Source organism: Mycobacterium intermedium, from assembly GCF_002086275.1.
GTDB classification, from domain to species: domain Bacteria; phylum Actinomycetota; class Actinomycetes; order Mycobacteriales; family Mycobacteriaceae; genus Mycobacterium; species Mycobacterium intermedium.
Genome location: NZ_MVHT01000052.1, coordinates 1 through 45,266, shown reverse-complemented (window position 1 = coordinate 45,266; position 45,266 = coordinate 1). Strand labels below are relative to the sequence as shown.

Sequence of the window (45,266 nt, the reverse complement as noted above, 5' to 3'; positions counted from 1 at the left end):
GAGTGGGGACTTCTACCTGGCCACCAGTGGGGACTTTCTACTGGCCACAGATGGGGACTTTCTCATGGCCATTCACAGCGGGCAGACGCGGCGGCGTCTCGCACGCGGTGCAGCAGCCATGGCGTTCGCGCAGCGCCGGAGTCGCCTTCTGCAGGTGACCGTTGAATTTGGCGATGTTTCATCTGATTTCTCCACTCCATGGCGATGGCGCTGGGCGAATACGCGCCCAGCCAGTCCACCGTCATCGCGACCCGTAGTTCGCTATAGCGTCGGCTCGCAAACCGTTAAGCCAGCATTCATTGACATGGGTTGAGTGGTCATCACCCAGTTGACTGATTCACCCGGGTGATCTGCCGAGAAGAATTTCGGGCATGACCAGCCTGACAAACGGCCGTTCACGATGATTATTGGGTGACAACGCTTTTGGACGCAGCGTGTGGTCCGGATCCGGCGATGCCATCGACTGTCTGCAACTGCTTGCTTCGATCTGCTGGTATCTGGCGGTATCCTAAGGTCTTCCACAGTCCGCTGCTGGCAGAACATCTAGCAACACTGCGGCGAAGAGGCGACCATCTGCATGCCATGGACCTGATCAACCGCCGCACTGAGTGCAACCTGCTGGACGCAGTGTTGCAGGCGGTGCGGTCGGGTGAGAGCCGAGTGCTGGTGCTCCACGGCGATCCGGGCATAGGCAAGTCGGCGTTGATGGACTATATGTCGAGCCAACTGTCCGGCTGCCGCTTGGTGCGTGCGGCGGGTACCGAGTCCGAGATGGAGCTCCCCTACGCAGCGCTGCACCAGTTGTGCGCACCGCTGATGGATCACCTCGACAATCTGCCCGCGCCTCAACGCGATGCGCTGAGTACCGCGTTCGCCCTGAGCGCCGGGCCCACCCCGGACCGACTGCTGCTCGGGCTGGCCGTGTTGGGCCTGGTTTCCGCCGCCGCCGAACATCAGCCCCTCGTCTGCTTGATCGACGATCTGCAGTGGGTCGATCGTGCTTCGACCGCCGCACTGGCATTTGTGGCGCGTCGCCTGGGTGCCGAATCGGTTGCCATGATCATGGCGACTCGTGCTGCCGACCCCGACTTCACCAATTTGCCGAAGATGGAAGTCAGCGGTTTGCACGATGGCGATGCCCGGGCGCTGCTAGACCGAGCGTGGGCCGCACCGCTGGATCAGCGGGTCCGCGATCAACTCGTCGCAGAGACCGGCGGCAACCCGCTTGCGCTTCTTGAACTTCCTCGCGATCTGACCGCCCACGAGCTGGCTGGCGGATTTGGAATCCCCAGTGCGCGAAGACTTTCCGGGCGTATCGAGGAGAGCTTCCAGCGCCGCCTTACCAGTTTGCCCGAGCAGACCCGCCGACTGCTGCTCATCGCGGCCGCCGATCCGACCGGTGATCCGGCACTGCTGTGGGGCGCGGCCGCACGGCTTGACATCGGCGTCGACGCCGCCGCACCCGCAATCTCCGACGGTCTGGCGGAGTTCGGCATCTGGGTGCGCTTCCGGCATCCCCTCGTCCGATCGGCAACATACCGGTCTGCGTCGGTTTCCGAACGACGGTTGGTGCACCAGGCGTTGGCGGACGCGACAAATCCGGACACCGATCCTGACCGCCGTGCGTGGCACCGGGCCCAGGCGGCTGTGGGACCAGATGAGGACGTCGCCGCGGAGCTGGAACGTTCAGCGGGTCGGGCCCGAGCGCGTGGCGGTGTGGCCGCGGCGGCCGCGTTTCTCGAGCGGGCGACCATCCTCACGCGCGAACCCGCGCAACGGGTGGAGCGGGCGCTGGCCGCTGCGTCAGCCGCGGTCGATGCGGGCGCATTCGATGTTGCGCAGGATCTGCTGACGGTTGCCGAGGCGGGGCCGTCGACCGATTTTCAGCATGCCCGCGCTGATCTGGTTCGCGCTCAACTTGCATTCGTAACTGGCCGAGGTAGCGACGCCCCACCGCTGTTGTTGAAGGCGGCGGCGCGGTTCGAGCCGATCCAGGCCGCTGCTGCTCGCACGACTTATCTGCAGGCCCTCCAGGCGGCGGTATTCGCCGGCCGATTAGCAGTAGGCGCAGGGGTCGTCGAGGTCGCACGCGCAGCGAAGACGTCACCTCGACCGCCGACTCCAACCCTGTCGGACCTTCTTCTCGACGGGTTCGTCGCGAACTTCACCGATGGTTATGCGGCGAGCCTGCCGACCTTGCGTCGCGCCGTGAGCGCCGCCCGCCACGACGTGTCACAGGAAGAGCAACAGTTCCTGTGGCTGGCCGGTATCGCCGCCTTGCACATGTGGGATGACGAAGGCTGGGAAGCAGTTTCGAGGCGTCACGTCGAGCTTGCCCGTTCAGCAGGCGCGCTGGCGGAGCTGCCGCTAGCACTGAGTTCCCGTGCCGTGATGCTCACCTTTGCCGGTGAACTCGCCGCCGCGGGGGCCCTCCATCAGGAATTGAAGACGGTAACCGAAGCGACCGGCGCCAGCCTCGCGACCGACCCGGCCATGAGCCTCGCCGCATTCTGCGGCAACCAGGTCGAGACGTCGGTGTTGATCGAGGCCACCACACGAGACGTGGTACGCCGGGGTGAAGGTATGTGGGTGAGCGTCGCCGAATGGACGGAGGCGGTGCTCAACAACGGCATCGGTAACTACCAGGCGGCGCTCACCCCGGCCCTGCGCACCGCCGACCAACCTGATCTTGCGCTGTCTGCTTGGTCCACCATCGAACTCATCGAGGCCGCCGCGCGCAGCGGTGCGTCCGATATCGCGGCACGCGCCGTCGCGCGGCTTTATGAGATGACCAGTGCCAGTGGCACCGATTGGGCGCTGGGTGTGCAGGCACGTTCTCGCGCGCTGCTCAGTGAGGCTCCCGACGCTGAACAGTTGTACCGCGAGGCGATCGAGCGGCTTGGCCGTACCCGCATGCGCGTGGAACTGGCCCGCACGCACCTGCTCTATGGAGAGTGGCTGCGACGACAGCGCCGCCGCACCGACGCCCGGGCGCAACTGCGCACCGCGCACAACATGTTCGACGCGATGGGCATGCAAGCCTTCGCCGAACGCGCCCGCCGCGAGCTGCTGGCCACCGGTGAGACGGCCCGCAAACGCACCCACGCGGCAGCCGGTGCCGGTGCAAACCTGACCCCGCAGGAAGAACAAGTCGCGCGCCTAGCCGCAGAGGGGCTGACCAATCCCGAGATCGGCGCGCGCCTTTTCATCAGCGCCAAAACCGTCCAGTACCACCTGAGCAAAGTCTTCACCAAGCTCGGCGTCAATTCACGCAGTCAGCTTCCCTAGGCCCGTGCACACTCCACTGGTCAATGGGGTGCTCATTGACCAGCCCCATTGACCAGCCATTTCGGTATCCGGCCGCCACTGACTAGTCAGCATGCCAGGGGCGCCGACTAGGCATCGGCCGATGCGAACGCAATACACCCTGCCGCACGATAAAGAGCGAAAGGCATGGGGAAATGACTATCGATCAGCTGACCGATCGGCTATACGGCCGTACCGTACGCGTCCAAGCGGACAACATCGCGCCAACGGTGGCCTCGCAAGCTTCCATCATGGTCAAGCCAGTGGCACCCGCCAGGTATGTTCCGTTGGATCCTCCCCGCGCCCCAGGGCCCATTCGCGGTCGGGCGGACGAGTTGAAGGTGATCGGCGCCCTGCTCACGGCGGTGACGCAAGGACGCGGGGGCGTACTGGTCATCGAGGGTCCACCGGGCATCGGGAAAAGCCGGTTGTTAACCGAGGTCTTGGCGCTCGCCGAAGAGGCCGGTGTTCGGGCGCTGTTCGGCGAGGCGTTCGAGCACCAGCAGACGGTGCCGTTTTTCTCGCTTTTCATGGCGACCCTGCGTGCGAATCCCCCTGTCGGTGATGCGGAGGCTTTGCGCCGGTTGGGCACGTCTTCCGACGTTCGCTATTGGGTGGTGCGCGATCTGCAAGCCGCGATCGATGCGGCCGCATCCCGGACACCGTTGGTGATCATCCTCGAGGACATCCACTGGGCCGACGACGCCACCTTGCTGGCGCTGCGGTCGATGACCGCGAAGCGGCCCAACGCCCCGGTGCTGTGGGTGCTTACGGCACGAACCGACGCCCGCGAACAGGCCGTTCGCGAGACGCTGACCGCGCTGGAACGCCAGGATGCCACGGTTGTGCGGTTGACGACCATGACACCGAGCGCAATCGCCGACATGGTGCAAGACGTTGTGCGAGCCAACGCGGACTTGTCGCTCCTAAGCCTTGCCGACATGGCGCACGGCAACCCGTTTCTGCTGACTGAACTGCTGCTTGGTCTCAACGAGGAGGGCCGGCTCGACGTCCGCGGCGGCCGCGCGGTCGCCACCGGAGACACCTTGCCGCGACGGCTCAGCGACACCATGCAGCAACGGCTTGAGCAGCTCTCGAGCGCCGCGAGCCAAGTCGTGCGGGTAGCCGCGGTGCTGCCCGACCGGTTCTCGGCCCGGCTGCTCGCCGCGATGCTGGAACGCCAACCGGCCGCCCTGGCGTCGGCGGTGCAAGAGGCGGTCCGCGCCGACCTCCTCATCGAAGACGGTGATCAGATTCGGTTTGGCCAAGATCTACTGCGCGAAGCGACGCGGCAATCCCTGCCCAATTCGCTGCGTCGAGCGATGGAGCGGCAATCGGCCAGCCTCATGCTCGAGATGGGAGCGGCGCCCGAGGAGGTCGCAACGCAGCTCGCCCGAAGCGCCGAAGTGGGCGATCAGGCGGCAATCGCCGCACTGCGCGAAGCGGCGCAGTCGGTCGCCAACACCGATTCCGGCGTGGCGTCCGATTTGAGTATGCGCGCGTTGCAGCTGCTGCCGCCGGACGACCCAGGACATGGACCAATCGCCACTGAGACGATCGTGCTGCTCAACCGGGCCGGCCGCTACCGGGAGGCGCAACGATTGGCCGGCGTTACCCTGTCTGCCACGCTCGCGCCCGAAGAAGAGGCCCGCATTCGGCTCCGGCTCCCGACGGTAGCCACCGATACGACCATGCGACGCATCGAAGAGAACCGCCGTGCACTTCAGTTGCCCGACCTCAGCGGCGTCACCCGGGCGCGACACCGGGCATGGCTGGCATACAACCTGGCGATGCACGGCCAACGAGGACAGGACAGCACGGCAGCTGACGAGGCGGCCGCCGCCGCATGCACCGGTGACGTCGAGTCGAGCGTCTTGGCCGGAATTGCGCTCGCCTGCCTCGAGTGCGCGAACGGCCACGTCGGCCGGGCACTACACCGAATGGAGGAGTTGCAACGCCTGGCCCCTGCGGACAACATGACCGCTCATCACCTTGCTGCAATGCACCTGACCAACCTGCTCGCCGCGGTCGGACGGATAGAAGATGCCGCAGCGCTGATCGCGGCCCACACGGAACAGGCCCAGATGCAACGCGACAGCGTGGCGTTTCACATCTGGACCCTGACGGCGGGAGTAGTGCACCTCGCCGCAGGCCGGTTGTCGGCAGCCCGCGCCACTATCGAGTCGCTGCCTGCGCCAGATCAGAGAGGGCCTACGTACCTGGATGCAAGGCGCATGTTCATGCTGGCGGAGGTGGCGGTGCGCACCGACGACCGACCGTTGTTGCTGGAGACGATGAGCGAGGCGCGCGGCGCGTACTCCGGCGGATCACCATCCGTATCCCGGGAGGCAGCTCTCCTGCTCGCGCTGGCGGCATGGCAGCGCGACGACATCCACGAAGCCGTCCGCTGGCTAAGCGGTGATGTCTCGCTGCTGGTCACCCCGTTCCCACCCAACGCCGTGGATCAGCTGACCCTGACCGCGCGGATAGCGGCGACCGCCGATGATGCTGGCTTGCGCGCACGCGTTCTGCAAGCCACCGAGGCGCTGGAGCGTGAGCAGCCACCGGTGCCGCTGTTCGCCGCGGTCGTCGGATATGTCCGCGCGATCCTCGACGGCGACGCCGATGCGCTGGCGGGGGCGGCGAGCGCGCTTCGCTCCTCGTCGCGTCCGCTTCTGTACGCAAGCGCCGCTGAGGACGCCGGCGGCGAGCTGATGCGCGTACAGCGCGACGCTGAGGCCCTCGACCAGCTGAGCGCGGCATTCGACACCTATATCGAGTGCGAAGCCCTCGCCGATGCCCGCCGGGTCGGCCGCGCGCTGCGCCGGTTGGGCGTGGAACGGCGTATCGTCACGCACCCGCGGGCGAAGACGGGGTGGGACAGCCTCACCGACTCGGAACTCAAAATCATCAACCTGATTGCACAAGGCGCGACCAACCGCGCGGTCGCCGGCCGACTACACCTGTCCACCCATACGGTCAAGACCCATGTGCACAATGCTTTCGCCAAGCTGGGCATAACCTCACGCGCCCAGTTGGCGCAGCTCATGGGCGGCGCTGTTTGATCCACAGCAAACCGGGTGGGTCAGGTGGCGGGACTAGAATGACGCGCATCGCAGTGGCAGTCCGGTAAACGGTAGACAGGACACCCGGTGGGGGCTTCGACCGGCCTTTTTGATGTCGGCGGTCAGCGGCTGGTCACTCCGCCGATCAGGGGGCGGGCGGACGAGCTGAAAGTGATTGCCGCGCTGGTTGACGCGGTGGCCCAGGGGCGCGGGGGCGTGGTTGTCATCGAAGGCCCGCCCGGCATTGGCAAGAGTCGGTTGTTGACCGAGGTGGTGGCGCTTGCCGACAGGCGCGGGGTGCGGACCCTGTTTGGGGAGGCTTTCGAGTACCAGCAGACGGTGCCGTTCTTCTCGCTGTTCATGGCCACCTTGCACGCCGATCCCCCAGTCGGCGACGCCGAGGCACTGCGCCGGCTAGGCGACTCGGCCGACCTGCGCTACTGGGTTGTGCACGATCTGCACAATGCGATCCGAACGGCGGCCGCGGAAGCCCCGCTGGCGATTGTGCTGGAGGATATCCACTGGGCCGATAACGGCACGGCGTTGGCGCTGCGATCACTGGCCGCGGTGCGCCCCGATGTTGCTGTGTTGTGGGTCTTGACGGCCCGCACCGGGGCCGGCGGGCCGGCCGTGCAGGAAACCCTGTCTGTGCTGCAGCGTTCCAACGCAACGTTCGTACGATTGGCGGCCATGGCGCCGGACGCCGTCGCCGACCTGGTCTGCGATGCGTTGCGGACGAAAGCCGATGTGTCGCTGCTGAATTTGGCCGCCAAGGCACACGGAAATCCGTTTCTGGTAAGCGAACTAGTCAGGGGTTTGGGCGAGGAAGGCCGGCTCACTCTCTCCGGTGGCCGTGCGATCGTCAGCGGAGATGGGTTGCCGCGGCGCCTGGGCGCAACGATGCACCAGCGGCTCGACCTGCTCTCCCATGAGGCGGCAGAAGTGGTCCGCGTGGCCGCGGTGCTGCCCGACCGGTTTACCGCCAGCTTGCTGGCCGCGATGCTTGAGCGTTCGCCGGCATCGTTGTTGTCAGCGCTGGAGGAGGCGGTGCGCGCGGATCTGCTCGTGGAAGATGGTGAGCGGCTGAGGTTTCGGCATGACTTGCTCCGTGATGCCACCCGACAGTCGCTGCCGCAGTCGCTGAGGCGGGCGATGGAGCGCCAATCGGCGTCAACCATGTTGAACATGGGCGCTGCCCCGGCCGAAGTGGCCACCCAACTCGCACGAAGCGCAGAACCCGGAGACCGGGAGGCGGTCGATGCCCTGCGGCAGGCCGCTCAGTCGGTGGGTCGCGGCGATGCCAGTGCCGCCGCGGACTTGTGCAGGCGGGCGTTGGAGCTGCTGCCCGGTGATGACGCTGCGCACGGGTCACTGGTTGCCGAAACGGTGGAATTGCTCAATCGGGCCAGCCGCTATGGCGAAGCCGAAGAGTTGGCTCTCGCAGCGCTCTCGGCGGCGGCGTCGCCTGAAGACGAGGCCGAAATTCGCCTCAGGTTCCCGACGATCAATATGTACAGTGCGCAGCGGCGGGTAGCGGAGAATCGGCGAGCGCTGCAGTTGCGCGGCATCAGCGAGGTCACCCGAGCACGGCATCTGGCCCTGTTGGCCTACAACATGTTGTACGACCAACCTCGGCAAAACCGCGAGGCGGCCGACGCGGCCCCCGCGGCCGCGGCCGCGACCGGTGATCTGGAGTCGAAGCTCGTTGCAGATGTCACCCTCGCATGTCTCGATTGTGCGGACGGGTACGCGCGTCGCGCCCTATCCCGCCTCGAAGACGCTTGCACGCTTGCCCGGGCGACCGAACCGACCCCGGCCCATGACTTACTCGCGGCGCACCACGCGAATTTGCTGGCTGTGATTGGCCGGTTGGACGAAGCCGCAGCCGAGATCGCCGACGGAATGGAGCGAGCCCGCCGGGAAAGCAACGCGATGGCCCTTGATATTTGGTTCGACATCGAGGCGTGGGTCCATCTCGCCGCGGGCCGGTTGTCAGGAGCCCGCGCCGCGGTCGAATCCGGGCCGCCCTCCCAGCGCACCGGCGCGACCGACCTGGACATGATCCGCCTGGCCCTGCTAGCCGAAGTGGCGGTGCACACCGATGACCGAAACTTGTTGCAGCAGATGGCCAATGACGCTCGTAACGCCTACCCGGGCGGCTCAGCTGTGGTCCGGCGGGCAGCGGCACACGCACTCGCGCTGACGGCATGGCAGCGCGACGATGTCCACGAAGCCATGCGTTGGCTCGGCGGCGACATTTCACTACTCGGGACACCACTTACGCCTGAGGTCTTACATCTGGTGATCTTGGCTGCGCGGGTGGCCTCGGCCGCCGGTGATGCGGGCCTGCGCGCACGCGTCCTGCAAGCCATCGACGCGCTCGAGCGTGAGCGGCCACCGGTTCCGCTGTTCTCGGGGGTGGCGGGACACGCCCGCGGGATGCTCGAACATGACGCCGACGCATTGATGACCGCTGCGGAGTTGCTTCAGTCGTCGGCCCGGCCGCTCCTGTACGCCAGCGCTGCGGAAGACGCCGGTGCCGAACTGGCCCGCATCGATCGCCATGATGCGGCGGTCACTCAGTTGAACGCGGCGTTCGACACCTTCACGGATTATGAGGCGCTCGCCGATGCCCGCCGTGTCGGCCGTACGCTGCGCCGGCTAGGCGTGGAACGGCGCATCGTCGCCCACCCGCGGGCAAAATCGGGGTGGGACAGCCTCACCGACTCTGAGCTCACCGTCATCAACCTCATCGCCCAGGGGGCGACCAACCGCGCCGTCGCCGCGCAGCTACACCTCTCCCCCAACACGGTAAAGACCCACGTCCACAATGCGTTTGCCAAACTGGGCATTACCTCCCGCGCCCAATTGACGCAACTGATCCGTGGTTCTGATTGACGGACATCTCAGAATCAGGGCCGCCTCGTACTGCACCTATCGGGGCTTAAATATCACCCTTCGGGCGATGGTATTGCGCTGCGCAGACGACGACCGTAGTACTCGAACGAAGCCATGCCTACCTCGCCGACGCGTCGGAAAAGCACCGATCTCCAAGATAATTGGGCCATAGCCCACATGCTCGGCGGGGAGGCACCCTCAGAGAGGGCAGCGATGACAATGCGAACGAACCAACACAATTGCAGGCGCATGCGATTACCCCCCACAGGGCGAACGTTGGCCAGTAACCGAAAAATTATGACGAGCGACGGAGTCTCGCTGTGCGTTCGCGATTGGGGATCACCCGTTGCGGGCCATACAATCGTTCTCCTCCATGGCTTCTGCTTGAACAAAGAGTCCTGGAACACTCAGATAACACAGTTGATCCGTCACTGGGGCAACAACATCCGGATCATCAGTTACGACCACCGCGGTCACGGCGACTCCGCCAGCGCATCAATGGACACCTACCGGATCGATCGACTCGCCGATGATCTCGCTAATTTGCTTGTTGCGCTGGATGTTACGGGGCCACTCACCTTGGTAGGACACTCGATGGGCGGAATGACGGCCTTGGCCTACCTTAGCCGGCCGGCCCACCAGCGCCCTCTGGAGCCGGATAGCCTTGTTCTCGTCGCGACCGCCGCGGGACGCCTTGGCTCGCACGGCCTCGGCCGACTGCTGGACACCCCCGTGACAAGCGTGCTTTACCACCTCGTACACCGGATGCCTCGCGCCGGTACCGATGAGGTAATTCAGTTCCTCGCCAGGCCGGTGTGCGCGGCACTTGCCAGATATGCCGGCTACGGCGAAGCCGCCCCGGAATCGTCGGTGGCCATGTCGGCCGCCACCATCGACGCCACGCCGGCGACAACCAAAGTCGGCTTCCTGCTCGGGTTAAAGGAATACGACTGCTCTGCAACCCTTGGCTCCATCACCGCCAAGACAACGATCATCAGTGGCGGAGCAGACAAGCTCACTCCGATATGGCACGCCTGCGAGCTCGCGAAAGGTATCCCCGGGGCGACGCTTATCCACCGGCCCGCCGCGGGGCACACGCTGCTCCATGAAGTCCCGCAGCTGGTCACTGAAGCCATCAGCACTGCCGTCGCCGCCTAGGAAGCTCGTCGAGCGCCCCCCACAACGCACGCGCGGGTCGGGTTGACCAGTCCGTCAAATCACGGCACTACGCATACACCCTCCCGGCGTTAAAGATCACCCGCTGGGCGATGGTGGCGACGGTCCCTGACTGCCAACGTGGTAATTGCACTCCAAAAACGCCGCGACTGTTGCCCATCAGCCAGGAACCGGTGCCGCGGAGCAGCACACACAGGAATCGAGAGAACGATGATGAACACGGTGTGGGGAATGTTGATGATGCTGCCGGTGGTGTTCGGCGTCGGTGGTTACGTGCTGGTCAGCCGGCGACCATGACCACGCGACGACCACCGGACCGCCGCCGGGATTTCGAGACGCTTCTTCGCCAGATGTTCGGATGTCAGCTCTTTACTGGCGGCAGTGTCGTGGGTCGCGCCAGCCAACACATTGGTGCAAAAAGAGGAGCGATACGGTGAACGGGTACAGCATGAGCGCGACTCACGCGAAAGTGCCTGGACCGCCGGGGAACAACGGGGCTATCGAGAACCCAACGCTCACTCAGAAAGCGTTGACGTCGAGCGTTCCTGCTGTACAGCAAATTTCAACGGATACGCGGAGTTCGGACATGACCGGGTCAGCTGGACGCAGCGAGCGCAGCGGCGGTGAAGCCGCAGCGCGTGCAGTTCTGCTCGCCACCAAGCTGCACGTTCCCGCCCTCGGGGTACAGTTGGTTCACCGAGCTGCATTGCTCGACGCACTGTCAGCGAAGCAACACTGCAAACTGACTCTGCTGAGTGCGCCGGCGGGCTGGGGCAAGACGACACTGTTGGCGCAGTGGGCCTTGAGCGCGGGCCGCGATGGGCGATTCGGATGGCTGTCGCTGGACGCCTCCGACAACGATCCGGTGTGGTTTTGGATGTACGTGGTCGCCGCGTTGCAGCAGATCAGTCCCGGTGTTGGGATTCGCGCGGTTGAACTCCTTGCGATGGGCGCCGACCCCGTACAGGTTGTGCTGCCCACCCTGCTAAATGATCTCGACACGGTTGATAGCCAGCTGGTGCTGATTCTTGATGACTACCACTTGGTGGTAAGTCGAGCGGTCCATGAGCAGCTTGCATTCTTCGTCAGCCGGATGCCGCCGAATTTGCACGTGGTACTGGCCACCCGATCGGATCCGATGTTGCCGTTGGCTCGGCTGAGAGCCAGCGGCGCACTCACCGAAATACGAACCGACGATTTGCGTTTCGGCGCGACCGAAGCAGACCAATTGCTGAACGGTGTTCTCGGGTTGCAATTGGACCGAGCAGACATCGAACTGTTGCACCAACGCACCGAAGGTTGGGCTGCCGGCCTCTACCTTGCCGCCCTGTCCCTTGCCGGGCGTGCCGACGCCGCCACGTTTATCAGGACTTTCGCGGGCGATAACCGGCATATCGTCGACTATTTGATGGCCGAGGTGCTAGACGGCCAGCCACTGCCACTACGCAATTTCCTGCTGCGCACTTCGGTTTTGGGACGCCTCAGCGGTCCGCTCTGCGACGCCGTGCTGCAAACGTCTGACTCGGCCGCGATATTGGAGAAGATCGAGCGCGAAAACCTTTTTGTGGCGCCACTGGACACCTCGCGTCACTGGTATCGATACCACCAGCTGTTCGCCGAGTTGCTGCGCACCGAACTGCGTCGTAGCGAGCCCGATCTGGTCGCCGATCTGCACCGACGAGCAGCGACCTGGTTCGAGGCAGAGGGCCTCATCGACGAGGCGGTGCGCCACTTGATCGCTGGCGGTGACATAGAGCGCAGTGCTGAGCTGATCGCCGCGGATTGGGTGGACGAGTTCAACGGTGGCGGTCTGTCGACCGTGTCCGGCATGCTAGATCTGCTCCCCACGGAAACCGTTCTCCGGGATCCGCGGCTGAGTGCGGCCCGTGCCTGGATCGCGCTGAGCGGTGGCCAATTCGATGACGCCGCCGAGTGGATCGACGCTGTAGAGACGGGATCCGCTGCCGATGATGGCGCCATCAACGCTCAAGCCGTCTTGTTGCGGGCGGCGCACTCGTTTAAGACGGCCGAGGTTGCCGCTGCGCTCGAGGCCGCTCGCCAGGCGATCACCCTCGACCTCGGTGAAGCACCGCTTGGCCGATCCAGTGCCTATTGCATTTATGGCTCCGCGCTGTACTTTTCGGGCTGCACCCGAGAGTCGCAAGCCAACTTGCGTCGAGCCGTGCAACAGGCTGAGCGGGTGGGCGATCGTCGCGCCCGCAGCTGCGCCTTGGGTTATCTAGCACTGATCTCGAGCGAACATAACCAGCTCGCAGAAGCCGAACGTCACATCCGCCGCGCTTCCGGCAGTCCGCGTGACCTGGCGGATGTGGAACACCTTGTGGACGCAATGGTGGCGCTGGCCACCGCTGAAGTCCTTCAAACACGCGGTGACGGCGCTGCGGCCGTGGTCGCCGCCGACATGGCCGTCATGTTGGCCCAACAAGGCGGCGGAATCCTCGAAGTCGCCAAGACGCTGTTGGTGAGGGCTGAGATCCTTGAACACCTCGGCGACCACCAGACCGCCAGCGCCGCAGTCGATGAGGTCAACGCGCTGTTGCGCGGTTGCGCTGACGCTGACAGCGCCTCGAGGCTGCTGGCTTCGGTCGAGCGTAGCGTCGCGGTGACACCACGGCACGACGGGTGCCCGGTCGATGAGGAGCTGACCCCCAAAGAGCTTGAGGTTCTTCGCCTACTCGCCACCCGGCTATCGCGGCGTGAGATCGGTGAACGGCTCTACGTGTCGCTCAACACCGTGAAGACCCACCAGCGCGCCGTGTATCGCAAGCTGCGCGTCGAGCACCGCCGTGCGGCGGTCAGCCGGGCGCGAGAACTCGGCCTGTTGTAACTCGTCTGCCAGCACACCGCCAGATGCCGTGCGGCACGAACGGTCATATCTGACGACGCTTCCGATTCGTCACCTGAGTATCTGCCCACAACTCTTCGGCTATCGGGCCTCTGCAACCTCTCGAAGGCCATCCCGACACAATCACCCGGGTGAATCGCCGCCGGGACGATGACATCTCACCCCGACCATGGCCAGGATGTGCCCATGGCCACAACAGTTGACCGCCTGGCGGAGATCTCCGCCAGATCCCAGCGACACACGTTAGTTTTCACGCGACGAATCCTGCTGCACGCATTTGCGCTTCTGGCATCGTGGGCGATCGGACTACTGATCGCGGCTTCAATCGTTCCCAGAGTTTCGCTGTCAGTACCGGGGTTCACCGTCGCCGTGGTGGTGTTCGCGGTAACGCAGGCGATCCTGTCTTTGTCAACCTTGAAGTTGCGCCATTGGTGTGCGCCTCTGCTCCTTGGGGGAACGGGCTGGGCGTTGACGATCGTCGCACTGGTCCTCGCCTCGATATTGACGCGCGGGCTCGTTATCGACGGCACTGCACCCTGGCTGGCCACGACGCTTGTGGTGTGGCTGGTGACAACGATTACAGCAATTACGTTGCCCGAATTGCCCATCCGCGACAGGGTCGGTTCGACCTGACCACATCCGCGTCTGCGCTTGTCGAATGGACGTCGGTGGTTCGCAACGGGATTCTGCAAGCCGCCGGGTCCGTGCTGTGAGCTAAAAGCTTTGACAACTCGTCCAATTACGGAGGTAACAGCGATGGGAGACACCCATGCCGATCCGACGGATCACTGTCGGACCACGCAACCGCACGCGGGTATAGCGATGAAGGACAACTTCTTCTGGCCAGGGTTGATCCTGCTGGTGGTAGCGACGGGCGGGCTGATCACCACGGCGGCAACCGCCGCCTACCGGCATTACGAATGGCTTGCCACCACGGTGCTCATCACCTTTCTCGGCACGGTCGCCGGAGCGCTGTGGCTAGTCGTCGAGAATCGCCGCGTGACCCGCATCGATGCGCAGTGGAACGGCGCGCACCCAACCAGTCGGTCGCTTCATCAAGAGAAATGGCCAGCCGCATGACTCGAGAGACTGACCATGCGCCGTCGGTAGTGATCGTGGGCAGCGGGTTCGCCGGATTTGAATGCGCGCGACGGCTCAGATCCTTGCTGCGCCGCCGCAGATCACCCGCGACCGTCACCCTCATCTCACCAGTGGACTATCTGCTGTACACGCCGCTGTTGCCTGATGTCGCCGGCGGAGTAATCGATCCCCGATTCGTCACGATTCCGTTGAGCGACAACCTGTCTGGTGTTCGACTGATCCGTGGCTACGTCGACGCGGTCGATTTCCCGGCACGAACCGTCCGCTTTCGCGATCAGGAAAACGCCACCCAGGAGTTGGCGTGGGATCGGCTTGTGCTTACCCTTGGCTCGATCACTCGTAGGTTCGACATTCCCGGTCTCGCCGAGCATGCCCACGGCCTGAAATCGATCGTCGAAGCCCTCTATCTGCGTGACCACATCCTCGAACAGTTCGAACTGGCCAGCATCGACTGCAACCCGCACCGCGCACGGGCGCGTAAAACCATTGTGGTGGTGGGAGCGTCGTATTCGGGCACTGAGCTGATCGCCCAGTTCTGCGCGATGGCCGAGGCGGCCGGCCGCAAATTCCAAATCCCCCGGGACGATATCCGGCTGCTCTTGGTCGAACGGTCAGGCCGGATGATGCCCGAAATTGGCCCTAAGCTCGCAGCGAGGGCCGAACGGGTGTTGCGGCGCCGCGGTGTGCAGATTCACATGGGTACGACCCTCACCGAGGTCGGCCCCGATTACGTGATCCTCACCGATGGCACCCGCATCGACACATACACCGTGGCCTGGTTGACAGGAGTGGTAGCCAGCCCATTGATCGCTACTCTGGGTCTGCCGACCGAGCGCGGTCGACTCAAGGTCGGTGCCGACCTCGCGGTACCGGGTATGCCGGGCGTATTCGCCGGCGGTGACGCCGCCGCGGTCGCCGATGTCACCAACCCCGGGCGCATCACCCCGCCGACCGCGCAACACGCTACCCGCCAGGGTAAGACGCTCGCCAAGAATGTCTCGGCCAGCCTCGGTTACGGAGCCTCACGTGAGTACCGGCATCGCGATCTGGGCACCGTCGTCGACCTTGGGCCGGGCTTTGCGGTGGCCAATCCACTCAACGTCCACATGTCGGGATTGCCGGCCAAGCTCGTCACGCGCGGGTACCACCTCTATGCGATACCGAGCGCAGCGAACCGCTGGGCTGTTTTCACGGCATATTTGACCGCGCTGTTGTTCCCGCGGCCCTTGGTGTCGCTCGGCGTAGCCCCGTCCTCCATCGCGCGTTTCTCAGTCAGTGAGGAGTTCGCCCCGCCTGAGGATGCGCCGCACCGGCGTTCGGGCCTATCACCCGGGTGAGTTGCCGAACGGGCGATGACACTTCACCCGTTCGCGCGCCATGCTCATCAGACGTCAGCGGAGCGACTCCGCTGCGCGAGTACGGCTTTGAGATACCGGAATGGAGACGGCGCTGATGGGGATTTCTGAATTCGATGACGTAGGTGCCCATCTGCTCGAACCAGAAGAAAGCCTGGACTCTGAACAGACCGGCATCGACCTGGACGAAGGCTACTCACCACCGGAAAGCCCGCGAGAATTGCGGGCGTGGGGGCTGACTGCGAGGGAAGCCCGAACTCACGAAAGTTTGGCGCGGCGACTGGCCCGTGAGCTGCCCGACGTGACCGATCGGTGGGACGGCGATGGAATCGGTGACAGCCCCGACAGCGATGGCGAGCCCATCGACAGCCAGGTCGGCGACATGCGTGCAGGTCGGCTCGTCGCCTTTGGCATCGACCCCACGGATCCAAGCAGCGACTACCGCGCTCACGACGTCGGCATCGACGGCGGCGCGGCGTCGGCTGAGGAAGCAGCTATCCACATCATCGAGGAGGACAGCTTTGCGAGCGAGGATGCCTTTGGTCTTGTCTTCCCACCAACCACTTTCACCTGATGAATATCGTCAACAAGGGCTTTCACGGACGCCGCACTGAGTCGACCCTCAAGCTGCCACCCGGTCAGCATGTGACCACGGATTTCCCTGTCCTGCAGGCAGGACCGACTCCTCGCATCGTCCTTGACGACTGGCGACTCACCGTCCGCGACAAGCGCGGCGCCGTAGACGCATGGACTTGGAACCAGCTTATGTCGTTGCCCAGCGAACGGATCAATGTCGACATCCACTGCGTCACCACGTGGTCCAAGCTGAATACCAAGTGGGAAGGCATTTCGCTGGACACCCTTCTCGAATCGACCGACACCGCCGCCGCATTCGCGCTGGTCGGTTCCTATGGCGGCTACACCACCAACTTCCCACTGCGAGATCTACTCGGCGGCAGGGCCTGGATCGTCTACGGCTACGGCGGTGCACCGCTCACCGCGGTGCACGGCGGCCCGGCGCGTTTGCTGGTGCCACACCTGTATTTCTGGAAGTCCGCGAAGTGGGTGAAATCCATAGAGTTGCGGGACAACGACATTCCGGGATTCTGGGAAGGGTTGGGCTACCACAACTACGGCGACCCATGGCGCGAACAACGCTATGCCGGGGACTGACGACTGCCGTGGACGTCCGCGTGACACCCAGGCTCCGGTGGCGGGTCGCTCGGGTGGTGAGCTCTCAACCCGAGACCGATTCTGCGCGCACGATCGTTCTGAATGTGCCGGGCTGGTGTGGCCACTTGGCCGGCCAGCATATCGATCTCAAGCTGACCGCCGAGGATGGTTACAGCGCCGAACGCAGCTATTCGCTAAGCAGACCACCCGACGGGGAACGCATCGAGTTGACCGTCCAACGGATTGACGACGGGGAGGTCTCGCCGTATCTCATGGGACTTGCTTCAGGCGACAAGATCGAACTCCGCGGACCCATTGGTGGCTGGTTTGTTTGGCGCCCGGCCGAGCAGGCGCACGTTCTGCTGGTCGCCGGCGGATCGGGAATTGTGCCTTTGATGGCCATGCTGCGACAGCGGGTTGTGGCCGGAGCAGCGCACTTTCGGCTGGTTTACTCGGTGCGTAGTCCGGCCGACGTCTACTACGCGCAGGAGTTGGACCGGCTGGAGCGTGAATGTGACTGGCTTGAGGTCACCCTAGTTTACACCCGCTCGGCCACCCCACAGACCAATCGGCCACCCGGCCGGGTCCGCTGCACCGACCTCGCGACGACGGGGTGGCCTCGGAACCACGATGTGCGCAGCTACGTCAGCGGTCCAACGGGATTCGTGGAATCGGTGACCACGAAACTGATCGAGCAGGGGCATCAGCCCGCAACCATCCGCACCGAGCGGTTCGGGCCGACTTAGCGGTTCGGGAACCGGTTGAGGAAGAAGGAAAGATGACGCTACCAATGCATGTCGACGGTAACGCCGCTGGCGGTGCGTTTGCAGAAGCGGTCGGCTTCGATGTCACCTCGACGACACTTACCTGCGCTGGATGTGGTTGCGCCGCAGCCTTCGCCGAGACCCGGGTCTATAACCGCTCGCCCGGAATCGTGGTGCGTTGCCCGGGGTGTGACGACGTTCTGGCCCGGTTGGTCCGCACGACCACCGACGTGTGGCTCGAACTGCGCGGCACTCAATCATGGCAAATCCCGATCCGGGTCGCACCCACACTGCACGCACGACAACGTTAGGGGACAAGATGGTTGAGCATCGCCACGTCGAATGGGACGCGGACACGCGGCACATCAGGACACACCGACTGGTGTTGCGGCCGTGGCAACCCGACGACGATGTCGCCGCGTATGCCATTTACGGTTCGCGCGAGGTCGCGCGCTGGCTGCGTCCCGCCCTGCCCCCAATCGCCGATCGGACCGCAATGCGGCGCGTCCTAAGGGCCTGGATCGGCGAAAACGACGCGACCGGGCTGCCGCTGGGGCGCTGGGCGATTACTGAAAAGAACTCCGCTGACGTGATCGGAGGGACGGCCCTGCTCCCGCTGCCGCCGGGCGGCACCGACCTGGAAATCGGGTGGCAACTGTCTCCTGCGGCATGGGGCTATGGGTATGGCGCCGAGGCCGGTCACGCGGTGGCGCATCAGGCTTTCGAAAACGTCGGTATCAGTGAGGTCTTTGCGGTTGTGCGGACGGGGAACCATCGTGGTGTTTCTACCGCCCGGCGCGTTGGGATGGAATGGGTCGGTGAAACCGACAAGTACTACGACCTCACGCTTCAGATCTACCGGCTGACCAAAGCCGACCTGGACCTGCCGGAGCCGGCTTGTGCGGATTACCGCGAGTTGAAAAGCGTTGACCTGCATGGGTGATCTCACCGGACCGCGAGACTCTGTACCGGCACCGAATTGCTCACCCGGGTGAATTGACCACCCGGATGAGGACAGATCACCCGCCGCGCCGAGATAGTGGTCGTAGATCTGAGCGACCACAACCGTACTGATCACCGTTTGGCCCAACTGCACCGGCAATGAAGGCGGTGCGAGTTGACAGCGGCATGCGGCGGCACGACACCCTGAACGGAGACCGCAATGTCACAGCATGACACCACCTTCGCCATGATGGCCCAGGGGCCGAGAGCGTCTCGAGCCAGCACCATCGCGCCACTCGTCGCGCGGTACGGTCTGGTCATAGTGCTGGTGTGGTTCGGCGCCATGAAGTTCACTCACTATGAATCCGACGGAATTTCGCACTGGGTGGCAAACAGCCCCCTCCTGAGTGGGTTCTACAACGTCATGTCCATCGACGCGTTTGGTCGGTTGAATGGATCGATAGAACTGATCACTGCCGCGCTGTTGGCAGTCAAACCGTGGTTCCCGAAGGCTTCCGTGGTGGGCGGGGTATTCGCGTCGATGTTCTTCCTCACCACGCTGAGTTTCATGATCACAACTCCTGGGGTCGGCGAGGCATCTGCCGGTGGCTTTCCCATCCTGTCGGCCGACGGGGAGTTCTTGATGAAAGACATCGCGATGCTCGGATTGGCACTGTGGCTGCTGGTGGACGCCATCGACGCAAGCCGCAGACAGACATTGGTCGCCAAAACCAACTGACAGGACCATGGGCGGGATCGAAGATGACAGCGCCATCCGACAACCACTACGACCTCGTTGTGCTGGGCGCGGGATCCGGGGGCTATGTAGCGGCCATCCGCGCCGCCCAGCTCGGCATGAGGGTCGGGCTAGTTGAGGAACGCTATTGGGGCGGGGTGTGCCTCAACACGGGCTGTGTTCCCTCAAAAGCCTTGCTGCGCAATGCCGAAATCGCGTCGATCATCACCCATCAGTCGGCTACCTTCGGCATCTCCGGAGATGTCAGCCTCGACTACTCCCGTGCCGTGTCGCGCAGCCGCGAAGTCGCCGGCGCCCGAGTCCGGGGTGTCCACTTTCTGATGCGCAAGAACAACATCACCGAGATCGACGGTCACGGATACTTCGCCAGCCCGCACCGCCTCGCGGTAGATCTGTCCGAGGGGGGAAAGAGGTTTCTCACCTTCGACCATGCCGTCATTGCGACCGGGGCTCGGGTGCGCATGCTGCCGGGAGTTAGATTGAGCGACAACGTCGTCGCCTACGAACAGCAGATTCTTCGCGCCGACCTACCGGAGTCCATCGTGATCATCGGCGGTGGCGGCATCGGGATGGAGTTCGCCTACATCCTGCACAGTTACGGTGTCCGCGTCGAGATTCTGGAATTCGCCGACCGGATCCTACCCAACGAGGATGCCGATGTTTCACGAGAGCTGGAGCGTCAATACCGCCGCCGCGGGATCGCGATTCACACATCCACCCGGGTGGACAAAGTCATCGACCACGGCGAGCACGTCGTCGTCAATTACACCAGCGCTGATGGGAAGTCCACGGCCGCGCAGGCCGCGCGAGCCTTCATCTGCATCGGCTTTCGTCCCAACGTCGAAGGTATCGGTCTCGACGCCGCGGGAGTACTCCTCAACGGTAGTGGCGCTATCGAGATCGACGAATACATGCGCACGTCCGCGCCGCACATCTATGCAGTCGGTGACGTCACCGCCAAAGTTCAACTCGCCCACGTCGCTTCCGCACAAGGCATCATCGCCGCGGAAACGATGACCGGCTCCCCGACCATGCCTCTGGACTACCGCATGATGCCGCGCGTGACGTTCTGCCAACCGCAGGTCGCCAGCTTCGGCTACACCGAAGCCCAAGCCCGCGCCGCCGGGCATACCGTCCGAGTCGCCAAGTTTCCCATGCAGGCCAGCGCCAAAGCGCACGGTCTGGGCGAACGTGCCGGCTTCATCAAGGTCATTGCCGACGCTTCCCACGGCGAACTGCTCGGAGCCCACCTCGTCGGAGCCGAGGTCAGTGAGTTGCTCCCTGAACTTACCGCCGCACAACTCTGGGACCTGACCGCCACCGAGCTGGCCCGCAACGTTCACACCCACCCCACCCTCGGCGAGGGACTGCAGGAATGTTTCCACGCTCTCGCCGGCCACGCCATCAACCTCTGACGTCGAGAACAGGCAGATAACTTGCGGATTCGTGATGTCATCGTCGTCGGGTCAGGTCCGGCCGGATATACTGCGGCGATCTTCGCGGCTCGGGCCGGCCTGGACACCCTTGTCATCGAAGGCCATGAGCCCGGTGGCGCGCTTCTGGTCGCCGGACAGGTGGACAACTATCCCGGCGTCGTGCCATTCGTCACGGGTCCCGTGTTGGTCGACCAGATGCGTTGGCAGGCAGACTATTTCGGTGCCGAATTGCACAGCGGCCACGCCGACGGATTCGTTCTCGGCCCCCAAGTGAAGACGGTCAACGTCGGCGCCAACCAGCACCACGGTCGTGCGCTGATTCTTGCCATGGGTTCAGTCAACCGGACCCTCAATGTGGAGGGCGAAAGCAAGCTGACCGGTCACGGAGTAAGCACCAGCGCCAAACGTGACGGAGCACGGTTCGCCGGATGCGACGTCGCCGTCATCGGCGGCGGTGAGGCCGCGGTCGAAGAGGCACTGTACCTGGCGGGAATAGCCCGCCACGTCACCCTCATCCATTACCGCCCACGGCTGCGGCCATCGACCATCGCCGTCACCCGCTTATGCGGCCAACCTAACGTCACGGTCCTGACCTCTACCGAGGTACTCGCCGTGCACGGCGACCGATACGTCACCGGGTTGCGCATTCGCGACACGCGCCGCGGCGTCGACTCCACCATCGCGGTCGCGGCTGCCTTCGTCGCCATCGGCCAGGCGCCGCGCTCAGATCCGTTGATCGGACTGGTCGACCTCGATGCCAGTGGACACGTCGTGACCGCAGGCACTACGACCCAAACCTCCGCGGAGGGCGTGTTTGCCGCTGGCGACCTGATCGACCGCCGCTACCGCCAAGCGGTCACCGCCGCAGCCAGCGGCTGCGCCGCTGCACGCGATGCCGAGCGCTGGTTGAACCAATCAGCCGGTCCCCTAACAGCTTCCACCATCCAGAAGGAGCGATCTGCCTCATGACCGAACCCTTGCCCCTCACAGTGACTGACGACTCATTCGCCGCTGACGTCCTCGAAAGTCGCACCCCTGTACTGGTTGATTTCTGGGCTCCATGGTGCGGCCCTTGTCGTGCGGTAGCACCGATTCTGGAGCAGATCTCACGAGAACACGGCGAGAAGCTCACCGTTGCCAAGCTGGACGTCGACGCAAATCCGCTGACTGCTCGACGGTTTCAGGTTGCCTCGGTCCCAACCATGATTGTCTTCAAGGACGGCTTGTCTACCGTCCGATTGGTGGGGGCGCGCCCAAAGTCGGCGCTGCTCGACGAGCTTCGTGACTACCTCTAGGCACTATCAGTGTCCGCGCAACAACAGCGCCACCCGGCTTGATCAGACGGTGGGTCTCCAGGGGCGGAAGGTTCGGTGCCGCATGGGGTTAGCGCTGGACTAACCGCTGCCAGGACGCCGCGAACTTGGCTACCCCGTCGCGTTCGAGCCCGTCGAACGCGTCGAACAGATCGATACCGACCGCAGTCAATCGGTCGAGCACTTCCCGCGCCCGCTTCGCCTTGCCGGTCACGGTGTCACCGACAGCCACGCCGCGCTCCGCCACCGCCGCAAGTGTCGCCTCGGGCATGGTGCTGACGGTGTTTGGCGCCACGAGTTCGGCCACGTACATCGTGTCGGGGTAGGCGGGGTTCTTCACGCCGGTCGAGGCCCACAACGGGCGTTGCACGCGAGCACCGCCGGCGCGCAGCGCGGCGAATCGCGACCCCGCTTCAAAGACCTGCTGGTAGGCCGCGTACGCCAAGTGCGCGTTGGCCACGCCGGCCCGTCCCCGCAGTGCGCGTGCAGCATCGGAGCCGATGGCCTCGAGTCGCTTGTCGACTTCGGTGTCCACCCGAGACACGAAAAGTGATGCGACCGAGTGGATTGTGGAGACATCAGCGCCCGCCTGCTGCGCGCCCTCGATGCCGGACAGATATGCGTCCATCACCGCTCGGTGCCGTTGCACGGAAAAGATCAGCGTCACATTCACCGAGACACCGTTGGCCAGCACCGCGGTAATCGCGGGTAGCCCCGCCGCAGTCGCCGGAATTTTGATGAAGACGTTGGGCCGATCAACGATTTTGGCCAACTCGATGGCCTGCGTGACGGTTGCGTCGGTGTTGTTCGCCAGTGCTGGATCCACTTCAATCGATACTCTCCCGTCGACGCCGTCGGAGGCCTCCCACTGAGGGCGAAGCACGTCACAGGCCGCCCGGACGTCGTCGGTGATCGCTGTTCGGACTGCGGTGTCGATGTCGCTACCACTGGCGGTCAGCTCGGCGAGCTGGCCGTCGTAGGCGCGGCCTTGTGTGAGTGCGCGCTCAAAGGTGGACGGGTTCGTGGTGATGCCGACAACACTTCTGGTGTCGATAAGCGTTTGCAGACCGCCGGACCGCAAGAGATCCCGGGAGAGGTCATCCAGCCAGACCGACACGCCCGCGGCTGACAAGGCGGCCAGATTCGGATTCTGCGTCATGCGGTCACCGTCGCTCCCTGGTTCCTGCCCGCGACGCCGCCCGCACTGCAACACATATGGCGACATAGACCGCCAATGGCGCGTATCCGCTCAACAGCAGCTGCCAATGAGACGGCACTGTCCGGGCCTGCGTTGCCGACCCCACATAGTTACTGCGAGGCATGATCGGCCGTTACTGACCCCAAGGTTGCGCCCTCACCGCTGGGCGACGTCCACTGAGGGCGGATGTAGTGGCATGTGTAGCCGGATGGGAAACGCTGCAGGTAATCCTGGTGTTCAGGTTCGGCTTCCCAAAACGTCTCAGCGGGAATCACCTCGGTGACAATCGAGCCGGGCCATCGCCCTGAGCGCTCGACATCTGCGATGGTGCTCAGTGCGATTCGCTTCTGCTCGTCGTCCAGGTAGAAGATTGCTGACCGGTAGCTGGTCCCGACATCGTTGCCCTGACGATTTTTGGTGGTCGGGTCGTGGATCTGAAAGAAGAATTCCAACAGGCCCCGGTAGTCGGTTTCGTCTGGGTCATAGGTGATTTCGAGCGCCTCAGCGTGGCCGGGGTGATTGCCGTAGGTGGGATGCGTGTTCCTGCCACCGGTGTAGCCGACGCGGGTGGACACCACACCGGGCTGCGCGCGGAACAACTCTTCCATGCCCCAGAAGCATCCCCCGGCGAGGACGGCGATTTTTTCGTGGTGAGTCATGATTGCTGCTCGCCGACGGTTTGGCGGTGCTGCGAAACGTCTTCGGTGAACAAGCCCAGATACTGCCCATAACCCTGGGCTTCCAGGTCATCCCGGTGGATGAATCGCAGGGATGCGGAGTTGATGCAGTAGCGCAACCCGCCGGCTTGCGCGGGTCCGTCGGGAAATACGTGGCCCAAGTGGCTGTCGGCGTGGGCCGATCGCACCTCGATCCGATCCATGAAGTGGCTGCGGTCGCGCTTCTCGACGACGCTGTCCGCGGTGAGCGGTTGGGTGAAACTCGGCCAGCCGCTCCCACTGTCGAATTTGTCGACTGAGGCGAAAAGCGGTTCGCCTGAGACAATGTCGACGTAGAGGCCCGGTTCGTGATTGTCGCAATACTCGCCGGTGAAGGGACGTTCCGTGCCGTTTTCCTGCGTGACGTGGTATTGCTCAGGGCTGAGTTCACGCACCGCGGCAGGGTCTTTGGTGTACTGGTGTGACACTTGTTCTCCTTTGTTCGCGCAGCCTTTATGTTGCTGCGCTTGATATTTCGGTGTAGTCGTCGGTTAGTTGCGGCCGGCCATTATGCCGCCGTCGACGTTGAGAATCGCGCCGGTGACCCAACTGGCCTCATCGGACAGCAGATACGTCACGGCGCTGGCTACGTCTGCGGGGGTGCCGATTCGGCCCAGCGGATGCAGCGGCGCGAATGTGGCCAGAGTGGAGTCGATCTCGTCTTTGGGAAGGAACCCCTCGTAGAGCGGAGTCTTGACGACGGCCGGCGCGACCGCGTTGACCCGGATCTGGTGCTCGGCGAGCTCGATGGCGAGGTTGTGGGTCAGCGCATGCAGGCCCGCCTTTTGCATCGAGTACACCGTCGATGGGGTCAGACCGATCGCCTGATGTGCCCACATGCTGCCGATGTTGACGATTGACCCGCCCCCACCGTTGGCGATCATGCCGGAAACAACGGTTTGCGTGAGGAAGAACAGTGCGTAGTTCAACTCCATGTAGGAGTCGTAAACGGCGGCATCGTATTCGAGAAACGGCTTCGGCACAAAGAATCCGGCAGCGTTGACCAGCAGGGTCGCATCATCGTGCTGCTCAGAAAGTGCGCGCTGCACATCGGCCACCGCGCCGCGATCGGTCAACTCTGCGGTGATCCCCCAGGCTTGCCCGCCTCCGCCGGTCAATTCCGTCACGGTGTCATCAACGCGCTCTTTCGACCTGCCGACGATCACCGCACTGCCGCCATGGCGCACGATATCGGCAGCGACCTGCCGGCCCATACCGGCGCTGCCTCCGACGACGACGATCTTCTTGGATTCGAAGTGCATGATGAAACCCTTCTGCTGCTTTCTTGGCGCTCTTGACGTGCTATTTGCACCGTTGTTCGGCTGGAGACCGGTAAGGGAAGCGTTGGCGACGGAACCCGGCGCTCGGTATGCCGATGTTGAACTGGCTTCAGTCTGCTGACGGCAGGGGTGAGCCCACATCACCCCAAGGCTGTTTCACCCGGGTGAGTTGCGGCTCCCGCGACTACCCTTTGCGCATGGTGAACCTAAATCTTTGGAGCCGAGAGACTCGGGTGCAGTTCATCGAGAAATACGACGAGATCGTGCGCAGTTGGCCCGTTCCCGTCGAAGAGCGAGACGTTACGACGTCGTTCGGTACGACACACGACCGAGTCAGCGGTCCCGAGTCCGCGCCGCCACTTGCCCTGCTCCATGGCGCGGCGGTGTCACCGACGACGAACTGCGCCGGATCAGCGCACCTGCCACCGTGCTGCTCGGCGAGCGAGATGTCATCTACGCCGACGGGCCGCCAGCCGCACTTGCGCGCGCGCAGAGGCTGATTCCCAACGTCGACGCCCGCGTCCTGACGAATGTCGGCCACGTGATGACCCTGGACGTTCCTGATGTCGTTGCCGACGAGTTGATGGCACCTTGATCAGCGAGAGAGCCGCAAGCCGTCCCGACCCCTCTACGGGACTCTCGCCATGAACGTCACCCAAGTACAGCCACACCGTCATGACCATCGGTCAGGGGCGGCGTCTTCTGCTACCGTTCGACTAGCTGTGGGCACCGATTAAGCCCGCCTTCACGCTTGCTAGTTACGCGGAAAATCCAGCCCCCCTTGATATTTCGACAACGTCAGGTGTCACGTCTACGAAAGCCCGCTTCGCACGTCTTCGCGTGGACATACGACTCCGCATCCGCACCACTAGCATGACCTTGCTACTGACGTGAACTGGCCCTTCGCACGCAAGGCATTCCTAGCCTATTGCACGATGACGCGGTGTCTCAGTTCTGTTGACCTCTTGTTTGTGACGCGCATGCCCCAACCCTTGTGTGCGCTACCACACTCATGTATATTGACTATTCGTCATCTGAATAACAACTATTTGTCAGCCGTAAAGCAATGATGCTTGGCCTGAGGCGACAAGTGGCCGAGCGGGACTCCGAGTTGCCGTTCGCGCAGGAGTGGACTCGTTGCCCTCATCAGGTTCGCAGTAGCCGATGATGCCAACTGAAAAGCGTTGAACCACATGACTAGCGAAAAGCCGACGTTGGACCATTGTCCGATGTCCCCCCTCTGACGGGACAAGAGGAAGCAATCATGACCCTTCAACAAAACGAACACCTCCACCGCCGAGACCGACTCCCGTCAACCGCCAGAACCCTGATTTGCGAGCCGGCACAACGCAGCAGCAGCAGCAAGCCGCTCACTTTGTCCTCCACCCCCACCCCGACCGTCGGCTACGCCCTACCGGCCGAGGAAGCCAGAGAATTCGTGCGTGTGGCAGTCAAACAGCGTTGGGACCTGCCGGCTTTGGTGCAGGCAGCAAAGATCTCCACCACATCGGGCCACCTCAACCACTATGTGCAGATCACTCCCGCCAACGCCGCCCTGGGCATGCAACACCTCTGGCAGATCACCGGCGACACCCTGTTGGGCCTAGCCAGGATCAAACTCGCCCCGGGGGCGCTACGACTACTCACCTTCGCCGTCTGCGGCGCACCCGACCTGAGCACCGCGGTCAAACGCTACCAAGAATTCCGCACCGCTTTCGCCGGCCTGCCCGCCGTCACTATCGAACAAACCGGACACACCGCCGTACTGGCAATCGACGTCGCCGACTTCGACGCCTCGGCGCTACCGGTGGCGTCGGTAGCACTCCTCGTCGTCGCCCACCGAATCATCAATTGGGCCACCCGCCGATCCCTGAGACTGCACCAAGTCGAACTCCCCCACGCTGAAACGACTCGAAAAGCCGGATACCACGCCATGTTCGGCGCACCCCCAATGTTCAATGCCCGACGAGCCGCACTGGTCTTCAACGCCGACGCACTTGCCCACCGGTTCGCGCGTAGTCACGACGACATCGAAGACCTCCTGCATGACGCCCCGACCAAGCTCCTAACCCAATGCGACCAGCAAACCACCGTCACCGACCAAGTACGCCACATCATCGAAGACAAACTCGGAGACCCCAACTGCACCAGCAATGAGATCGCCGCACGCGTCGGAATGAGCCGTCCAACGCTGTGGCGCCGCCTTCGCGAAGAGAATACTTCGATCTCGGAAATCCGCGACCAAGTACTACGTGACGCCGCCTTATGTGCCCTAGCGCGCGGCGACCAAACCATCGCCCAACTGTCCCAACGCCTCGGATTCTCCGAACCGAGCGCATTCACTCGCGCCTTCCGACGCTGGACCGGACACCCGCCCCGCAGCTACCAGCCGCGCTAACCCGAATCACTGCTACACCGTCCTAACCATCGGCTAGACGCTAGTCACACGGAAGCTCAGCGGCCCTTTACATTCCGATGCAAGACGTTCAGCTAAGCGCCGCACCATGCAACACGATAGACCGCCCATACGGCAGATCAAGGGTCGGCTAATTTCGCACAAGCACGCTGCTGGTGTCGCCGGCGAAAGCACCTTCGGTGGTCACGGCACCTATTGAATGGCCGTGGCCGTTCCCGTTGGAGCTCACATCATGTGCTTGCCTCGTTGAGGGTGCGCCTTTGCCTTCCCGCAAAGGCTTGGCGCGCACGGTATTCAATGGCCACCAGAACCAGCGTCCCAAAGCCGCCGCGATCGCGGGCAGCATGAAGGATCGGACGATCAGCGTGTCGACCAGGAGGCCCAATCCGATTGTGGTGCCGATTTGTCCGACTACCAGCAAATCGCTGACCAGCATCGCCATCATGGTGAAGGCGAATACCAGACCGGCAGCAGTCGCCACCCGGCCAGTCGCTCCCATGCCACGGATGATCGCGGTATTGAGGCCGGCGTGAATTCCTTCTTTCAGCCGGGACACCACCAAAAGGTTGTAGTCCGAGCCCACCGCCAGCAGGATTATCACCGCCAGCGGCAGCGCGAGCCACTGCACGCCACACCCCAGAAGGTCTTGCCAGACAAGGACCGACAAGCCGCAGGCCGTACCTAGCGATGCGGCCACTGTGCCGACTATGACGAGCGCGGCGACGACGCTCCGCGTGACGAGCAACATGATCGCGAAGATCAGAATCAGGGCTGAGATACCGGCCACCAACACGTCGATGATGGTGCCACGCTGAATGTCGGCATACATCGACGCGGCGCCGGTCAACGATATCCTCGCGTTCGCCAAAGGGGTGCCTTTGATGGCATCGGCCACCGCGTATTTGATTCCCGCGATGTGCCGGATCCCTTCGACCGATGCCGGATCGCCGTCGTGAGTGATGACGAAGCGTACGGCCTTCCCATCGGGAGAGACAAACAACTGCATCACGCGTTGGAAGTCAGGATTGTCGAAGACCTCCGGTGGTAGGTAGAAGGAGTCGTCGTTCTTGGCTTGGTCGAAGTCGCGACCCATCTGGGTTGCGCCCTCGGCTGCCTCTTCAATAAGGGCCTGAATACCTGCCATCCTGGTCTGCGTAGACAACGTCAGGGCACGCGAGCGCTTCAGCGAGGCGATCGTCGCTTCGAAGTCCGCCAACAGACTTGGCATGAGCCGATCCAGGTGGTCGATATCACCGCTCAGGCCCTCCAACTCTGCCGACATCTTGTCGACCGCGTCCAAGCCATCGAAAACTGAACGCATTGACCAACAGACGGGAATGTCGGCGCAGTGCTGCTCCCAGTAGAAATAGCTGCGAATGGGCCTGAAGAAGTCGTCGAAATCTGCGATATGGTCGCGCAACTCGTCGGCGGTACCGACCACCTCATGCGTTCTGTCGGCCATTGAGTGCGTCGTGTCGGCCATCTCCTTCATGATCGCGTAGGTGTGTTCCATGATGGCGATGGTCTTGCCCATCTCATCCGCCATTTGCAGCATCTCAGCGGCGTTGTCGTTCAAGAACTTCGCTGTTTGCAGTGTGCCGGCGTTCCGCAGTGAGATCTGGAACGGAATCGAGCTGTGCTCAAGTGGCGCACCCAGCGGCCTGGTGATGGTCTGTACTCGCGCGACCCCGCGCTCATGAAAGATTCTTTTCGCGATTCTATCGATGACCAGCATGCCCGCGGGGTTGCGTAAATCGTGGTCGGCTTCGACCATCAGAAATTCGGGATTCATGCGGGCCTGGGAGAAATGCCGCTCGACGGCCGCGTACCCGACGTTGGCGGGCATATCCGGTGGGGTGAACTTCTGATCGTTGTAGCTGGGCACGTATGTCAGCAGGCCGACGAAACCGATGACGGCGATCATTGCCGTCACGACAATGATGGGCTTTGGCCAGCGCACCACTGCAGTGCCGATTTTGCGCCAATTTCGTGTCGACAGCTCACGTTTGGGGTCGAAGGCACCAAAGCGCGAGGCAAGTGCGAGTACCGCTGGCGCGAGGGTGAGGGCCGCCGACACAACCACCAGCATCGCGACAGCGCAGGGCATGCCCATGGTCTGGAAATACGGCAGACGGGTCATCGCCAAACACATGCATGCACCCGCGACGGTCAGCCCGGAAGCCAAGATGACATGGGAGACCCCGTGATATGCGGTGCCAAAAGCGGTCTCGCGATCTTCGCCGGCTGCCCGGGCTTCGTGGTAGCGCCCCAATAAGAAAATCAGGTAATCCGTCCCCGCGGCGATGCTAAGCGCCGTAATCGTGCTGTTGGCGTTCGGGGTAAGCCCGATGAGCTCGAGGTGGCCCAAAAAGGCCGTGACCGATTGCGCGGCAAGCAATTCGATGACGACCACGACGAGAGAAAGGAAGGTCGTCAGCACCGAGCGGTACACCACCAGCAGCATTACGAAGATGACGCCGAGGGAAACCATGGCCACCATCGCAAAGCTCTTGTGGGCCACCTCAACAGTGTCGCCTACGAGGACGGTGTTGCCGGCCACGTAGGCCTTGATCCCCGCAGGAGCGGGAGTTTGATCCACGATCCGCCGCACTGCCGCCACCGACTCATTGCTTGCCGCGGTGCCCTGATTACCGACGAGAAAAACCTGCACGTATGCGGCCTTCCCGTCACCACTTTGAGTGCTGGCGGCGGTGAGCGGGTCACCCCAAAAATCCTGAACGTGTTCGACGTGTGCGACGTCGGCTCGCAACTGGCTGACGATGCGGTTGTAGAACTCGTGTGCGCTGTCGCCGAGTGGCTCCTGCCCTTCCAACACGACCATGGCCGACGAGTCCGAACTGAACTCATGGAACACCTTGCCGATCCGCATCATCGCTTGAAACGCGAGACTATCCTCGGGCATCGTCGACACCGCGTGCTGCGTCGCCACTTCTTCCAACTTCGGCGAGACGGCACCCAAAGCACCGACGGTAAGCACCCAAAACAGGATCACCGGTATCGAAAATGTGCGCACCAGACGAGCAATGTCTGGATGAGCTGACGTCGAATGTCTTTCACTCATGTGGATTTCACCAGGCAGTAAACGAAGGGTGCGTATGAGTCGCTGAGCCGGTCGTCGCGCACCTGACCATCGACGAGTACGCGGCATCGCAACGTACCGACGTCACTACTACCTTGCGCCACAACGTTGGCCGACATCGAGGGCAATGTCGTCACGATGGTGTGCGACCACGGTAGCGACGCTGCCTCGACATAGTGCGGTTGGCCGTCTTCGTCGAGATAGTCGATCTTCGCGGTGACGCCGGATGCTGCCGATATCTCGTAGGTGATGCGCTTGGGATTGAACGGCTTGGAATTGTCCGCGAGTTGCTCCCCGCTCGTCACTTCGGCGTTGGCGATGAACGCGCCTCGAATGCGGACGACCGCGCACCCGCCCACCACTAGAACAACGACAAGGGTCAGCGGGATCCAGAGCCTTTTGAACAATTCGAACACTATCGGACTCCTTTCCGCCGACCGCTTGTCATCGAAAGCGTTTGCGCCCTTACGAAGTGAGTTCGCCGACGGCACCCGCTGGTTGGACACTGCAGTGACGCAATACCGTTGACGGACCACGTCCGACGTCTACACCGCAGCGGCGAGTTGCTTTACCCCGAAGGCAGCAAGGATTCCATCACCCCACGGCGCCGACCGCTGCGTTGCCAGATTGACTTTGGTAGCTGTGCGGTACCCACGTGCGTGCTCGCCATCTTCGCTGCGTACCACGAATTCGTGAGTGGCAGTGCTGCGGCTGACGCGAGCCAACCAGAACTCCAACTCGACTTCCCCCACCCGGCGAATAGGGGAACCGAAAGTCAACTTCATTTCTCGAATGACGACGTTCATGTCCTCGTGGCCAATCGGAAAGCCCATCTTCGTAATACCCCTGATAATTCCGCGTTCGACCAGCGGGTAATAACGTCCGGCGTAGAGCATCCCAAACGCGTCCAGATCGTCGAAATGCACAGGGCATTTTTCGATGATTTTTAGTGGGCTTTTGCTGTGGTACCCGTTCTCCACAATGTGTCCTTTCTCGATCTTGCGGGACATGCAGCCTCGCTGATGAAGGCTGAATAACAACGCATTCCTATCCTTGGCGCGAATTATTCATGAGCCACGCTGCGTGATTCGATAGTTAGTGGTTCGCGTGAAGGTCGCGTCGCCACGACCTCGACGATCTGGCCATTGGGTGGCGGAAAGCCGCGGACGCACCCAACGTACGGCTGGGACAGGGCTGAGGTTGATCGATACGTTGAATCCAAGGAAGCCACGCTCCCCCTGCGCAGCCCTTCTTCGACACGACTGGCGAGGCGCGCGAGGTCCGCCGGCGCGCCCTCCGCGATAAAGACGGTCGGCCCTTTTCCGGCAATCCGTTCACGCATGATGAAACAGTGACGCACTAGATATTTGTTGTCAAGACTTTGTATGATCCAAATTACGGAATTGACCGAATGTGTTTGCCAGTGGCCGTCAGTGAAACACGAAGTTAAGACATCTGAGACGCAGGGTCATTGACCGGCAATCATGTTGTTCATACCGTATGGGGTTGATTGATGATGATCGGCAGAGTTCGGCTGTGCATGCCTGTGCGCAATTCCCCAACAGCGCCTTTCAGGATTGGATGCCTCAGATTGGCGACTATTTCCGACCGATTACATGAGAGAGCCAAGTCCGAGCCGCGTGAGCCCTACCTACTCGACTGATGGTTTGACGGGAAACAGCGATGAATCAACCGCGCACCGCCGCATTAGGACCTAGCGCTCAGGCGGGCGCCAGCCCGGCATCCGGGGGTTGGCGCCCAGGCGCAGCGCCGGCTGCGTTCGCACCAGATGACATCGCGCATCTCCTCCAATACGTGCGTCATCCGCTTCACGTCGTCCGCGAGGAAGCTACGGGGCAGCTCGGCCTCGCCATGGGCGGTGAGTCGGTGGCCGACGGCTCGTCCGGTGTATCCCTAGTGGGGACGCTCCCCCCAATTTATCCAGAGTGGTTGGGCGACCGTGATTTTTGCGATGCCCACGGGCTTCGCTTTCCCTATGTCACCGGGGCTATGGCGAATGGCATTGCGACACCAGCACTTGTTGTCGCAATGGCAGAGGCCGGCATGCTGGGCTTCTTCGGCGCGGGGGGTCTTTCGTATTCCGATGTGGAGCGGGGGCTGGACGCCATTCAGACCAGACTGGCCGGACGGACCGGACCTGCATGGGGCGCGAACCTGATCCACTCACCAAACGAGGTTGCACTCGAAGCGCGGGTTGCTGAGTTGTTCATTGCGCGCGGCGTCCCTGTCGTCGAGGCATCAGCATTCATGAGGCTCACGCCCGCGGTCGTTCACTACGCACTCTCGGGACTGTCGACGGATCCGGCCGGCAACATCATTCGTAAGAACCAAGTGATGGCGAAGATATCGCGCCCCGAAGTCGCCAGTCTGTTCATGAAGCCGGCTCCGGCGGAGATGGTTTCGGCGCTCGAGGCGGCCGGCAAGCTGACCGCGCGTGAAGCCGAGCTTTCCCGATACGTGCCCGTGGCAGAGGACATCACGGTTGAGGCCGACAGCGGCGGACACACCGACAACCGTCCGCTGCCCGCACTTTTCTCGGAAATCGCGTTGCTGCGAGACGTACTCGAACAGCAGCACCGCCTGAACCGCCGGGTGCGGGTAGGCGCGGCCGGCGGTCTCGGTACACCGCAGGCGGTGGCCAGCGCGTTCGCGATGGGAGCTGCGTACGTGTTGACCGGATCGGTGAATCAATCGTGCGTGGAGTCAGGGCTTTCGGTAGAGGCTCGCGAGATGCTCACCAAGGCCGGAGTGGCGGACGTGATGATGGCGCCGGCTTCCGACATGTTCGAGATGGGCGTTAACTTGCAGGTCCTCAAGCGTGGCACCATGTTCGGCCCGCGCGCGAGGAAGCTCTATGAATGGTATGCCGCCTATCCGAGCCTGACGGCACTGAGCGATAAACAACGCAAGGAGCTGGACAAAATCCTCGGCACCACCGTCGACGAGGTCTGGGCGGAAACACAGCGGTACTGGCAACAGCGCGATCCGTCGGTTCTCGAGCTCGCGGCCCGAGACCCGAAGTATCAGATGGCGTTGGTGTTCCGTTGGTACCTAGGGCGATCCAGTCGGTGGGCCATCAACGGCGAACCAGGTCGTGTCCTGGACTACCAAATCTGGTGCGGTCCATCCATGGGAGCCTTCAACAGCTGGGTCGCCGGTAGCTATCTGGAGCAGTGCGAGCACCGTGAGGCCGTCCAAGTAGCCCTAAATCTGCTTGAAGGTGCCGCCCGAATCAGCCGCGCCCAGCAGGCCCGCAATTGCGGCGTGCCCGTGCCAACGACTGCTTTCCGCTACATTCCGCGCCCACTCTCGCTTTAACACCTCACGTACTGCTACCGAACCGCCATGAGCCGAGCCCCTTTGTGGGCTCCGGTCATGCGGAAGCGAAGTGACCCTGGGTTGAGCAAACTCCCGGCCAGTTACCTGCGCTGAGGGTGGTGCGCCAATCCACCGGAAGGGCATCTAATGCGTCGTTGATATAAACCCAAATAGACTCAAGCGGGGACGCGCCGCCGGCAGCTAGCGCAATCCGGCTCTCTGCGAGGTAATTTGGCTGATTTGCCGTGTTACTGAATGGGGCAAGGTCGTTGATGGCGTCGAGGACACGGCGTCGACGGTGAGCGTATGGCATCCCGCGCAACTCGTCAGGCAGGATCGGCCGACCGAAAACGTAGTCCTGGGCGGCATGGCGATAAGGCACTTCAAGTTTGTAACCCACCGGTTGCTCCGGCAACCCCCCTGCGAAGTACACCGGAACGATTGGCATGGACACGTCTATCGCCGCGTCCAAGAGGGTGGAGGTTATTCTCTCGACACGCTGACCGGAGCGAACATGTCGGGTTCCGTCGGCATGCACCATCGTTGAAACCGCGTGGTTGACAGCGTCGCGTTTGATTTCTTCCACCACATCGAAGAACTGCCGTGGCTGTCGCTGGTCGAAGTACCGGACTGTCCTGAGCTCGGTCCCCGTTACAGCGTGCACGAGCCGCAACAGCGCTCCGATCCAACGGGTTTCATGCTTGGCATGTGCTACCGTCACCACCTTGGTACCGGTCACCCATGAGGCTATTGCTGTGCCCAAGACCGACTCGATCTGCACCTGGTGGTTGCCCAACAGCAAAACGGGGCGACCACGGAGCGCCGTCATCCCAGCTGGATCCGTGACGATGACGTGTCGGACGTAGCGCAACAGCAGGGCCCAATGGAGCAGATCCGCGAAATCGCCCTGCTGCGTGCCCAGCGTGTCGTTCGACCAGCTGAGCACAGGTTCCCAGTCAGTCTGCAACGACGCGCTCGCACGGCACCCGCCCAGCTGTGTTTTCTCGACCTCGACACGGACTTGTTCTAATGGCAGGGAGGGACAGCTCACCTGCCCGTCGACGATCTGAACCTGTGACGGATGAATGGCGTTATGGGCAGCATCCGCAACTGCTTCCTTGATCGCGATGTCAGCGATCAACGAATCCCTCTGACTGTCAGTGTGATACACCGCGTTTAGCGTGTCTTTGAACCAACCCAGCGTCGCTAAACCGGCAGCATCGAGCGTGACCACTCCGTGCGCCAACCGTTCGCTCAATGACATCCTGGGCACCGCTCGCCGCTCGCCAAGAAATGCACGTAGCTCGGGACCACTGCGCCCGGCCAGAGAGCCCAAAGGCAGCAAGATTTCGGCGAGGCGAATTTGCGCCCAAGCAGTGCCTGCGACGCTGAGCCACAGGTCTATAACCGGCATGCGGCAGTCGGCGTCGTCAAATCCGACGAATCGGGCTTCCACATCTACCGTCCCCGCGACGGGAACATCACTGTAGAAGCGCGCCCAGACCACACGACGCGGAAACCCTGCATCAGGGTCCTTGACCTCTCGATAGGACTCGACATCCGCCTGGTCGGTGGCCCAAACACTCATTGCGGTATGGGGAACGATGTGCAGCGCTCCGTCGAGAAGCCCCGGCTGCACCTGCCCCACAGGAACTGCGCACCGATCGACCGCGAGTGTCCCGGATGAGCCGTTGCGGCCAATCCGAGCCCCGTCCATCAGCGATGCGAACGCGGGCCCGTGAAAGACCGTGCCGTCGTACGGGCTGGCGAAAGGCGTCGAGCCGTCCAGCGGAGCCGGTGGTGCCGGTGCACCTGTGTAGTGGTCTGCCGTCACGATAGTGGCGTGGGCGTGCGTCTCCCAGCGCGACAGCCCTGCGCGCGGCGCATCTCGCCATACCTCCAAGCGGGCTCTGAAGCTTCCCCTCTCGACCGGCTCGACTATCACCCGCAGCCGCTTTGGCGAGTCGACCGTGATCCAACGAACTAGCTCCACGTCGGCGATCTCGACTACTTTGGCGGCGCCGGCGGCCTGGCTGCCTGCCTGCGCGAACAGGTCTACCACCGACATCATTGGCAGACATGGGATTACGAATGTCGGACAGTGATCGGTGATCCATGTGTCGCGGGCGGGATCAATGGTCTTTTCGATCGTTACCGTGGCGGTCTCGGAGGTGGTGGCGGTCAGGCCGACGGCAAGCCGCGATTGACCCTCCTGCGCATTACTGGTGATGCGCATGGCGAGGTTGGTCGCACTGTAAATCCGCTTTCCATCAACCCACAAATAGGCATCGGCCACGGCCAGAATGCCGTTGTCGTCGCGCGCGATACGGGTGATCTCCAACTCCGACGTGATCTGCTTATTGGTGGGCACAACCTGACCGCGATACTTCCACGTGATCGCTTCACGCAGGGCCACCGGCTCAAAACGCGCTAACGGTCCGGCTTCCTTGCCAAGCCCGAGGTCGAGCATCGCGAACTGCAAGAGTTGGAGCAACATTTCGATGCCAAGCGATCCAGGTTGGACCGGATCTTGGTAGAAGTGGGCTTTGAAGAACCACGCTGCAGGGTCGATGTCCGTGACGGCACGCCACCGACCGAGTCCGGCGGTGCCGCCGGTTGGCCAACGGCCCGTCACCCGGTCGATCATCAGCAGCTCCGACTCGGCCAGCCGCGCTCCTGGACCAAAGAACTCCAGCGGACCGTCGTGCAAGTCGACAACCTGAGCGCTGCACGGAAGCTCCAGCAGGCGGCGTTGCTCGTCGGTAACCGGGAGCCCGACCTGCCGCTGCAGCGCTTCGCGGCCGAAGTACCCGAAAACGGTCTCGAAGGTGTAGACGAGTTCGGCTCCGGCGTGGATCTCGCCGCTGAAGCCTACGATGGTGACTCCGGTCGCCTTAGCGACCTTCTTCGTTTTGACCCTAGTCCGCAACGTCCCGGTCGAAGGTGTGATCAGCCGGTGCTGCTGCCCCGTCCCGTCGAGGTTGCGAAAGTAGACGTCATCAGCGTAGTCCAGTGGGCAGCCGATGTAGTTGGCAAGAAAGCCGCAGGGTTGCAGCGCGACCTCCATAAGGACCGCGTTCGGCATGGTTGCCGTCCCGTTCGCGCCGAAAAACCAGGCGTCGCTGGGCACGTCGTACTCGACGACCATTTCGGTGCCTGACTGCACAACACCGATGTCGCCGACCAACTCGGTGACTCGAGACACGAAGTGGTAAGGCGGCCCTGGCAGTCTGGGCATCCTTCGGTGTGTGTCGAACTTCTGATAGAGGGGGCCGAAAGCCTCGGATTGCTTGCCGATGGCGCTGGAGAGCAGCGCGCGGTAGTCAAACCGGAAGCCGTCCGCTTCGGCGACGGTGGATGTTTCGGTATGTCCCTCAAGCTCTTTTGCGCCGAGGTCCATCAGCCACCCTGGTGAGAGTCTGAGCCCCATACGACGGCAGTGGAAGGCCGGAAGTCCGTCGACGGTGCATAGCAGATCGGCGAAGAGGGTGGGCTCCGGTCCGGCGATGACCTCCCGCACGAACACTTCGTAGACCAACTCTCGGGACTGCGGCGTGACCTGGCCGCGGCACCGCATCTTATAGGTCTCGTACGGCACGGGTTCAAAGCGCCAGCCGTCGAACTCTATGCTCATCCCGAGAGCCATCATGTATATGGCCATTGTCTGTAGCGTCGCCTCGAACATGAGCGTGCCGGGCATGCATGGATCGTTCTTGAAATGACCTGTGAAGTACCAGTCTTCGGGAGCCACCTGCGAAACGGCCCGCAGATAACCTCGGCCCCAAGGACCGCCCGCGAAATCCAGGTTGGTCACGGCGTCGAGCAACAGCATGTCGCCGCCCGCAATGCACGGCGTGCGGGTGTGGCTTGCCGCGCGCTCAAAGCCGTGTCCGAATGTCTGCCAAACCTTGCCTGCGGCCAACGCCTCAAGGTCGGCTCGATCCAACGAGGTGCGCGATGTTCTTGACGGCGTCGAATCCATGGGGCCGCTGACAGTCTCATCCTCGGGGCGCCAGAGAATCCCACGCGATGCCGCCAACTCCTCATCGGAGAAGAATCCGGCCTGGCCGTTACGCAAGAGCATCCGCTCGACTCCGTTGACCGTGCAGTCGTAGTGGAAGAAGAACATGCGAATGTCGCCCTGACGCGCATGGCCGTCCACGTGGATGTCGAATCGGAGAGTGTCACCGATCTCTGGTAAGCCACCGAGGAAGGTCACTTCGAAGCCCAACAGGCGATACACCCGATCGCCTTTGTTGGCGAAATCAATTCCCATCCAGGAGATCAGCATAAGATCGGCTTGGCCGCTTTCGATCATGATTCCAGCCGGCATGCGGCCCTGATGGCGCCACCATCCGTCGGCGGTAACGTCGGTTTCGGTCCACAAGACTCCGGTATCGAGCTTGCCGGGTTCCGCATCGATGCCCAGCACGCGATCTGCGAGCAGCATTGGAGGCGCCGGCATCCGAACCTGTCGATGGTAGTCGTCTTGGACCTTGAACTTCGGGCCGAAGACATCGGAGATTCTGCCCGATGCGTGCACCAGCAGGCCGTCTTTGCCCAGTGTCAGACCTACCGGCGCGCGCTTGGCCGTCGGTTCTGGCAGGTCGTCCGCGGCGGCCCGGCATGGCTGGATCGACTCCCCCGCCCCGCCAGCCATTTCCTCGTCAGCTCTGTTCTTAGCCAATGCCTTCTGAAGCGGCGGCAGAGCCTCCGGCGAGTCAGTCACATCATGCGAGCGCACATCATCCCCGGGCACTACCGTCAGGGTGTCGACCGGGGTCACAGCGATCAGCGCCGCGCCCAGCGGCACCCGTCGCTCTGCCTCTTGGGCTTTGGGCAGGGGCGGCGGGACTGGGAGGCGTGTTGTCATCGGCTCCTCCAATTGCTGGGTGGGCGCGGGTAATTGAACATTGGGCAGGTGGGCGAGGAACTGCTGCCAGGAGGGTGTCCCGGCTCGGGATCGGGGCGGGGCGAATAGGCCAGCGCGAGCATCGATTTCCCGACGGTCGGCAGGTGGTGGCACAAGTACGATTTGTTCGTTCTGGCCACCGAGCGCGCGGAGCGCGACGACAACCATCCGCTGTTGAGATGTCCACGGCGCGCCATCCGGCCGAACGTTCAGGAGCCCGTATAGCACCCCCGCCGCGACGTGAAGCAATCCCGACGCTGCGTGGGAATGCCCAAGCAGGGCCGAAAGGTTCGATGCGCCAGGCGCGGTGCCCAAGTGGACACAATCGCCATGTGGTTCATGGTCTGCCGGGAGGGTGGCAAGAATGCGATCGCCGTCGCGACGTGCGTCTGCGGCACGTTTGACCACCATTACGACGGCCGCATCGCCCGGTATCTGCTGGTCCGTCCCGAGCAGCACACGTGCGGCCTCTTCATGTATCGGTTCGCAGCTGAGATCCACCGCACCGACAACCGCAGCGTCGACTTCACCCCGTTGCAATGCACGTGCGGCCATCTTGAGAGCTGTGATGCCGGACAGTTCTTCCCTGTACACCGTGAAACTCGGCCCAGCTAGGTCGAACTGGCTATTCAGGCGGTTGGCCACGATGTTAGGTATCGCACCGACCACACTGGCAGCGGTACCAGGTGGTGCCACATTGTCGCGGGCGAGTGCCAACTGCTGGGGGTCGTCGATCTCGGCAGCCAACCGCACTCGAATCTCGGATCGTGTCGCCGAGGTATCGCAACCCATCCCGACGACGACGCTCGTCCGTTCCGGAGGTAGCTCTCTGATCAGCTCGTCGATATCGAGAGCGGCGCTGAGCAGGGCAAGTTGTTGTGCCTGGGCCTGATTGAGATCGCACGGGGGGAAACTCGCTTGCCTAAGGTCGAGATGAATTTCGGCCATCCGCGCGCGGAGCATGCCATTGTCGTCGGTAACGATCGACCGACCAGACTTCAGATGTTCAGCGACCGACGCAGTGTTGTGCCCATCACCGACTAGCAGGCTGAGCCCCACGATCGCGATGTCATCGTCGATTTGAGGGCGGGCGATCGGCGAGCCTGAAAGGATGTTGCCCGTGCTGGCAGGCTCGACCCATTCTTCGAGGAGGAGGTGGGCGTTGTTGCCACCGAAACCGAAGTTGCTGATCGCGGCACGGCGCGGTCCATCACATGCCCAAGACTCGGCCTCGGTGAGCACACGGAACGGGGAATCTGCGATAAACGGCAGCGGATCCGTGACATGCAGCGTCGGCGGGCGGATACCGGCACGCATTGCCGCGAGTACTTTGATGATGCCCGCGGCTCCGCTTGCCGTGATGGTATGTCCCAGATTCGATTTGAGTGACCCGATGGGGATATCCGTCGTGCCGGCGAAGATGCTCGACATGCTCGTCAGTTCCGTGAGATCACCACGAGGGGTACCCGTGGCATGGCACTCTATGAACGAGATATCCTGCGGTTCAAGCTCGGCCATTGCATAAGCGAGCCGCATCGCCCGCTCTTGACCTTTCTGGAAGGGCACCAGCAGACCGCGGCCACGACCGTCGTTGCTAAGGCCTATTCCGCGAATCACGCCAAGTATGGGGTTGCCTTCGGCCACCGCGTCTTCTAACCTCCTGAGCGCCAGAATGGCCGCTCCTTCGGCAGGGACAACTCCATCGCCACTGCTGTCAAAGGGCCGTGATCGGCCGGAACGACTCAGCGCGTGTAGTGCGGTGAAGAATACGTGGATCAAAAGGTCGCTGGCGCCGTTGACGCCCCCCGCAAGCATGACGTCCGCGGTGCGGTCGTGAAGGCGATCGCATGCCAGCTTGATTGCATACAAGGAGGAAGCGCATCCGGCCTCGATAGCTGTCGCACCGCCAGTCAAGCCAAGTGCGTTGGCAAGAAGATGGGCTGGTTGCGCGGACATAAAACGATTGCGCCAGTCGATCTTGTATTCGGTCCCGCGCCAGAAGTTTTCAGCTAGGTCAACCAGCGTCCTCGTCGGGAAGGTCAGGTTGCCAAGGATCACCCCGGTGCAGCCCGGCGCTCCCCCGATGCGCCAACCGGCGCTTTCAAGAGCTTGTCGGCCGGCCTCGACGACCCACAGGAATAGCGGATCGAGCCCGTTGAACGAGTCCGGCCCGACGAGGAGTCCGTGAGCATCGAATATCTCGTCGAAGCCTCGTACATATCCGCCGCGGGCAGACCAAGTGTGGTCGAGGGTAGAGCCGTTCTTCCCGTCTTGTACGACCTTCGGCGCCGCGATGCGCCAATCGTCGGGCTGCGGTGGGCCGAGCACATCACGCCCCTCGATCACTGTCGTCCACAACTCGTCGGGGCTCAGGCCACCGGGCAGGACGCAGCCCTGGCCGACTATCGCAATCGGCTCAAACTTCACGATGACTCCACGACATCATTGATTTAACCGCCGTAGGGGTACATCTCGAGTCGTTTAAAGCTGGCAACCACGCGATTCTCCGAGTTCACCAGGTCGAGGTCACACACGGCTCGGTTGCCACTCGCGTCGCCGTTGGACAGTTCGCACCGCAGCGTGCCGGGCAGGGCGCCGGCCAGGTAGCGCATGAACTCACCTATCTTCATTGGCAACACGTGGCGGCCTATCCGGTGAAAGCTCCACACCAATGCCAGTTGGAGACAACCGTCTAGCGCCGCAGGATCGGTAGCCCAACCTTCGCCCTGCCAACCCACCGTGGTCAGCCCCGACAGGGATGCCGTAGCTGTCGAATCGCCACAGACCATGCTGTCCACGACCCGAAATGCCGGGCCGTGGAAGAGCAGGCCCGACCCGTAGTAGCTGTCATCGTCCAGCTGCTCACCGCTGACTGGTGGCATTGACAGGGTCGGTAGGTTAGGCAATTCGGAACCCATTTCGACCGCTGCGGAGTAGTAGCGCTTCGATCCTGAGCTGTCGAACAGGCCGCACGTCAGTCGATCCGGCCGATCCTGCGCGGGTACGCACCGCAGCAGCATCGAGTCCCCATGCTGCTCGAAATGGTGCAATGTCACGCCACGCAGCACTTGGAGGTCGACAACACGAACCATGCGCAGCCCCGGCTGGCAGGCCTCGCTCAGCCGCACCATCCACTCGAGAGCTTGCACGATCGGAAGAACGACGTTGCCCTGAATTCGATGATCGAGCAACTGACGCTGCCGTGTGACATGTGCCAGCACGCGTGCGGATCGCCCTTCGGCAGTTATCGGATGAGTTGGCAGCCCGGCAACTATGCCCTGTCCCAGGGTCACTTCGGGATTGTCGATCTCGCCATCCAGTACATCTGAGACAAATGCCCGTGCCCCGTCTGCAAGGGCGATCAAAGTAACACCACGCGATTCGAACAACGCCTTGAGATTCGGCGTGACCATGCCGGAATCCCATGGACCCCATCCCAATGCCCTGACAAGACAGGATGGCCCGCGACGAGCCTGCTCTGCCAACGCGACTTTGTTGAGTACTTCGTTGGCCATGGCGTAATCGCTTTGTCCGATATTTCCGGTACGCGCAGCGACAGACGAAAACAGGCAGATGAACTTCAGCGCATCGGTGGCAGTCGCGTCCAGCAACGCACCAAGACCGTCAACTTTTGTCCGGAAGACACGATCGAATCCGTCCAGCGTCTTTCGGTGCAAAGGCGCATCGGCCAACACACCAGCACCGTGGACCATACCTGTGATAGGCCCAAAATTGGCTCGCACGTCATCGAGAAGCGCATCGAGTTGGGGCACGTTACGTACATCAACCGCGGCATAGCGGACCCGGGAGCCGGCGGCGGTCAGGGCGGCTAGGGTCGCGCGCACCTCGCGATCGGCCAGGATACGCTGCACCTGTTGTTCCAATTGCCTTGGGGTGAGCTTAACCCCATGGGCCACAGCATCATTCAATACCGCCCGTTTCATTTCGGCTTCGGTGGTGACGCCCTGGACAATGGCTGGTTCGTCGTTGAGTTCGGTACGCCCTATCAAGACGAAACTGGCCTGAGTTTCCTTGGCTAGGGCGATCAACGAAGCTGCGGTCACACCCCGACCGCCACCCGACACGACGATCACGTCACTTCGGCCAACACGCCGCGTGCGGGTGCTCACCGGCCTTGGGTCTGCGACGACGGTAACCCGGCCGTAGGTGCCTCCCAGACCCACTTCCAGTTCAACGCCGCCGGCAAGTATCTCTTGAGCGATGTGTTCGGCTACGGCAATCGGAGATTGCTGCTCGAATGCGATGTCGATCGCCTTGACCTGAGCTTTGGGCCACTCTTGTGCGGCGGTCTTGGCGAGGGCGGCGATGCCGGCGACCCACGCGCGCGGACCCGGCTCGGTGAGCAATCCGAACGTGCCGCCTGTGTCCTGGACGGTGATGAAGACTCCGCCACGTTCCTGGTATGCGCCAGCAATGCGCAACGCGTCTGCAAAGACGGTCCGGTTGATGTTCAACGCATCTTCACGGGTTGCCGTCCGCTGCAGCCCCCCGAGGTGGATCACCGCCTCGGCGTTCGCGCTGGGTTGGGCCACCACTGTGGCTGCAACGCCTTGACCGCGCAACTTTGCCGCCAATGCATGGCCAATTTCTTCCGTAGCGTCCTGGGTCGCGACAATCTGAACTTCCGCGACGTCATGCAGGCCTGGCATCCCCATCCCGCTGGCCGGAGCAGCGACTGCGCGTACCACGTAGCGGGCGATCGCTGCTCCGGCTAACTCAAAAGGGAGGCGCTCACCGACCCGGATGTCGTTGGGAGTGGGCGGATGTGCTGGAACCGGTGGACTGCCTTTCGGAACCGTCACAGTCAACCCATGCAGGTAGTCGATGATTTCCTGCAACGTCACCAAGCCGCCCATCGTCGCGGTATCTACCTCCGGCAAACCGGGCATCCGCTCCTGCACCGCAGACAAAATCTCAACCCGCTTGATCGAATCGATGCCCAGGTCAGACTCCAACGCCATCGACAAATCCAACATCTCGACCGGATAGCCCGTCTTCTCCGACACCACAGCCAACATCTGCCCAACCAACTCCGCGTTGTCAGCCGACGGCGCGGCAGGCGCCGGGACAGGCATCGCCGACGCGCCATTAGTAGAGGCCGGAACCACCGGCGGTACAGGTGTTGCCGATGCGGTCAACCCATGCAGGTAGTCGATGATTTCCTGCAACGTCACCAAGCCGCCCATCGTCGCGGTATCTACCTCCGGCAAACCGGGCATCCGCTCCTGCACCGCAGACAAAATCTCAACCCGCTTGATCGAATCGATGCCCAGGTCAGACTCCAACGCCATCGACAAATCCAACATCTCGACCGGATAGCCCGTCTTCTCCGACACCACAGCCAACATCTGCCCAACCAACTCCGGACTGTCACACGATGGCGTCGCCACTGGCGGTGCAGGAGCAGCAACCTGCGGGGCAGGCGTCTTGGCCAGCGGCGCAAGCGAATCCTCAACGGCACGCGCAGCCGCCGGCGGAGCGGGCATCACCGCCGCCGGCGCGGGCATGACCGCTGGCGGCACGGGTGCGACGACCGGTGGCGGCGCAGGCATTACCGAAGCACCATTACTGGCAACCGGAACCACCGGCGGCACCGGTGTGCTGACCGGTGGCGCAGGCATTACCGATGCACCATTGCTGGCAATCGAAACCTTCTGCGGCACAGTAATTGTCGACCCCCCGTGGCCGTTGGTGCTGGGAACCGCGGCTGGAGATGAAGCTACCGCAGCCTGGGATAATCCACCTTGGACGAGTTCCTGAAGATGTCCGATGGCCTTCTGCAGGTTGGCTAACGCCGCGGCTATCTCGGTCACCACGCCCGCATCCAGGGTGAGCACACCCCGGGCAGGTTCAGTGGGTTCAACGGAGGCAGCAGGAAGGGTCGCCGTGGCAGACGGACGCGGGCTAGCAACATTGCCGTTGAGCGCAGCCGGATTTGATTTCGAATGCATCACCGGCGCGACGGTCCGGGTTACCGGAGGTGGCGTGGAGGCCGAAGATGCTATCCCGTTGACGTGGGCGACAGGTGCGATTGATTCCGATGACTTCACTATGGTGAACCACCCCGGGTTTGATGCACACCTTCTTTCGAGGGAAGGTTGTTCGCATCATGGCGAAGAGGTACGACGAGGA

Annotated in this window: 31 protein-coding genes; 22 read left to right on the top strand and 9 right to left on the bottom strand. The window is 62.8% G+C overall.

Annotated elements, in window-relative coordinates; genetic code table 11:
• The first annotated feature begins 582 nt into the window (after window positions 1-582).
• The 17 genes from BST27_RS18290 (at window position 583) to trxA (ending at window position 22,134) form a co-directional block, all read left to right on the top strand.
• Window positions 583-3,288, top strand: a complete 2,706-nt coding sequence (locus BST27_RS18290; protein ID WP_079219837.1) for a helix-turn-helix transcriptional regulator — start codon at window positions 583-585, stop codon at window positions 3,286-3,288.
• Between the two features lie 269 nt (window positions 3,289-3,557).
• Window positions 3,558-6,371 (top strand): helix-turn-helix transcriptional regulator, encoded by a 2,814-nt coding sequence (locus BST27_RS18285; protein ID WP_079219843.1) that lies wholly within the window; start codon window positions 3,558-3,560, stop codon window positions 6,369-6,371.
• Between the two features lie 87 nt (window positions 6,372-6,458).
• Window positions 6,459-9,269, top strand: coding sequence for a helix-turn-helix transcriptional regulator (locus BST27_RS18280; RefSeq protein ID WP_083148575.1), 2,811 nt, complete (start codon window positions 6,459-6,461; stop codon window positions 9,267-9,269).
• A 297-nt stretch (window positions 9,270-9,566) separates the two neighbouring features.
• Window positions 9,567-10,427: an alpha/beta fold hydrolase gene (locus BST27_RS18275; protein ID WP_069422389.1), complete on the top strand. Its 861-nt coding sequence runs from the start codon at window positions 9,567-9,569 to the stop codon at window positions 10,425-10,427.
• A 604-nt stretch (window positions 10,428-11,031) separates the two neighbouring features.
• Entirely contained in the window at window positions 11,032-13,293 is a 2,262-nt protein-coding gene (locus tag BST27_RS18270; RefSeq protein ID WP_069422388.1) for a helix-turn-helix transcriptional regulator, read from the top strand.
• Window positions 13,294-13,497: 204 nt separating this feature from the next.
• Window positions 13,498-13,944 (top strand): hypothetical protein, encoded by a 447-nt coding sequence (locus tag BST27_RS18265; RefSeq protein WP_232007462.1) that lies wholly within the window; start codon window positions 13,498-13,500, stop codon window positions 13,942-13,944.
• A gap of 123 nt (window positions 13,945-14,067) precedes the next feature.
• On the top strand, window positions 14,068-14,391 hold the full coding sequence (gene usfY, locus BST27_RS18260) for a protein UsfY (protein ID WP_197518219.1): 324 nt from the start codon (window positions 14,068-14,070) through the stop codon (window positions 14,389-14,391).
• Window positions 14,388-15,749, top strand: coding sequence for an NAD(P)/FAD-dependent oxidoreductase (locus BST27_RS18255; protein ID WP_069422392.1), 1,362 nt, complete (start codon window positions 14,388-14,390; stop codon window positions 15,747-15,749). Before usfY ends, BST27_RS18255 begins: the two co-directional genes overlap by 4 nt.
• 100 nt (window positions 15,750-15,849) lie before the next feature.
• A complete protein-coding gene (locus tag BST27_RS18250) occupies window positions 15,850-16,341 on the top strand; it encodes a DUF5709 domain-containing protein (RefSeq protein ID WP_069422387.1) in 492 nt (163 codons plus the stop codon).
• Window positions 16,341-16,940 carry a molybdopterin-dependent oxidoreductase gene (locus tag BST27_RS18245; RefSeq protein ID WP_079219839.1) on the top strand — a complete coding sequence of 200 codons (600 nt, stop codon included), beginning with the start codon at window positions 16,341-16,343 and terminating at the stop codon, window positions 16,938-16,940. The genes BST27_RS18250 and BST27_RS18245 overlap by 1 nt, the downstream gene beginning before the upstream one ends.
• An 8-nt stretch (window positions 16,941-16,948) precedes the next feature.
• The gene (locus BST27_RS18240) at window positions 16,949-17,686 is read left to right on the top strand and encodes a ferredoxin reductase (RefSeq protein WP_079219840.1); all 738 of its coding nucleotides are present in this window, start codon (window positions 16,949-16,951) and stop codon (window positions 17,684-17,686) included.
• Window positions 17,687-17,718: 32 nt separating this feature from the next.
• Entirely contained in the window at window positions 17,719-18,015 is a 297-nt protein-coding gene (locus tag BST27_RS18235) for a DUF6510 family protein (RefSeq protein WP_069422079.1), read from the top strand.
• Window positions 18,016-18,086: 71 nt separating this feature from the next.
• Window positions 18,087-18,647: a GNAT family N-acetyltransferase gene (locus tag BST27_RS18230; RefSeq protein ID WP_249025705.1), complete on the top strand. Its 561-nt coding sequence runs from the start codon at window positions 18,087-18,089 to the stop codon at window positions 18,645-18,647.
• A gap of 219 nt (window positions 18,648-18,866) precedes the next feature.
• On the top strand, window positions 18,867-19,385 hold the full coding sequence (locus BST27_RS18225; RefSeq protein ID WP_069422077.1) for a YkgB family protein: 519 nt from the start codon (window positions 18,867-18,869) through the stop codon (window positions 19,383-19,385).
• A gap of 23 nt (window positions 19,386-19,408) precedes the next feature.
• Window positions 19,409-20,818 carry a dihydrolipoyl dehydrogenase gene (lpdA, locus tag BST27_RS18220; RefSeq protein ID WP_069422076.1) on the top strand — a complete coding sequence of 470 codons (1,410 nt, stop codon included), beginning with the start codon at window positions 19,409-19,411 and terminating at the stop codon, window positions 20,816-20,818.
• A 21-nt stretch (window positions 20,819-20,839) separates the two neighbouring features.
• Window positions 20,840-21,808, top strand: coding sequence for an NAD(P)/FAD-dependent oxidoreductase (locus tag BST27_RS18215; RefSeq protein ID WP_069422075.1), 969 nt, complete (start codon window positions 20,840-20,842; stop codon window positions 21,806-21,808).
• Window positions 21,805-22,134 (top strand): thioredoxin, encoded by a 330-nt coding sequence (gene trxA / locus BST27_RS18210; protein ID WP_069422074.1) that lies wholly within the window; start codon window positions 21,805-21,807, stop codon window positions 22,132-22,134. The genes BST27_RS18215 and trxA overlap by 4 nt, the downstream gene beginning before the upstream one ends.
• A gap of 88 nt (window positions 22,135-22,222) precedes the next feature.
• Here trxA and tal read toward each other — a convergent pair whose 3' ends face one another.
• From tal to BST27_RS18190, 4 genes are all read right to left on the bottom strand, one after another.
• Window positions 22,223-23,311: a transaldolase gene (gene tal / locus BST27_RS18205; protein ID WP_069422073.1), complete on the bottom strand. Its 1,089-nt coding sequence runs from the start codon at window positions 23,309-23,311 to the stop codon at window positions 22,223-22,225.
• A 149-nt stretch (window positions 23,312-23,460) separates the two neighbouring features.
• Window positions 23,461-24,009, bottom strand: a complete 549-nt coding sequence (gene msrA / locus BST27_RS18200) for a peptide-methionine (S)-S-oxide reductase MsrA (protein WP_069422072.1) — start codon at window positions 24,007-24,009, stop codon at window positions 23,461-23,463.
• Entirely contained in the window at window positions 24,006-24,494 is a 489-nt protein-coding gene (gene msrB / locus BST27_RS18195; protein ID WP_069422071.1) for a peptide-methionine (R)-S-oxide reductase MsrB, read from the bottom strand. The genes msrA and msrB overlap by 4 nt, the downstream gene beginning before the upstream one ends.
• Before the next feature lie 63 nt (window positions 24,495-24,557).
• Entirely contained in the window at window positions 24,558-25,328 is a 771-nt protein-coding gene (locus BST27_RS18190) for an SDR family NAD(P)-dependent oxidoreductase (RefSeq protein WP_069422070.1), read from the bottom strand.
• A gap of 289 nt (window positions 25,329-25,617) precedes the next feature.
• Between BST27_RS18190 and BST27_RS31455 the strand changes: the two genes are divergently transcribed.
• On the top strand, window positions 25,618-25,941 hold the full coding sequence (locus BST27_RS31455) for an alpha/beta fold hydrolase (RefSeq protein ID WP_139805222.1): 324 nt from the start codon (window positions 25,618-25,620) through the stop codon (window positions 25,939-25,941).
• A 669-nt stretch (window positions 25,942-26,610) separates the two neighbouring features.
• Entirely contained in the window at window positions 26,611-27,744 is a 1,134-nt protein-coding gene (locus BST27_RS18185) for an AraC family transcriptional regulator (protein ID WP_069422069.1), read from the top strand.
• 148 nt (window positions 27,745-27,892) lie between these two features.
• On the opposite strand, the gene BST27_RS18180 is transcribed toward BST27_RS18185, so the two are convergent.
• The 3 genes from BST27_RS18180 to BST27_RS18170 form a co-directional block, all read right to left on the bottom strand.
• Entirely contained in the window at window positions 27,893-30,844 is a 2,952-nt protein-coding gene (locus BST27_RS18180) for an MMPL/RND family transporter (RefSeq protein ID WP_079219841.1), read from the bottom strand.
• Window positions 30,841-31,278, bottom strand: a complete 438-nt coding sequence (locus tag BST27_RS18175) for an MmpS family transport accessory protein (protein WP_069422067.1) — start codon at window positions 31,276-31,278, stop codon at window positions 30,841-30,843. Before BST27_RS18175 ends, BST27_RS18180 begins: the two co-directional genes overlap by 4 nt.
• Window positions 31,279-31,407: 129 nt before the next feature.
• Entirely contained in the window at window positions 31,408-31,872 is a 465-nt protein-coding gene (locus BST27_RS18170) for an acyl-CoA thioesterase (protein ID WP_069422066.1), read from the bottom strand.
• Window positions 31,873-32,812: 940 nt separating this feature from the next.
• Between BST27_RS18170 and BST27_RS18165 the strand changes: the two genes are divergently transcribed.
• Window positions 32,813-34,201, top strand: a complete 1,389-nt coding sequence (locus BST27_RS18165) for a PfaD family polyunsaturated fatty acid/polyketide biosynthesis protein (RefSeq protein ID WP_197518201.1) — start codon at window positions 32,813-32,815, stop codon at window positions 34,199-34,201.
• A gap of 55 nt (window positions 34,202-34,256) precedes the next feature.
• Here the strand turns inward: BST27_RS18165 and BST27_RS18160 are convergent, their stop codons facing one another.
• Window positions 34,257-41,540, bottom strand: a complete 7,284-nt coding sequence (locus BST27_RS18160) for a beta-ketoacyl synthase N-terminal-like domain-containing protein (RefSeq protein ID WP_069422064.1) — start codon at window positions 41,538-41,540, stop codon at window positions 34,257-34,259.
• Between the two features lie 23 nt (window positions 41,541-41,563).
• On the bottom strand, window positions 41,564-44,482 hold the full coding sequence (locus tag BST27_RS18155) for an SDR family oxidoreductase (RefSeq protein ID WP_069422063.1): 2,919 nt from the start codon (window positions 44,480-44,482) through the stop codon (window positions 41,564-41,566).
• 79 nt (window positions 44,483-44,561) lie between these two features.
• On the opposite strand from BST27_RS18155, the gene BST27_RS32485 reads away from it, so the two are divergent.
• The gene (locus BST27_RS32485; RefSeq protein WP_069422062.1) at window positions 44,562-44,894 is read left to right on the top strand and encodes a hypothetical protein; all 333 of its coding nucleotides are present in this window, start codon (window positions 44,562-44,564) and stop codon (window positions 44,892-44,894) included.
• Window positions 44,895-45,053: 159 nt separating this feature from the next.
• Window positions 45,054-45,266 (top strand): hypothetical protein (locus tag BST27_RS33180; RefSeq protein WP_211285312.1); only part of this gene is annotated, 213 nt, incomplete at its 3' end.

Coding starts and splice junctions, on each gene's coding strand:
- BST27_RS18290 (WP_079219837.1), top strand. CDS start 583: ATGGACCTGATCAACCGCCGCACTGAGTGCAACCTGCTGGACGCAGTG.
- BST27_RS18285 (WP_079219843.1), top strand. CDS start 3,558: ATGGTCAAGCCAGTGGCACCCGCCAGGTATGTTCCGTTGGATCCTCCC.
- BST27_RS18275 (WP_069422389.1), top strand. CDS start 9,567: ATGACGAGCGACGGAGTCTCGCTGTGCGTTCGCGATTGGGGATCACCC.
- BST27_RS18270 (WP_069422388.1), top strand. CDS start 11,032: ATGACCGGGTCAGCTGGACGCAGCGAGCGCAGCGGCGGTGAAGCCGCA.
- BST27_RS18265 (WP_232007462.1), top strand. CDS start 13,498: ATGGCCACAACAGTTGACCGCCTGGCGGAGATCTCCGCCAGATCCCAG.
- usfY (WP_197518219.1), top strand. CDS start 14,068: ATGGGAGACACCCATGCCGATCCGACGGATCACTGTCGGACCACGCAA.
- BST27_RS18255 (WP_069422392.1), top strand. CDS start 14,388: ATGACTCGAGAGACTGACCATGCGCCGTCGGTAGTGATCGTGGGCAGC.
- BST27_RS18250 (WP_069422387.1), top strand. CDS start 15,850: ATGGAGACGGCGCTGATGGGGATTTCTGAATTCGATGACGTAGGTGCC.
- BST27_RS18245 (WP_079219839.1), top strand. CDS start 16,341: ATGAATATCGTCAACAAGGGCTTTCACGGACGCCGCACTGAGTCGACC.
- BST27_RS18235 (WP_069422079.1), top strand. CDS start 17,719: ATGACGCTACCAATGCATGTCGACGGTAACGCCGCTGGCGGTGCGTTT.
- BST27_RS18225 (WP_069422077.1), top strand. CDS start 18,867: ATGTCACAGCATGACACCACCTTCGCCATGATGGCCCAGGGGCCGAGA.
- lpdA (WP_069422076.1), top strand. CDS start 19,409: ATGACAGCGCCATCCGACAACCACTACGACCTCGTTGTGCTGGGCGCG.
- trxA (WP_069422074.1), top strand. CDS start 21,805: ATGACCGAACCCTTGCCCCTCACAGTGACTGACGACTCATTCGCCGCT.
- tal (WP_069422073.1), bottom strand. CDS start 23,311: ATGACGCAGAATCCGAATCTGGCCGCCTTGTCAGCCGCGGGCGTGTCG.
- msrA (WP_069422072.1), bottom strand. CDS start 24,009: ATGACTCACCACGAAAAAATCGCCGTCCTCGCCGGGGGATGCTTCTGG.
- BST27_RS18190 (WP_069422070.1), bottom strand. CDS start 25,328: ATGCACTTCGAATCCAAGAAGATCGTCGTCGTCGGAGGCAGCGCCGGT.
- BST27_RS18185 (WP_069422069.1), top strand. CDS start 26,611: ATGACCCTTCAACAAAACGAACACCTCCACCGCCGAGACCGACTCCCG.
- BST27_RS18180 (WP_079219841.1), bottom strand. CDS start 30,844: ATGAGTGAAAGACATTCGACGTCAGCTCATCCAGACATTGCTCGTCTG.
- BST27_RS18170 (WP_069422066.1), bottom strand. CDS start 31,872: ATGTCCCGCAAGATCGAGAAAGGACACATTGTGGAGAACGGGTACCAC.
- BST27_RS18155 (WP_069422063.1), bottom strand. CDS start 44,482: ATGTTGGCTGTGGTGTCGGAGAAGACGGGCTATCCGGTCGAGATGTTG.